This is a genomic window from Bifidobacterium myosotis (assembly GCF_002259745.1).
GTDB lineage: Bacteria > Actinomycetota > Actinomycetes > Actinomycetales > Bifidobacteriaceae > Bifidobacterium > Bifidobacterium myosotis.
Genome location: NZ_MWWW01000013.1, coordinates 173,014 through 216,450, shown reverse-complemented (window position 1 = coordinate 216,450; position 43,437 = coordinate 173,014). Strand labels below are relative to the sequence as shown.

Here is a 43,437-nt window from a genome sequence, read left to right as displayed (position 1 = left end):
GGCGACCGTCATCAGCCACGCGCACTCCGCCTCGAAGTCCCGGGTGAACCTCGAACCGGGCTCGGCCCACGGCACGGCGGCGACGACCACGCCGCACCCGGGGCAGTCCACGCGCGGCATCATGGAGACCAGCTCGACCCGCCAGCAGCCGAAATCCTGGTGACGCCAACGACGCACGCCGCCGCCACGGTCATAGCCACGACGCTTCCGCCCGCACCTCGAGCACCTGAGCATGCCCGCGCGCGGGCGCACCCGCACCTCGAGCACGGGCTCGGGACGCATGGGACCATCGACGATGCGAACATCCTCGACGACCATGCCTTTGACGTTGAGAAGACGTTTGAATAAGCTGTTCATCAGGCGCTTTGCGGTTGTGTGTTTATCTTGGTCGAAAACATCCTACCCGGAAAGCGCTCTTCTCTTACTCCCCCAACACCTCAACCACGAACCACCACCCACGAAAACAGCAATAGCGCCGGAAATATGCAGGTGGATTCGTCGGCGTGAGCCGCAACGGTGAAGTCGGCGGTCTGCTTGGATCATTGGGCATCACGATTCTTTCCGCATTGCGCCCGCAAAGCCTCATCGAAGAGTCGTCCCTTAGCGTGACCGGCGGCCAGGGCCAGGTGGAGATTACCGCAGCAAACTATGCGGGCGGATTCGCAGGACGCTTGGCGAATGCCTATGCGATCAATGATTCCTTAAGCGCAGCTGTGAATATCATCGCTACGGCATCCCATGCTGGCGGTTTTACCGGTCGAGCTTCAGCCGGCTGGGGTTTGGAAGCGGGAACCGATTCGGATGAGAAGCTATCCGATACCTCTTTGGTCAAAAACCTCACGAGTATCCTCACCAAACTGCTTGGCACCAATCCCGACGGCGCCGGCGCTTTGCTGACCATCGCCGGGGTCAATCCGTCCGTTGTCCTTGGCGCGCAGATGGACGGCGACATCACCGTCACCTCTCAGGGTGACTACGCCGGTGGTCTTATAGGCGATGGCTCGGGCACGATTATCGCCGATTCGACTCAGGAACGTATCGCAGATCTGTCATTCTGGAAATACGACAGTTCACGTGCCATCCCGCAGCAGCGTTCAACTGTCGTCAAGGGGTTGCGTTCGATCCAGGCTGATGGTTCATATGCAGGCGGCATTGCAGGCAATCTTCAGCCGACCACAGTCGCAGGCTTGCTGAACAGCGTCGTGAAAATCGGCGACTTGACCATGCTCCAGAAATTTGATCAATTCGCGCCATTCACCGTTGACAACGTGACCGTGCAAGGCATCCAGGATGGATGGTCGGTGAAGGCGGGCGACTATAGGGCTGGCGGTGCAATCGGTTGCGCTACCGGTGGTGACATCACCAACACGAATCTGAGTGCATTGACCAGTGTGGAAGCACGGGGAGAAGCTGGTGGTTTCATCGGTTTTTCCGGTCCGGGAGACACTGTTGGTGCGAACAGCCTGAACCTGCTTGGCTTGGTCAAACTGTCCGGTCTGCTTTCGGTCGCCGAATACTCCTCTGTGGAAGTGGCGCATTCCAATGTGACCGGCATCGCAAGCGGCTTCACTGTTCAGGCGACAGGCAGCAACGCCAACGGTGAAACCAACACCTATGCCTCAGGCGGTTTCTACGGTCAGGCGAACAGCACGAAAACCCGTGAAAGCCATGTTGCGAACCTCAAGTCCGTCATCGCAGACAGCACCATGTCGGACGGCATGGCTGGCGGTTTCGTCGGCTTTTCGACAACCGGTGGCCTGGCGGAAGCCGTCAGCGATTCCGATGATTCGGAGGCGCTGAAGAATCCGCTGACCGGTTCGCTCATCTCCATCGACGACCTGCTTGGTGCAGTGCCGTATCTGATCCCGGACTACAAGGACACCACCGTGTCTTACGTGAACGGTGGCTATGTGGAAGCCGATACGGCTGGCGGTTTTGCAGGTGACCTGCAGAGCGGCAAAGTCAACCAGTTCTCCAGCAAGGAACTGGAAGACACGGCGATGCAGGCTATTCAGACGCGTGTCGCTGCGGACGATTACGCCGCGGTCATCAATCTCGACCATGTTGCCGGCGGCGCATATGCAGGCGGCTTCGGCGGCAAGGTGGTATCCGGTGCGCTTGCCTCTGCCGGTAAGGGTGGCATCAGTCTGCTCGGCAAACTCGGCACCGTGCAGTTGAGCAATCTGGTGGATTTGGTGCAAGGCTATGTGCCGTACATCTCGTACGCTTCCGTGAAAAGCGATGCGACAACGGTAGCAGCCGATGCCAGCGGCAATGCCATCAGCGATCCGAAGAACCCGGGTCTTGTCGTTTCCGCTGACCGTCTCGATCAGACTGATGCGCAGTCCGGCTCCGCCGGCGGTTTCATAGGCTACGGCTCCGGCGTGCAGGTTTCTCATTCCAATGTGACGCAATTGCGCTACACCAAGGTCACCGAGCCGAAAGCTCTTGAAGGTGCCGACGGGTCGTCATACTTCGATGCCGCCAAGAGCGCGTATGCGATTGACGGCAAGCGTTACGCCGGCGGCTACATCGGCAAGATGGACATCGGCTCTGCCGCCTCCGTGGGCAACGGCCTGAGCCTGCTCGGCCAGAACCTGACGCTCGACGGTGTGGCAAGCGTGCTCTCGGTGGTGGTCTCCACCATCGAACACTCCGACGTGACCGGTGATGCGGCCGGCTATTCGGTCATCGCCAGCGACACAAGCGAACAGAATACGGTTGTTGGCGATGGAACCGCCACTCCAGGCAGCGCGGATAATCCTCTTGGAGAAGCCGGCGGTTTCGCCGGCCGTGTGATGGGCGGGCATATCCAGGATTCCAATTCCCATAACTTCTCCTATATCATCGGTCAGATCACGGCAGGCGGCTATGCCGGTGGAATCGCGCCGGGCGATGCGGCGGATATCCTTGGAGAGCATTCCTCGATACTGTCCGGACTGGTCGATACCGATGAGGCTCTTGCGTCCGTATTGCAGGACTTCGTGCCGACGATTCGCAACTCCTCCACGGACGCGGTGCCATGTGGCGCCGCGATTCGCGCGCAAGCCGTTTCGGAAGCGGGCATTCGCCGCGGTATGGCCGGCGGCTACGTGGGCCACAATGAAGGCGGACACATCTGGGGCAACAACAGCTCCAGCTGGAAAAGCGAAAACGACGACAACGGGTATAGCGGACCCAAGCGCAAGGCATATGCCGCGCGTATCCGTTCGGTGTATGGCGCAGAACTCGCCGGTGGCTTCACCGGGTTCATGGAATCGGCCGATACCGCCGAAACCGGCAATCTCAGCCTGCTGTTCGGCCTTATCAAGGTCAACAATCTGCTGGGTGCCTTGAAGATGGCGTATCCCACCGAAGAGCATTCGGAAGTCACCGGCCCCTTGCGCAATCTCGACCTCGCCACGTGGCAGGCATGGGTGAAAGCCGTAGGCATCAATGGCGCATACGGCAAGGAATTCGCAGAGCTCATCAAGAACTCCGGCACCATAACCTCCACTGATCAGCTTGACGGATACATCTATGGTTTCAATGTGGTGGCAGGCCGCAGCGAATACTCCAATGATGCCGATCTGCTGGATTCCGGTGTAGCAGGAGGTCACGTCGGCCTGATGCGTACGGGCACCATTACCGATGGCCAGTCGCTGGACGTGAAAGCCGTGTCCGCCATGCGTGCGGCTGGCGGCTACGCGGGCACCATGGAATCCGGTACGGCGGCCCAGTTCGGATCCGTGCAGCTGCTGGGGGAGAAGGGCCTGAACCTGAGCTTGGCCCAACTGCTTGGCGTGGCCGAGGTGTTTGTCCCTGTCGCCAAATCCTCCAGCGTCAATGGCTACCGCAAGGGCATGAAGGTCGAGGCCACAGGTACGGATATCACTCATGGCACTGGTAATGCCGGCGGCTATGTCGGTTTGGCGGTCGGCGCCCAGATCTGGGGCGACCGCGATGCCGATGGCAATACGCTGGCCGATGGCGCCGAGGCGAGTGCGGCTGCCGGTGCGAATGTGACCAATCTGCGTAAGGTCTCCGGCCGCAACAATGTGGGCGGTTATGTGGGCATCGCCACATCCGGCTCGGTTGCCGACGTGAATACCAATGCATCCAGCGGATTCCTCCAGGGCGTGATTGACCAGCTCATTCAGGACGTCAACCCTGGCGGTCTGATCAATGTGCTGCAGGCCACCGTGGTGACCATTCGCGGTGCACATGTAAGTGCGGACAGCAGCGACTGGGGTTATACCGTTGAGAGTGCTTACGCCGATGAACAGGGCAATGTGCAGTACGCCATCAATGCCGGTGGGTTTGCCGGCTCGTTGCAGGCTGCGATTCTCGGAGACAAGGATTCGGCCAAGGGCGCAGGAACCGCCGCGGACGTATCTAAGGATCCCGCTGCAGTAACCGTATCCGACCTGCGTGCCGTAGAAGGCGGCCAATACGCCGGGGGCTTCTTCGGCCTGGCCGACGTATCCAGCGTGGCATCGGTCGGCGGCAACACCGCCGGCACGGGTGACGACACCAACCTGGTGCTGAAACTGCTCAAGGTCGGCAATATCGGTGTGCTGGAAGCCTTCCGCGTGTTCATCTACGACGGTCGCGTGGCCGGCGTGCCGGATGGCATTCAGGTCAACGCGCATACAGCCCAAACCTATGGCATGCTCGATAGCACGCGTTTCACCGGTGCCGCCGGCGGTTTCGGCGGTGCGCTCATCAACGGTTCGGTGAAGAAGTCCACGGTCACCAACCTCAACAGCGTGACCGGCCTGAACTACACGGGCGGTTTCATCGGCCATCTCGGCAAGTCAGGCACAGTGAGCGCCGACAAGGTGACAGCCGCCGATTCCGTACTTGCCGGATTGACCGCCGGCGTTATGGACATCTGGGGTTCTCATGTGGAGGATTCCTCGGTTGCTGGTATCAGCGCAGGCTTTACCGTCACCGCTACACATAACGGTGAGGACTATGGTCGTGATGAATCGTTGACTGATGCCACTCATCGCAAGGGTGAGGAGATCGCCGCAGGTTTCGCCGGTTATGCCGACCTTTCCCGCATCTCAGGCAGTTCGGTGACCAATTTCAAGAAGGCATCGAGCGGCGAACTCGCCGGCGGCTTCGCCGGACAGACCGCGAAAGCGTATCTGGTGGACGCCAAAGCGAACTCCGCGTTGGTGAATCTGCTGGTCAAGTGGATCATCAATCCGCTGCTCAAGCTCCTGTACGTCGAAAAGATCGAGAATATCGGCAACAATCTGAGTCATTATAAAGACCAGTTGTTTGGCCCCTTGACCAAGTTCATCGATTTGGAGCTGTTCACCGACGGCAATGCGTTGTATGTCAACCTGCTTGGGCTGAAGATCGGCGTTGCCCTCGATAAGACCGGCACGGACACCGAAGACACCGCATACATCTTCATCGGCGATTCCAAGATCAGCGTCGGCTGCTCGAAGGATGGCGTCGACTCTGATTCCGTCAGCAATATCAACGCCCAGCTGATCAAGGCCAATCGCACGAAGATTGCAACCTCTTCGGTGCAGGGCATCGCCGACGGCTATGACGTGTTCGGCGGAGACGCCACCCAAGGGTCGGACGGTACCGGCAAGACCGGTTACGCAGGCGGCTTCGTGGCCGTGAACGACGAGGGTCTGCTTGAGAACAACGACATGACCTATGCGGATACGATTCGTGGCGCTTCCGGTCTGGTCGGCCCGTTCTCCGGCAGGACGAATCTCGAATCCGTATACGACTTCAATACTGTGCATGGTATCGAAGGCAACGGCAACACCTACCACATCTATCGTGATGTGCCGGAGACGTGGTCGTATGCGTTGACTGCAGAAAGCAAGCAGTTCACTTACGGATCGCACATGGACAATGCCACAAAGGCTGATGGTACGGCGAGCGATACCGCAGGCGTACTCACGCTGAACCTGAACCGTTATGACGTGGCTCATCTGGCGGAGAATACCGTAATCAAGCAGTTCTCCGACTACGAGGACGCCGTGATGGCCAACAATGTGGGCGGCTTGAATACTGGAACGTCGTCCACGGGCATCAAGAACGAGGCCGCGCCGCTCGGCGTGTACGTCTCCGCGGCGAAGGCCGTGCTCATGCTCGATGTGGCGGTCACCGACAACAACGGCGGCCTCACCCCCGAGCCGGACGACGGCCAGGACCCCTGCGGCGAGGACGGCTGCCAGACCGTTGACATCACGCTGCAGAAGGTGTGGAACGACAGGGGGAAGGTGCTGTCCCGTCCGAAGTCGATCACCTTGCAGATCACCGTGACGTACACGGATGCGGACGGCAATACGGTGACACCGAAGGAAATCGTGTGCCGTGGCAAGAGCTGTGAGCCGGTCACGCAGGGCAATCCCTGGAACGTGACGTTGGATTCCTCCGACGGTTCGCTGTGGAGCGAAACATGGCGCAAGAAGGTCTCTGGCCTTCCCATCGCGTTCGTGGATGGACAGGATGACGACGGTAACGACATCGTGCGGTATTACACGTACCACGTCAAGGAGATCGCGATGACCTATGACGGCGGCCTGTTCGCCAAGGACTACGACAAGACGCCCACCGAAGCCGGTTACCACGTCGATGTCTCCTATGACAACAAGGAATACGTGGCCAAGGTGACGAACTCGCTGATGACGCTCCCGGATGCTGGCGGCCGCGGAACGCTGTGGATCGCGGCTTTTGCGGCGACGCTGCTCGGGTTGGGCGCGGCATGGTACCTGCGGGAAAGCTCCGGCTCTAGGAAACGCGGTCACCATGTCCGTGCATAGACCGCTTGGATTGGCGGCGAAGGGGCCCTAGTCGGCGCCTGCCGCGCAATATCAGCAACGAATACAGGATTTCCCGTTGACTGACAACGGGCAAGACAAGTGCTAGGAACGATTGCTCCCATACCGGTGAGGATCGGAAAGCAAAAGAAAGGAACCAGTGATGAAAGCACTGATTAAGAAACTCGCTGCGGTGATCATCGCCGCCGCGGCCATGCTCGGCCTCGCCGGTCTGGGCGCCGCCACCGCGAACGCGGCTGATACCGGTACCGGTACTATCACCGTGAACACCGTGCAGGGATTCACCGGCGAGCTGACGCTGTACCAGATGTTCAGCGCCACCGTTGATACGGGCAATACCGATGACAGCGGCAATGTTTCCGTCGCATACACGCTGAAGGATGAGTGGAAGACGTTCTTCACCAGCGGGGATGCCGATGCGGCCGGCACCAAGTTCGACGCCAACGCCACCGATCTGTCGCAGCAGGCCGTGACCTACATCCAGGGCCTCTCCGATACCGCGCTGGCCACCTTCGCCAACCGTGCGGTCGATTGGGCGCAGAAAGCGAACAGCGGCATCACCGGTACTCCGAGTGCGGGTGCCACCAATGCGAAGACCTACACGTTCACCGGTTTGGCGCAGGGTTACTACCTGATTGCCCCCGATGCCGGCCAGAAGAACAATACGGTGGACGGCACCTACCACGCGCTGCTCGTGAACCTCACCTCCGACAATGACGGCAAGGAGAACGCATCCATCCAGCTCAAGCACGAGTTCCCGACCATCGATAAGACCGTCGATAATAAGCCGGCCGAGGACAAGAACATCGGCGACACCGTCAACTACAAGCTGTCCTCCACCGTTGCGGCCAACATGATGGACTACACCGAGGGCTACACCTTCACGTTCCACGATACGCTGTCCAAGGGCTTGACTCTTCTTGGTTCCGATGGGAACGCCGCTACCAAGGATACCTTTGCTCCTACCGTCACGCTTAAGGGTGATACCGCTGCTGATGATGTCGTCCTGACCAAGGGAACCCATTACACCGTTACTATGGTCCCGGGCGACGGCAATACGACCAAGATCACCGTCGCGATGCAGGATATCCAGAACTGGACGAAGGATGGCACCAAGCTCAATGCCGCCGGCAAGACCATCACCGTCGAATACTCCGCCAAGATCAACGCCGACGCCGCCACCGGCACTGCCGGCAACGCCAACTCCGCGCAGATCGAATACAGCAACGATCCGTCCAACAACCAGACCGGTACCTCCGTGCCGACCGAGGTCAAGGTGCACACCTTCGAGTTCACTCTCGACAAGTACACCGGCAACATCTACAACGAGTCCTCCCAGCGTCTCGGTGGCGCCAAGTTCAAGGTGTACGCCGACAAGGATGGCGCTGCCGGTACCACCGCGCTGAAGTTCTACGTCACCGAGGGCAACGGCAGCACCGCTACCACGGCCCGCTATGACTCCGATCAAACCGGCCAAGGCATGGTTGATGAACTTGTCACCCCGGAATACGGCCGCATCGTTCTCACCGGCCTGGATGCCGGTATCTACTGGGTGGAGGAGACCGAGGCGCCGAAGGGCTACAACAAGCTGACCGAGAAGATTAAGGTCACCATCTCCGCGACCTACGACACCGATGACGGCACGCTTGGTGGCGCCACCACCAAGGGCGGCACCGGCAAGCTCGTCTCGTGGAAGATCACCTACGCACTCGGCAACGCCAATGGCACTGACGGCACCGGCGAGCACCCGGTCGTTCCGGTGAAGAACGTCAACGGTCTGACCCTTCCCTCCACCGGTAGCATCGGCACGATGCTGTTCACCGTTCTCGGTGTGCTGATCGTGGTCTTCGGCGCCGTCTGGTATGTGAAATCGAACCGCAAGTCCGCCAAGCACGTCTGAGCATCAGGTTCCAATCATAAGAATCTGACTGAGAAGTAACTGATTCGTCATGGATGGGGCGTATCGCCGTGATTCCGCGTGACACGCCCCATCCCTGGCATCAGTATCGCCATGCCGCCAAGCCGATGCGGTTGCACGGCAAGGCCTGACAATTGCAACCAATCATTGATGTGGAGAGGAGGTGCTGCAGGTGCAACGCCTACGCAAATTCGTGCCGATTCTGGTGATTCTGGCCGGACTGTTGGTACTGTTCTATCCGACGATCAGCAACTTCCTCGTTATGAAGAACGCTTCCCGAGTCGTCGACAACTACGACAGCGCCGTCGATTCGTTGACCGACGAACAATACCAGCAGATACTTGCCGCGGCGCACGGCTACAACACCCGTCTCTTCGAGTCGAGCATGGGTGCGACCGATGCGCTCGCCGGCGCCATCAACACCGAATCCACCAACAAGGAATACAACAGTCTGCTGAACCTTGAAGGCGACGGCATGATGGGGTACATCACCATTCCGCGCCTCAAGGAGACCATGCCCATCTACCATGGCACTTCCGAGGAGGTGCTTCAGGTCGGTGTGGGGCATCTCGAACAGACGTCGCTGCCGGTGGGCGGCGAATCCACACATGCCGCACTGTCCGGCCATCGCGGACTGCCCACGGCCAAACTGTTCACGGACCTGAACCTCATGAAGAAGGGCGACAGGTTCTACATCAAGATTTTGAAGGACACCTACGCCTACCAGGTCGACAAGATCAGCGTGGTGCTTCCCACCGACACCAAGGAGCTGGCCATCGAGCCCGGCAAGGATCTGGTTACGCTCATCACCTGCACGCCGTACGCGGTCAACACGCATCGACTGCTCGTGCGCGCCCACCGCATCCCCTACACGCCTGAACAGGAGAAGGACGCCGAGCCCACCTTCCATGTGGACATCCCCCTGCAGTATGTGCTGCCGTCACTCGGCCTGATCCTGCTGCTCGCCGGTTGGCGCATCTGGCGCTGGCGCGACGAGAAGCGCCGCAACGCGGAAGGCGTGGACGCGATCGTCGCCCGCGTGATCGGTCCGACCGGACCCGAGCCGCCTGATTCCGCAGATGGTTCCGCCGGCTCGGCCACGGACGGCGACGGACCGGACGAGCCGATTTCGGATGGCACCGTGTCATCCTTCGCCGGTCAGCTCTTCTCGCCACCGGCCGACGCATCACGGACGGCCACGGACGAAGCGGATAATACGGCACCGCATGACGAACGCTCTACCTATGGCACGGATGCATACAACGCAGATACCTATGGCACAAACTCATACAGCACAACGAAACGGAAAGGACCGGCCAGACATGGCAGACATGCGTAACACCGAATGGCACGCCATGCCGCGCCCCTCGCGGTGGCAGGCGGCGGTACGCCAGACCATGCGGCAGCCGGCATCGGCGTACCGGTCCATGTGCGGACTGTCCTCGCGGCCGTCGAATCGACTGTTCCCTGTGATGCCGGTCATCATACTGGCAGTGGTACTGGTCCTCGCAAGCCTTGCCGCCTCGGCCTTCGCCGCCGTACCCCGGGCTTTCGCGGCGAACGCGCGTACCGGCACCCTGACCATCAGCGCGGTCTGGAACCGGGACACGGACAATCCCGTGCCGCTCGCCGGCGACACGTATTCCATCGTGCGCGTGGCCTCCGCCGACCTCGATGCCAGCGGCAATCCGACCGCGTTCCACACGCTCCAGGCCTTCTCCGGCTTCGACCGCGATTGGGGCAAGCTCAGCGCCTCCGACTCCAACGCGGTGGCCAAGGAACTCGCCGACTTTGCCGGCAATCACGACCTATACGAGCATTCCGGCAAGACCAACGCCGCCGGCCAACTCACGTTCACCAAGCTGCCGGCCGGGCTGTACCTCGCCGCGCGCACCGCGGTCGCCAACGCCAACCAGTCGTATACGTGCGATCCGTTCCTCGTGGCCGTGCCGGGCGTGGGCGACGACGGCTCAGGCGAGTTCGCCGTGACCGTCGAACCCAAGTTCAGCGGCGACGACACCCCCGAGCCGAGCCCGAATCCCGAGCCCAATCCGAACCCGGAACCCGAACCGTCGCCGAATCCAAACCCGACTCCGAACCCGAGCCCCGGCATCACACCCGGCGGCACCGAGATCCCGGCCGAGACCGGTGCCGCCATCAGCGCCGTTGCGTTCGTGGCCATCGCCTGTACCGTGGCCGCCGTGATCATCCGTGATCTGCGCCGCGACCGGGGCAAGGCCGCGGCCAGAGGCGATGTGACGGATGCGGCTGACGTGACGGATGCGGCTGACGGAATCGGTACAGCTGATTCAGCTGGTACAGGTGATATGACCGATGGGATCGACACAACCGATGTGACCGATACAGCTGGTCCGACGGTTGCCGCTTCCGCCGCCGGACCAGACGACGCCGCGTAAGACGACGTCCCGCGACCGATGTGCGCCCGCCGAAGGAAGCGTTCACCGGAGCCGGCCCGAATCGGTTTGTGCCGGTCAGGTGCAACAATGGAGAGCATGGCTGAAGTGAAGAACCGCAACAAGACCATTGAGAAACTCGCCCTTATCGTCACCACATACAAGCGTCAGCAGTTGCTTGAAGTGCTGTTCGATTCGATTCTGGCGTTGGAGCAGGCGCCGTGGCGCATCGTCATCGTGGACAACGAGCATTCGGACGAGACCGCGCGCATGGTCACCGAGTTCGCCGGCAAGGTGACCGGCCAGTGGGGCACCACCGTGGCCGACCAGTCCGGTAACGAGGAGCGTGTGGTCTATGCGCCGCAGACCGAGAACCTGGGCGGCGCCGGCGGCTTCTCCGCGGGCGTCAGGAAGGCATACGAGCTCGGCGCGCAGTGGTTCTGGGTCATGGACGACGATGTGGCCGTGCTGCCGGACGCCATCGCCAAGCTTGCCAAGTGGACGCCGCGCCACGAGGTGATCCAGGGGTCCCGGTTCGACTACGACGGCGGTCCATTCTATTGGCAGTACGACTTCATCGTGCCGCTGGGCATCCCGAACCCCATCGCCCCGGCCGCGTTCGGCCCGGCCGGATACCGGGTGATGGACACGCTGTGCTTCGAGGGCGGCCTGTTCAACCGTCGCGTGGTCAAGGAGATCGGCCTGCCGGACCCGCGCTTCTTCATCTACTGGGACGACACCATGTACGGCTACCGCGCCAGCAAGGTGACCAATCCGATCGTGGTGCCGGACGTGATTCTGCGTCGCACCCGCGAGATCGGCAACTGGGACATCGCCGGCGTGCGTCAGCTCAACTCCACGTCCGACATGAACCGATACCACATCATGCGCAACCGCGGATACATGGCCCGCTACTTCATGACGTACGGCGACTTCCATCCGGTGCTGTTCGCACTGGGCACCTGGTTGACCGCGGTCAAGGAGGTCATCCGTCTGGTGATGGTGGATCGCGAGCATCTGCGCACCGGTCTGGTCAAGATCGCCAAGGGCTGGTGGGATTCGCGCAAGCTGCTGCATGATCCCACATGGAAGCCGATGCCGCCGCTGGCATGATGCTGCGTTGCCCGGGCCTTCTCGGTTGATCTGGTTCTGGGCATATTCCCACCAATTATTCTGGGCATAGGCGGGTGAAATACGAATTTCTGGGCATAACCCTACGTTCAGGAAGCCGTTTGCGGCTTCTAACTTGTAGGGTTATGCCCAGAATCAGATTGAAGGGTCTGTATGTTGTGGGATTATGCCCAGAACGGGTGCCTTGTACGTGTTATGGGCGTGTTCTGGGCATAATCTAGGGAGTCACAACCGGACTTGCCGTCACTTATGGATGAACAGGCCGCCGTCGCCCCAAGCCCACTGGCCCTGTCCGGATCCGACCTGGAAATGCAGTTTGGCGATGCCGAGGTCGTTGAGCGCCCAGTGCTCGTCGCCGGCTGCGGGGTCGATATGCGCGGCGGCGGTGTCGTCCGCCGAGTTGTACGAGAACGTGATCGGCTGGCGGTTCATCGCGCTCGGCGCCTTCATCGCGGCTTCGACGCCGGCCCTGAACCAATCGGGCGCGGCCGCGCGGGCGGCGTCGTCCATCGGGGCGGTGAACTGCTCGAACGTCTTGGTCGGCCGGTGCGTGCGCTGGATTTCGCACAGCTCCTCATAGGACTTCGCCCGATACGCCAGATGGTCCTTCGGATGTCCGATCACCACGGCCAGATACAGTTCCTGCGAGCCTGCCACGCGGCAGTGCCTTGCGGCCTCCGTGCGGTCCCACGAGCCGGCCACCCACAGCGTGCCGAGGCCGCGCAGCGTGGCGGTCAGCACCACGCGCTCGGCGTAGAAGCCCGCGCGCTCCCTGGCTTCGGCGTCATCCTTCGGGCCGACGATGGCCAGATAGTTGGCGGCGTTCGTGAGATGGCCGGAGGCGTTGGCCTCGGCGAACACCTTGGGCTGGTCGCGCACGAGTTGGATATCGAGGTCGGAAATCAGGTTGATGGGCTGCAGCGCCATCTCGAGCTGTCGGGCCGTATCGTCGTCGATCGGCTCGCTGTCGTAGGCGCGGACGGCGGTGCGGATGTTGATTGCATCGATGAGTTGCGTATGTTCTGCCATGACTACCATTATCGCGCTTCGTCGCAGGAAATCGATGACGGACCGCCGCAATGGTCGGGGATTTATGGATGATGAATATCGTCGAGGAATGGGGCTGTGAGGCGAACATCCTGCACACGATTGCAAAACGTGGCCACGATCTTTGGCGTCGGCTCCCGCGCGCGTTAGACTGGAATCAACAGAAGAATCTCATTTTCCCGGAAAGGAATGGTCAACGATGATTGAAACCGCACAGGCTTTTGGCGTTGACATCGGTGGCTCCGGCATCAAGGCCGCGCCCGTGGATCTCACCAAGGGCGATTTCGCCGAGCCTCGTCTGAAGATCCTCACCCCCGAGGTGTCCACGCCGCAGGCCGTCGCCGCCATCGTCAAGCAGCAGCTCGACCATTTCGAAGTGCCGGAATCCGCCCCGGTGGGCATCGCCTTCCCGGCCCCGATCAAGCCCGGCAAGAAGCTTGACTTCATGGCCAACCTTGACCAGTCTTGGATCGGTGTGGACGTCACCGAGGTCTTCTCCGAGGCGTGCGGCCGTCCGGTCGTCGTGGTGAACGACGCCGACGCCGCCGGTCTTGCCGAGGTGCAGTACGGCGCCGCCAAGGGACAGGACGGTCTGGTGATCGCCACCACGCTGGGCACCGGCATCGGCACCGCGCTGATCTACAACGGCCAGCTGATTCCGAACACCGAGCTCGGCCACATCATCCTGAGCGCCAAGCATCCGGATGCCGAAAAGTACGCCTCCTCCGCCATCCGCGAGCAGGAGGAGATGAGCTACAAGAAGTGGGCCAAGCGTCTGACCAAGTACTACGGCCTGATGGAGAAGTACTTCAACCCGGACCTGTTCACCGTGGGCGGCGGCGTGAGCCGCGTCAGCGAGAAGTTCCTGCCCTACGTGGACATCAAGACCCCGATCGTGCCCGCCACGCTGCGCAACCAGGCCGGCATCGTCGGCGCCGCGTACTACGCGAGCACCAAGCAGCAGTGAATCAGGCGGGCGATTCGGGTGATCTGACGATTCGCTCGGCTCGCCGGCTTGATGCGCGTTCCGCGCGCTGATGCATATCCGAATGGGTTCCCTTCATCAGGGGCCCATTTTTTCGTTGGTGTGGCTTTGCATTGGTGCGCTCCTGCATCGCACAACGGCATCGGGGACAGGGCTGGTTCTAAGGTGGGAAACCATGACCGTGCATTTCTCCTCCCGCGTGAACGTCAGCGATCCGAATCCGATTGCCGTGGCTGAGGCCCGTGCGAAGGCGGGCGGCCTCGCGTTGGGCAAGCTGAATGACTCCAACCCCACAAGGCATGGCTTGGCTCCCGCACTCGTGCCGAGCGTGTACACCGCCGAGCCGCGTGGTCCGCGGGCCGCGCGCGAGGCGTTGGCCGCATTCCTTTCCGGCGACGCGATTGCAGATTATGCGGCATGTAGCGGCACGGCAGCCCACGGAGAGTGCGTTGACGGTGACGCCGCCGATGATCGGGCCTTGGTCAATACGACATTCATCCGCTGTCATGATTCCGTGGATGACGGATTGCATGAATCCGCGGCATCGATTGGGGGCACAGCAGCTCCAATCCCGGTCAATCCGGATGACCTGTACATCCTCAGCTCCACGTCCGAGGCCTACTCGTGGCTCATCAAGCTGCTGTGCGATGCCGGCGACGCGGTGCTTGCGCCCAAACCGGGCTACCCGCTCATCGAATCGATTGCGCGGCTGGAATGCGTGGACACAGTCGAATACCAGTTGCAGTTCGACGGCTCATGGTTCATCGACACCGCCGCCATCGCCGAACTGTTGGACGGGCCCGATGGTGCGCGCATCCGTGCGATGGTGCTCATCAATCCCAACAATCCGTCCGGTTCATATGTGAAACCCGATGAGCGACGGGCATTGGTGGAATTGTGCCGGGAGCACGGCATTGCGCTCATCGCCGACGAGGTGTTCTACGACTACACGCTCGAGCCGTTCCCCGGCAACGCGCGACTGGCGGGGGAGCCGGGCGTGCTCACGTTCGCATTGGATGGCTTCTCGAAGATGCTCGCCGCGCCCCACGCCAAGGTCGGCTGGATTCAGGTGTCCGGACCGGCGGATGACGTCGCCGAGGCCAAGCGCAGATTGGATTTCATCGCCGACGACTATCTGCCGATGAGCGACATCATCGCGCGCATGATGCCAGACCTGCTCGCTGCGGCCCCGGCACAGACCGCTCGGGTGCAGGAGCGTGTGCGCGGCAACCTCGTCCGGTTGCACCGGCTTCTCGATGACGACCCGAACGGTCTGGTGAGTGTGCTGCGCGCCGAAGGCGGCTGGAACGTGCTGCTGCGCGTGCCTTCGGTCATCGATGAGAACGAACTGGTATTGCGGCTTATCGCCGACCATCGGCTCACCGGTCAGCCCGGTTATTTCTTCGACATGACCTCGAACGGCTATCTGGCGGTCTCTCTGCTGCCCGAGCCGGACGAATTCGAGCGCAATATCCGCGCGGTGCTCGATACCGTCGCCGCCGTGCTGCGGTGAGTGGCCGGGCGTCACCTCCCGATTCAGCTGCGGGACGGGTCGGGCGCGACGTGGTCGAAGACGTTCTCGCCGCCGCCGGGCCAGTATGTCAGCAGCACGGGCAGATCCTTGCGGGGCATGAGTTTGCGCGCTTCATCCACACGATCGTCGTCGACCTTGATGGAGATGAGTCTTGATTCACCGCCCGATGGACGGAAGTCGAAATAGTGTCGGTCGATGAACGGCATTTCGCCACTGTAGATGGCCGGTACGGTGATCGGTCCCTTCCGGAGGCATGCGACCGGCCCCTGCATCATGGTGACCGCCACAACCGTGCATATCGCGACGAAGACCGCATGAAGAAACGCGGTTTTGGCGATATCCGCCCCTATGGCTGAGGCTTTGACGTGCTGTCTGATTTGAGCCCGTCTGCCCAATGCGAACTTGACGATGAGATGCATCAGCGAGCATACGGCCCATGCGGCCGCGGTCAGACCGAAGAGCATACGTCTGATCACGCCCTGCATGCCGAAGCCCGACAGGGTGATATACAGGATGACGGCCGCGATGACAAGAACCACCATGACCGTCAGCGTCACGGCATGTAGCCTGGAGACAGACTTGTAATCGAGATTCGCGATGGTGATGTCGTCATGCGCACGTTTGGCTGCGGCTGAAGCCGACGATGTGCTGTTGCTGAGCGCATCTGACGTTTCTTTGGGTGTTTCACGGAGTGTTTCACGCGGCCTCTTCGAGTCCACGCGCAGGAATCGGCAGATCAGCGGCCGGTCGTACATCTCGAGGTCGAACCATGTGCCCGGTTCGGTAAGCGCTTGTGCGACGGCGGGGTCAGCGAACGCCTTGTTCAGGTTTGGGTCACTGCGTTGCAGCACTATCGTGCGTCCGTCTTCGGTGCGGAACCGGCAGACGGTCACCGGATCGTCGTCATATTCCTTTTCCTCGGTGACCTCGAGCAGCACGGCGGGTATATGTTGAGGACCACGGGCCAACGCCTTGGCGTTCCGGATGAAGAAGTAGCCTTCGAAAACCGTCAGAAAGACGGTGAGCAGGAGAGCGAAAGCGGCAATCACTGTATCACTGGACGAGCGGGTGGGGGACAGCAGCATCCTGACGGCTGCGACGGGCAGACACAGGAATCCGGTGAGCACAAGGTAGTACATCACCAAACCGATCTGCTTCTTGACCAACGGATTCATGGCATCCTCCCGCCTTTGCGTACCACATCCATTATCGAGTGGCGCCCGGGTCGTCGCCATGGGCGGGAAGGATTGCAGCCGTAGAATTCATGTGCTGTTCATGTTCGGATTCCGGCTGGCTGGAGCCGGTCTGAGTCACGAATCGACCTGTGGATAGCGGCGGTCATGCCGTTGATTCATGCCGTTGACTGCGGGGAACGACGCGTTTTCCGGCTAACCGCAGAAGACCATCGTTGTGGTGTGACGAGCACACCGCGAAGAACACAGTATGACTGTCGGTTCTCGATGCTTGAGTGTCGGATTTCGATGCTCGGCTGTCGGTTCTCAACGCTTGACTGTCGGATTTCGATGCTTGACTGTCGGATTTCATACGTATGGTGTACGAAATCCGACACTCAACCGTCGAGAACCGACACTGAACTGTCGGCGTCCGACAGCTCTGCGTCGAGAACCGACAGCCTGGTGCCGAAATCCGACAGCCGGGCGTCGAAATCCGACAGGCTGGCGTCGAGAACCGACACTGATGGATGGGCGGACGCACGTAGAATGGACGGTATGGGATTCTCTTTCTTCAAACCCAAGGAACTGCCGCACCCGGCATCGCTCACGTTCACGCTCGATCAGGCCGGTCATGCCTATGACGACGGGCATGTGGGGCTCGAACCCACGTCCCTGACCATCACGGAGAAGCGCGTGGCCATCATCGGACTCAACGGCGCCGGCAAATCCACGCTGCTCGGGCTGCTGGACGGCTCGCTCAAGGCGTCCGCCGGCACGGTGACCATCGTGGGCGACGACGAGCATCTGGACCCGGCGTCCAAACATGATCTCAAGCGCATCGACGATCTGGTGGGCAAGGTGCGCCGCGAGGAGATCCCCAACAGCTTCTATCGCGCGAAGAACATCTCCGAGGCCGTCTCCGAGGCATTGAAGAAGCACAAGGTGCCCGAGGGGGAGCGGTTGGCCCGCATCGGCAACCTGTTCGCGCATTTCAATCTGGCGCAGGTCTCCAAGGCCAAGGCCAGCGAGCTGGATTCGGAGAAGCGGCATCTGCTGGCCATCGCCGTGGCGCTGAGTTTCAACCCGAGCGCCATCGTGGCGGATGAACCGAGCAAGGGATTGGACGAGATCGGTACCGCGCATGTGGCCCGCGCCCTGTTCAGCTACGACAAGCAGGTGATTTTCGCCACACATGATACGGATATGATCCGTCGTCCCGAATACGCGATCGACCGCACGCTGGTGCTGGATGACCATCGGATCGTCTTCGACGGCACGCCGCAGGATGCCGTGTCGTTCTACGAGGATCTGATTCGCGGCAAATACAAGGCCGCGAAAGCCGCGGCCGAGTAACCCCCGTCAGGCGAAGTAGAAGCCGCGGAAGCCGTACTGGTAGACGCGGTAGATATACGAGGTGCTCAGGGCCATCCGGTACTGGGCTTTGAGGTCGCCCGAATCGTCGTACACGCCGAACACGCCCTGCATACCGGTGCCTACCAGATTGAGGTCGTCGGTGATCTCCTCGGCGGAGGAGACGTACGGGGAATACGGCACGTCGAACGACTGCACTTCGGTATACGTGCCGGCTTGTTCGTCCACCAGATACTTGCGGAACTGCGAGGAGGAATCCTCGTCCTTCGAGGACTGGGCGGTGGAGATGCCGTCGATGACCGTCCAATCGTAATCCGGGCGGGTCATCGCATATCCGAAGTTGTTGTCGAACATGTAGACGTAGTACTGGCCGTCCTCGAGCGAGGAATCATACTGCACGGTGATCGAGTGCTGGCCACCGGTGTCGCCGAAGTCGCCCACCTTGGTCAGGAACGAGTCGGCCTCGGGCGTGCCGGACCAGACGGACGTCTCGCCGATCATGTAGTCGAGCGTGGGCGTGCCCTCGATGTCGTTCACCTTGACGATGGTGGAGGTCTCTCGGGCGGACAGCAGCGCCGAACCGTCATCCATGAGCTGGATGGTGTTGAAGTGTATCCAATCCCAGCGGTTCGAGGCGGTCGGGTCGGACTCGTCGATGCCGGAATGCGTGGTGGAGGCCTTGTATTCGGGGAACAGGTCGCCGAAGTCCACCAGTAGCGAGACCTCGCCGGTGGAGGTGTCCACCTTGATGACCTGGTCCTGCACCGCATGGTCCTCTCGCTTGAGGTCGGTGGCGAGGGAGACTATGTTGCCGTCCGAGTCCAGCGCGTAGTCGTGATGGAGGATGAACCGACCGCCCAGATCGATGATCTTGACCAGCTTGCCGAGCCGGTTCATGCCCACGAACGTGCGGGTGGAGGCGGAGAACCACATGAGACCGTCGTCGTCGAACAGCAGCCGGTGGGAACGGTAGTAGAGGACCGGCACTTCGCCGCGCAGCACGCCGTTCGCGTCGTAGTAGTACATGAAGTCCTGCTCGTCCGAATCGTTGCCGAGGATGGCGTACAGTCCGTTGCCGAGCGCGGTAGTGGTGTCGTCGTCAGGGGAGACCGTCTGTTCGAGACGGACCTCCTCCGAGCCGAGCAGCTTGGGGCCGTTCTGCATTACAGCAGGGTGAACCATGCCTGAACCTGATGCCAGAGCGTGGGGTTGTTCATGATGAGCGCGTCGTCGCGGGCCGGCACGAAGCAGCTCAGCACCGCCACCGCGAGCATGGCGATGGTCAGCAGCGCCACGACCCAGCGCATGAGCCAACGCCACGGTGTGACACGGCTGATGCCATCGCCGGACGCGGCGTCGTTCGCGCCGGCCAGGGTGCTGCGGTCGGGCTCACGCCCGTTGACCAGCCAGAGGATTCCCGGAATCGAGGCCAGCGCCGTCAGCCATCCGAAATCGGCGGAATACCGCCATCCCAAGCCGCCGACGTAACTGTCGAAGACGATGAGCACACCCGCCAGCATCAGGCAGGACATCAGCCATGGGCGCATGCCGTGCATCTCAAGCCCGCGCAGGAAGGGCAAGGCCAGCGCGAGCAGCATCAGCGGCGTGGCGGTGAACAATGCGCCGACCATCACCTCGTAGTAGCCCCAGACCGGCATCGGCGCGGGGGAGACCTCCAACCAGGGGAAATGGGAGACGAACCGCAACGGCAGGAACAGGTAATACCAGATGGTGGCGGGCATGTCCGCGAGCGGCTGGGTGAAACGGGTCATATCCGAGACGCTGAACTGATAGGCGTTGCCGAAGTTGAACGGCGAGCCGAACCGGACCTTGTTCCACATCATCAACGGCGCGACCACGACGATGGCCGGGATGATGACGGCAAGCGGCGCCCGCAGCGCCTTGGCCGGACTGATGCTGCGGGATCGCAGCCCGGCGAGCACCGCGCGGATCTGCGGCCAGAACAACGGGAAGGCGAGCAGAGCGGTCAAGGTGAAGGTCGGACGGCAGCCGAAATTGGCGGCGATGCACAGGGCTCCGGCCGCGAGCCGGGGCAGGGAAAGGGGTTTCGCATCTCCCGCCTGCCACCGGTCGATGCTCAGCATCGGGCGGCTGGAGGTGTCCGCGCCCACCCAGAACCACAGGCCGAGCGAGGTCAGGGCCAGCGAGGCCGCGAACGGCACTTGATAGAAATTCGTGCGGTAGATCAGATACCCGGCCTGCGACCCGAGGAGCGAGGAGACGGTGATCAGCGAAGCGGCGGCCAGCGAGGTGTGCGGCATCACCCGGCGGACCACGCGCAGCACGAGCATCGAGAAGAAGATGACGAACAGCAGGATCAGGAACTGTTCGGCCGCGGCGGTGGGCAGCATGTTACCGGTCAGGAGACGGTAGGGAACGAACAGCAGGAAGGCCGGCAGCGCGCCGAAGTACGAATACCAGTGTCCGTTGTAATAGACGTAGTCCCAGTAGATCGGACTCACCCCGTCCTTGAGTAGCTGCAGGCGGGTGGGCACGTCGTAGGGGTCGGCGGTGGCGGCGAGACGGTCCGGCACCTCCAGATCCAGCCATGGGTGGCCGGCGATGATGGCGTCCGCCACATGGCCGTATTGGTCGTAATCGTAGGTGTAGCCACCGGCGATATGGAAGGCGAGCGGTGAGGCGTAGACCAGCTGCCAGACGATGGAGGCGCCGATTGCGATCACCGGTATGGCCATGAGACCGGCGAAGGCGAGACGCTGACGGACGGATGCGGGGTCGAAGCGGATGCGCCACAGACGGCTGCCCGGCCGCCACAATGCGATGAGCAGCAGAATCACCGCCATCGTGGTCACACGGGCCCAGCTTACGGTGAACGGGACGCGCACGTTCGCACGGGCGTCGGTGACCGGCACCAGCGCGCCGCGCTTCTCCTGAATCCAGAGGCGCACGGTGCCCGCGCCGGGGGCCTTGACGTAGTGGCTGCGTTCGGCGGCGGGATTGAGCGATCGGCTACGGCCGATGGTCGTGGTGGGGGTGGTTTGGGCGTTGCCGGTGCCGGCGGTGGAGCCGGTTGCGCTGGTGTCGCCGGTCGCGCTGCTGGTCGTGCCGCTGGTCGTGCCGCCAGCGGAATCGGCATCATCGGATGTGCCGCCGGACGTCGATGGGTCCGGCTTGGCGATCACGTCGGCCCGCACATGGATGGTCGTGAGGGGCTTGGACGCCTCCTTGTCGCCATTCGCGCGGGATTCGGCCTCGGCCTGTTTGCGCACCTGCTTGATGGTCGATTCGTCGGTGGTGTCGATGCGCAGGTATGGGGAGGTGCCGTCCGCGGTCAGTTCGAGATAGGCCTTGGTGGGGTCGGTGACGGTGAGCATGCCGTCGTCGGTGCGCTTGAGTCCCGGGCCCAGCGTGTTATGTACGGCGTTGGTGTCGGTGCTGGCGCCCAGCGTGCGCCAGAAGGGCGCGTTGAAGACGACGCATTCCACGGCGACGATGGCGAGCAGCGCCGTCAACAGCGCCAGTAGTGCGCGCACCGGATGCGCGTGGCGCTGGGCCCCGACCTTCCCGGAGGCCGCAGATTTGGATTCGCCGGGCTCTGACTCCGAGGACCCTGACTTGCCTGCCGCCGGTACGAGGGTGGCCGGTTCGGGTACGCCGGGGCGCCGGTCCTGCCGGTCGCGGTGGGAGAGGTCTTCGGAAAGCACCCCATTATTCTATAGGCTTTATGTCGTCCAAACAGGAGAGAATGTGAATCATGCCAAAACGTACGTCGAATCACAGGAAGCGCAGCCGCACATCATTGCTCGGGGAACTCAAGGATTCGATGAACGCGCTTGCCGTCGATCTGGGACTGGTCAAGCCCGCGCCGGCGACGGCCGATCCGTTCGGCGACACGTTGCGTGAGGCCAGCGAACGCAGGGGCGGCGTCATCGACGAGCTGACCCGGCATGCGGTCGCGCTCGGGCCGATGGTCAAGCGCCGCGCCTTCCCCGCCTTGGAGAACGTGCCGGACGGGCTGTTGCTCGGCTGGGCGCAGCTGCCCGCCACGCAGGGCCGTGGATTCTCGCTGGGCATCTTCACCGACCGCGATCATTTCGCACAGGTGGCGTTCGCCGATGCGCACGGGCGCGTGTTCGTGGGCACCGATCCGAAGATGGACGTGCAGGAGATGCAGCCGCGCTTCGTATTCGGCAAGGAGAAGGACGTGACGCTGCCGGACGGCGACCGTCTGGGGCTAGGCAAGGGCTCCGGGGCCATGGGAGGCGTCGCGGGTGGCGGCTCGGGCCTTGGCGATGGATTCGGCGGCGGGCTGGGCGACGAGCTGAGCCGTGGATTCGAGCGGATTCGCAGGTCCGGGCTGTTGCGTGGCGCGCTCGGTGCCGGTTTTGTTGCTGGTTCCGGAGCTGGTTCAAACACGGTGAGTGACGGCGCGGCCCGTGACGGCAAGGGCGTCAAGGCCGTCGTCGGCAGTGTCGTGGGACGGGACGATTCCGGCCGTCTGACGTGGCTCGCCTCATGGCTCAAGTCCGGCAACCGGTACACGCTCGAACAGATGCGCGCCAACCTGCCGGCTAACATGCGCTACGATCTCGAATACCGTGACGCGATCGCCATCGCGTTCTTCGCCGCGTACATGCTGCCGCAGATCAACGGTCTGCTCATCGGCTTCGGGTCGGGCAACATCTTCCGCAGGCTCAACCGCGAGGCGCCGATCGGGGCGATTCGCCGCTGCGTCCGGGACACCCTGGCCGCGCGCGCCCATGGCATGCGCGCCTCCGGACTCGAGGATCATTTCGCCGATCTCATGCGTGAAGCCGGCGCGTTGGACAAGACGCCGGGCCTTGAGGCCGTGCATGGCGCCGAGCCGCTGCATCTGTACACCTCCACCTATTCCAACGGCTATTTCTTCTCATGGGACAAGTCGATGGCGTTTGGCCAGGCCCTGAAATCCCTGAAGATCGAGGGCAACCTCAACCGGTTCGCCGCCGTGAGCGCATGGCTGGAGCGCAACGCCTCGCTGGGGCGCAATCCCACCGAGGACACCGTCACCCGCGCCGAGGCCGCGCAGATCGACATGAAGCTCATCGAGAACCCGGCCCTGATGGCGCTCGACCCGTACGACGGTTCGGATGAGCGTCGTGCCGTGCTGAGCCTCGCGTCCATCGCGGAACGCACGGCCGAGCGTATCCGCGGCGATTTCCCCGATCCGCGCGATATGGCGTCGGATGGCGGGCACGGTTCCGGTGCTGGTCTTGGCGCAGGTGCCGATTCGGACGAGTGGGTGTATCGTCAGGCGCTCTCCTCGCTGTTGCGCCGGCTTCGTCTGCCGTACCGGTTCGATGTGGAGTTCCGCTCCCGTCTGGACAGCGGCGAGGTGGCCATCGGCTTCACCACCGCCGGCACCTCGATGATGCCGGACAGCCGCTACGACGTGTCACGGCGTACCTGGCGCACGCTGAGCGGTCCGGAACGCGCCTCGATGAGCGCCGCCTACAACCTGCGTGTGGGATTGATGATGGCGGCGATGAGCTTCGGTGCCAGCAAGTCCGTGCGTCAGGTCTCCCTGCACATCGATTCGATCGGTCTCGAGGAGGCCATCGCCGAGCAGGATTCCGCCATCGAGGCCATGATGAGCGAGGCGTTGAGCGCCTTCGAACACCTGCGCAGCGGTGATATGGGCCGCGCCGGGTCCAAGGCTGACCCCAAGGACGGCGACTTCCACGGAGACCCGACCCGTCCGATCACCCATGAGGAGACGTTCGGCCAGCCGTCCGCAGGCGAGGATCGTATGGACGATGGCGGCGCGAACGCGGGAACGCGCGACGCGGATGATACCGGGGACGGCAAGGCGTCCATCGACTCGCAGTTCGAGGACCTCATGCGCGGCGTGGACATCGATGAGATGGCGTTCAGCATGGGCGCGGCCGGCTCCGACGATTCGGCCGGCGGCAATGGCGACGACGCCGACGACGCGGATGCGGCATCCGGCCGGTCCGCCAACGGCGTCGGCGGCGGGGACGACGATCCGATGAGCGTGCTGCGCCGTAATCCCACCGTGCGCAACATGGTCACCGTCACTTTCACGCGTGACGCCTTCATGAAGCGTCTGGAGACGGATGGACTCGATAATCCCGAGGAGACCTACCGTCTGTTCGGCGCGGTCATGGATGTGGACGGTGAAGGCGGGCTCAAGCCGGTCAATGCCGACTTCGATCTTACGGACAGCCGTTTCTCGCCAACCGGTTCCCAGGATGAACCGGAACTGGCCGACCGTCGCTTCACGCCCGCCACGGCCCGCGTATTGGGCGCCCGTGACAGTGCGGGACTCGCCATCCAGCGCGTCGATCTGCTCCAGCATGGCGTCAACGAGTTCCATGGACTGGCGCAGGATTCCTCGATCGATTCGGTGGAGAAGGCGCAACGCGCCATGCGGATCATCGAGTCGATCAGCGATCCCGAGCTCACGGCGCTCGCCTCCCAGGTGACGAGCGCGCTGATCGACGGTGACGATACGCCCGATTTCACGTTCACCATGGCCGACGATCTCGACAAGGAGCGGCTCCGCGCCCGCGATATGCTGTTCTCCGGGCAGGCCCCGCAGGCCATCGAGGTGGCCGAGGCTGCCGTGACCCGACTGGATCAGGTCTTCGCCGCCGGCCCCGGCGTGCCTCGCTACTTCAATTCGTACGCGGAACGTGTGGTGTACAACCGACTGTTCGCCACGCCGGACGAGCGCACCGTGCTCATCCCGGACAACCTGTTCTACGCGCATATGGAACTGGCGGACGTGCTGAGCCAGATCAAGAACGCCGACGCGGCGATTCCGCACCTGAACCGCATGGTGGCGTATGCGCCGGCCTACCCGCTTTCGCATCTGAAGCTCGCGATTCAGCTCGCCCGCAAGGAGGATTGGGATTCGGCCCGTGCCGCCTGCCTCAACGCGCTACGCGTCGCGCTGGATCGCGACGATGCCGCGTTCGCCTACTACCGATTCGCCTATGCGGAATGGATGCTCGACCACTTCGATACGGCTGCGGCCGCCTACCTGATGAGCGACCACATCGCGCCCGGTGCCATCGGCTCGCTGGAAGGCGAACTGCAGGAGCTGGTCTCCCGTGCGGATTCCCAGTGCATTCCGATCCCCGAATCGGTGGAGGAGGCCGCGCATGTGCTCGCCATGCACGATCTGCCGGTCTGGCCGCATATCGAAGTCGCCGGTATCATGCGTGACGCCGCCCGGGTGTGCGTTGACGAGGGCATGTTCGTGCCCGCCCGCACGCTGTCGGTGGCCGTGGCCCGCATGAACGACGGCGAAGGCGACGGCATCGACGTGGTGCAGGCCCAGTTCCTCCGTTCCCTCTCCGCTTGAGCCCTTTCCAAGCCTCCCTCTTACAGGGAACACTGGGTGTCGTAATGGGGAGCCTCCCTCTGATGAGGGAGGCTTCGGCGCACTGGTACTGACGGAGGAAGAGGCATCCTGTGATATGGAGGGTGTCTAGTGAGCATCTTGGGATAAGGGTAGCCTCCCGCTGATGAGGGGGCAGCGCATTGGCGCTGACGGAGGGAGAGGCCCGCAGACAAAGCCTGCAATCCTGCGATACGGGGCATCACCCCATCAGCTGCTCGGCCAGCCCCCGGAACGTAGCCCCGATTCCATCGGTGCGAAGCGCCCCATCCGCATGCAACACCGCCGGTCGGCCTGCCTCGCCGGTCTCGCGTACCTCGGGCACCAGCGGCAGCTGGGCCATCAACGGCACGTCATATCCCAGCGCCTCGGTGAGCTGGTCGCTCACACGCCGGCCACCGCCCTCGCCGAAAATGCGCAGTTTTTCGCCGTTGTGCTGGTAATAGCTCATGTTCTCCACCACGCCGCGCACCTTCATCGGCACCTGCAGCGCCACGAGCCCGGAACGCACGGCGATATCCGAGGCGGAGGGCTGCGGGGTGGTGACCACCACGAGCTCGGCGTTCGGCAGCGCCTGCGCCACCGAAATCGCCATGTCGCCGGTGCCGGGCGCCAGATCGAGTAGCAGCACGTCCGGCGAACCCCACCACACGTCCGACAGGAACTGTTCCAAGGAACGCTGCAGACGGGGGCCACGCCACAGGATGGCCCGGTCGGCGCCGGCGAACATGCCGATGGAGATGAGCTTGGCGCCCCATGCGGTCACCGGCATCAGCATGCCGTTGAGGTTCGTGGGCTGGGTGTGCACGCCGAACAGGCGGGGCAGCGAGAAGCCGTAGATGTCCGCGTCGATGGCGGCCGTGTCGTAGCCCAGCGCGGCGAATGTGGCCGCCAGATTCGCGGTGACCGAGGACTTGCCCACGCCTCCCTTGCCGGAGGCGATGGCGAAGATGCGCGTCTTGACGCCCGGTTTGCTGAACGGGTTCTGCTTGCGTTCGGCCTTGAGATCAGCCACGAGATCCGCCAGTTTGTCGCGGCTCATAGAACCCACTTCGATATGCGGCGTGAGTTGGGCGTCCGGATAGGAGGTGACCGCACCGTTGATCTGGTTCGTGATGGTCTGAGACAGCGGGCAGCCCGGCACGGTGAGCTCCACATGCACCGTCACGTCATATGCCTCGCGATGGTCGGCGGTGTCAGTGCCGGCCTCGGCCGCGACGGCATGCGCAGTGCCCGCGTTGCCGTGGCTGCTGGCGGTGATGGTGTCGTCGCTGGCCGGGGCCAATGCACTCACCGGCGTTGCGTTGATGGCTGCGATCATGCCCAGATCGGTGACGGACCGCCCGAGTTCCGGGTCGATCACTCGACTCAGCCGTTCGTAGATTGCCGCTTCGATCTGACGGGTATCGCTCATGCATCCTCCTTATTGCCGCGTACCAGACTAGCGTGCAATCGCCCGCCATGCCATACTTCGCAAAGAGAAATATGAGGTCGCCCCCTTTCGACAAGAGCACAATCATATCATTGAGACTTGGTACTGGGAGGTTCCAGTTGCGTCTCCGGCCGTACAATGCCGGTCTGGTGAAACAGATGCCAAGCCTGATATCGATTGCCTCCCTCTGATGAGGGAGGTGACCGGAATCGGACCTCCATGGACTTGTCGGCTTGGTGTTTGTTTTCTCGGGCAGGAGGAAAGATGGCTTAGGCCTGTGCGACCTCGCCGGTTTCGAGGAGTTGGGCGAACTGGGCCTCGTTGAGCATGGGGATGCCGAGTTCCTCGGCCTTGGTGGCCTTGGAACCGGCGTTCGCGCCAATCACCACATAGTCGGTCTTCTTGCTTACCGAGCCGGCCGCCTTGCCACCGCGCTCGATGATGGCCTCCTTGGCGGAATCACGGGAGTATCCCTCGAGCGAGCCGGTGACCACCACCGTCTTGCCGGCCAGGGTCTGCGGTAGCGTGCTGGTTTCGGCGGCGGCGACGCCCACGCCGGCCTCGCGCCATGCGCGCAGCGTCTCTCCGCGCCAGTCGCCGGGCTCGCGGGCGGCGGCGAACCATTGCACCACCGATTCGGCGATTTCCGGTCCCACACCGTCGATCTGCGTCAGCTCCTCGACCGTGGCGGAGGCGATGGCGTCCAACGAGCCGAGCGACGACGCGATGAGACGCGCGGTGGGCGGGCCGAGCCGGCGAATCGAAAGCGCCACGAGCACGCGCCACAGATCGGCATGACGGGCCTTGTCCATCTCATCGAACATCTTGCGCGTGTTCTCGGCGGGCTTGACGATCACCGGAACCGCCGTGGCACCGGTGCGTGTGGTCTTGTGGTCCACGCGCACGATCACCGCGTCGGCGGGCACGTCGTATTCGGGGTAGGGGAGACTGGGGACGGATGCGCGCGCGACGTCGCCACCGTTTTCGGAAGCGGCAAGCCCGTCGACTATCCGTCGGGATGTGGTCGTCGACTGTGCTGCTGCGGCCGTCGGCTGTGCGGCCGACTGTGTGGTTGCCGACTGTGTGGTTGCCGCCTGCGTCGTTTGCGCAGTCTGCACAGCCTCCGCCGCCTCGGCCCGTGCCGCCAGCTGCTTGGCGGTGAGCTTGCGAGCTGGCGCCGGAAGCGTCCAGAACGCGGGCACCTGATGCCACAATCCGGACCCGCCGAGGCTCTTGCGCACCTTCTTTTTGCGCCCGTCGGGGCCGGTGACCTCGTGCACCTCGATGATGGGCGACTCGCGCCAGACGCGCACGTCCCTGAGATCGGCGGCGGTCAGCGCGAACAACCCGGCCTCGCTGGACAGCACCGGCGTCTGGCGCTCCGGCAGCTCCAGACCGGGCACGGGCTCGTACGGTTCGGGCTCTTCGCCCGGCTTGACCACGATCTCCGTGATGTTCGGTGCATATGTGGCCACGGAATCAGGCCGGTTCTCCTCGGGGTTGGTCAGCGCGATGGCCGACTGGTCGCCCAGATGCTCGATGTCGAAGGCCTTGCGCGATGCCAGCGAGATCACGCGCTCGGTCAGCTGCGCCGGGCAGCTTTCGACGTTCGGGCAGCGGATGTCCTTGTCGCCTTCCTTGGCCGGTGCCAGCTTGGCACCGCAGGACGGGCAGTACTCGGGCATCACGAACTCACGCAGCTGCGCCTCGCGCCCACGACGGCGCTCAAGCACCGGGCCCACAAGCTCGGGAATCACGTCTCCGGCCTTGCGCACCACCACGGTGTCGCCGATGAGAATGCCCTTACGCTTGACCTCGAAGGCGTTGTGCAGTGTGGTGCGGGCCACCGTGGAACCGGCCACGTAGACGGGCTTCAGGATGGCTACCGGCGTCACACGGCCGGTGCGGCCCACCTGCACGGTGATGTCGAGAAGCTCGGTGTTGACCTCCTCGGGCGGGTACTTATAGGCGATGGCCCAGCGCGGCGCGCGCGAGGTGGCGCCCAGCGTGCGCTGCAATCCGAGATCGTCCACCTTGACCACGATGCCGTCAAGTGCGTGTTCGATGTCGCCGCGATGTTCGCCGTAATAATCGATCATGGCCAGAATCTCGTCGAATGACGTCACCGAGCGGTTGTGCGGTGAGACCGGCACGCCCCACTTGGTATACAGCTCGTAAGCTTCGGACTGGTCGGCCACCACATCGTGCGTGCCGCGCGGATGGTCGGCACCCCAGTTAAGCCGGCCGAGGCCGTGCGCATAGAAGCTCAGGCGACGGGTCGCGGTGATGCGCGGGTCCTTCTGCCGCAGCGAGCCGGCTGCGGCGTTGCGCGGATTGGCGAATGGTGCGCGGCCGGCGTCCTCCTGCTCGGCGTTGAGCGCGCGGAAGTCATCCCAGCGCATGAACACCTCGCCGCGGATCTCCACGAAGTCCGGGATGTCCTCCTTCGGGCCGCCGAGGTTCGCGGGAATCGAACCGATGGTGCGAACGTTGAGGGTGATGTCCTCGCCGGTGACGCCGTCGCCGCGCGTAAGTCCCTGTTCCAGTACGCCGTTGCGGTAGATGAGGTTCAGGGCCAGACCGTCGATCTTCACCTCGCAGCTCATCGGCAGCGGTTTGCCGGCCGGCCAGTCGAGGTCACGGATGACCGAATCGTACCAGTCCCTGAGCTCCTCGATGGAGAAGACGTCGTCGAGGCTCATCATGCGGCTGGGGTGGCGTACGGACGCGAAGTCGTTCGAGAACGTGCCGCCGACGCGATGCGTGGGGCTCTGCGGATTGTCGAGCGAGGGGAAGGCCGCCTCGAGTTTCTGCAGGCAGCGCATGCGGGCGTCGTAGGCGGCGTCCGAGCTGACGGGCGCGTCGTCGATGTAGTAGGCGATCTGGTCGGCCTCCACCCATGCGGCCACGCGCGCCCACAGACGGGCGGCGGCCTCGGTATCAAGACCGTTCACATCGAGTCGGTCGAGGCGCATCGCATCCTCATCAGTGGGCTCCAGCGCGGCGATCCACGGCGCGGAACCGGGTGCGAACCGGACGATGCCCGTGTCCGGGCGCAGTTCGGCCGCCTGTCCGTTGTCTTCGGTCGCGGTGTCGTCGAAATCCCATGCCAGCTGTTCGGTGCGCTCTTCGGTGCTCATAGTCGTCTACTCTAGCCGACGCCGTGCGCTGGTTGTTCGGTGGTCGATCGGCGGATATTCGCCGGTTGCCCGGCGTCCGTTCATCGAGCTCCCGCCGGCTGGTCATTGACTGGTCATTGGTCATGCTGACTGTTTCGGCTGTCGTCCAAGGTGTGTCATGCCCGATTGCAGCCCGCCTACAATGCTGTGTGAGGGAGTGACCAATCGTGTCTGATCAGAACAATCAGAAGAATGCGGGCGCGGCGGTCAAGGCCGCGCTGCTTGCCAACGTCGGTGTCGCCTGCGCCAAATTCGCGGCGGCCGCGTTCACTGGTTCATCGTCCATGTTCTCCGAATCCGTGCACTCGGTGGCGGATTGCGCGAACGAGCTCGTGTTGATGGTGGGGGACCGGGCCTCGGATCATCAATCCCGCGGTGACCATCCGTTCGGTCTGCATCGCGTGAAGTACCTTGCGAGTTTCATCGTGGCCACGCTGCTGTTCTTCGTCGGTGGTGTATTCGCCGTCTCGCAGGCCGCAGGCAAGCTCGTCGGTCTGCTCGAGGGTACGATGTCGCGCGATGCGAATTCCGTGGAACTCATCGCCGCGCTTGTGGTGGTCGGCGTCTCCGCATGTCTTGAGGGATATGGTCTGCACACGTCCGTCCACGAAGCACGCGAACGGATGAAGCGCGTGCAGGTGGAGGACGATTCGCTGATCGGCTTCTGGCGGCGCACCAAATCCGCCGAACTCGCCTCGGTGATGATGGAGGATACGCTGGCCCTGATCGGTCTGGCGTTCGCAGGTCTGGGCATCGGCCTGTCGATCGTCACCGGCGACGAACTGTACGATGCCATCGGCGGCATGCTGGTCGGTCTGGTGCTGGTGTGCGGATCGGCGGCGCTGGCGTTCAAGTCCGGTTCGCTGCTGGTGGGTGAAAGCCTTGACCGCAGCACGCGCGCGCTCGTGGTGAAGGCCGTGGAAGACACAGCCGGAGTGGACCGGCTCATCAACATGCAGGCCATCCACATGGACGAGGATTCCGTGCTGCTGTGCCTCAAGGTGGAGACCTCGAAGCTGGATCGCGATTACGACGTCGAGACTGTGGACAAGATCGAGACCAACGTCCGTCGCACGCTGCCATGGTACGAGTGGGAGATCTACGTCGAGCCGGACATCTGGCGGGCCAAGCAGGCCTAGTGTGTTGCGTCAGAAATTCGGTGATTATCAGTTGTGAGACTGGCCGCTAGGCCGGGCATTCCCCGAAATAGATGTCGTGGTGCAGCCGGCAGCCGGGATTGAACCGGGCGCCGCATGACGGGCAGTGCGGTTCGGTGGATTCCATGGCCCGGCCGTATTCGGCTTCGGTCATCTGATGCCGGCATACGCCGCACATCACGGCGGGGGAGTCGGGGTCGCTCCACGGGATGCGTGGGTGACCGGCCAGTGCGTCGTGGCATTGGTAGCAGGCGTAATACTCGCCGCAGCAGGCGAAGCGGTTGGCCACGATGTCCAGCGGTGAATGCCAGTGCCGGCAACGGCCCTGCCCGTCCACATCCAAACCGTGGATGATGGGGACGGGCAGGGTCTGGTTGTTGGGGATATCATGGCCGTCTTGGTCTTGCCGCCGGCTCCTTGTATCGTCTCGGCCTCTTCGCTCGCTCCGGTCGTGCGCCACTGATGGTGCCACTGATGCTTCAAGCGGTACCGCAGCCTCATCGGCGCGGCGCCCCATTCCTACGATGTCCATCCCCATAATGCGACACATCATACCGCCCGATGTCATGGAGTGGGGGATGCGCAAACGCCCGGTTTCTCGATACAATGAATATTTATGGGAAAAACGACGATCAGGGTTCAATTCGATGACCCACTGGATGCGGCGCATTTTCTCCAGCAGTGTCGCAAGAAAGGGCTTGACGCGGAACTGGAGGATTCCCGTCCGCAGATCAAACGCAATGGGCCGGCGCTGGCGGCGTGGCTGAAAACCCATCCCGGCTGGTACGAGGTCGGTGAGTCGGTGAATCGTACTGCGGCGAACAAGGCGGTGCTCAAGATCCGCAACGGCGAACGCCGCGGATTCGAAAGCGGCAAATTCGAGGCGCGCATGGAGAACCGTGACGGCCGCTGGCTGGTATACGCGCGTCACATTGGTCGTCCGGCCCGCCCCAAGGTACAGCCGACCACCGGCATGGACCCATTGTTCTGAGCAAAGACTTGGTGACGGTATCAACAACAGGCGGCACTAGTGTGCTGCGCCGTAAATTCGTTGACGAATGACTACCCCTCAGACCCATTTCGCGGGCCGACTGATAGGGGGAGTCGAAATTGCCTCGCCCGCAACGGGCAACAAAAATGGCCTCCGGTGCATAACCGGAGGCCATTTTTATTGCAGGTTCATGGGATAGCAACGTATCCCGTTTGGCTACCCACGAGTTGCAGAATCATTGGAATTCCAACGATTCCAATCCCTACCTATCAGATGTGGTAGTAGAGCTCGTACTCGAGCGGGGTCGGGGTCAGGCGGGCCTGATCGATCTCGTCGCGCTTAAGGCCGATCCAGGTCTCAATGAGGTCATCGGTGAACACGTCGCCGGCGGTGAGGAAGTCGTGATCCTCTTCCAGCGCGTCCATGGCCTCGGCCAAGGAGCTCGGCACCTGCTTGATGCCGGCGTGCTCTTCCGGAGGCAGCTCGTAGAGGTCCTTGTCGACCGGCTCCGGCGGCTCGATGTGGTTCAGGATGCCGTCCAGACCAGCCATCAGCTGGGCGGAGAAGGCCAGGAACGGGTTGCAGGACGGGTCCGGAGCGCGGAACTCGATGCGCTTCGCAGCCGGGGAGGTGCCGGCCAGCGGGATACGGATGGCGGCGGAACGGTTGCGGGCGGAGTACACCAGATTGACCGGGGCCTCGAAGCCCGGGACCAGACGGTGGTAGGAGTTCAGGGACGGGTTGGTGAAGGCCAGCACGGAGGAGGAGTGCTTAATCAGGCCGCCGATGTACCAGCGGGCCAGATCGGACAGGCCGGCGTAACCCTTCTCATCGTAGAACAGCGGCTTGCCGTCCTTCCACAGGGACTGGTGGCAGTGCATACCGGTGCCGTTGTCGCCGGCGATCGGCTTCGGCATGAAGGTCACGGACTTGCCGGCCAGAGCGGCGGTCTCGTGGACGACGTACTTGTACTTCATCAGGTCGTCGCCAGCGTGCTGCAGGGTGTTGAAGCGGTAGTTGATCTCCTGCTGACCGGCGCCGGCCACCTCGTGGTGGGAACGCTCGAGGATCAGACCGACCTTCTGCAGGTTGGCGACCATGTCGTCGCGCAGGTCCTGGCTGTGGTCAATCGGCGGAACCGGGAAGTAGCCGCGCTTGACGCGGTTCTTGAAGCCGATGTTCGGGGTGCCGTCCTCTTCGGTGTCAACGCCGGAGTTCCACGGGGCCTCGATGGAGTCCACCTCGTAGAAGGAACGCTGCATGGAGTTCTCGAAGCGCACCTTGTCGAAGATGAAGAACTCGGCCTCCGGAGCGAAGGACGCGGTGTCGGCGATGCCGGTGGACTTCAGGTAGGCCTCGGCCTTGCCGGCGACCTGACGCGGGTCGCGGGAGTAGGGCTCGTCGGTCAGCGGGTCGACGATGGAGAAGGCCACGTCGAGGGTCTTGTGCTTGCGGAACGGATCCACGAAGGCGGTCGTGATATCCGGGACCAGCTTCATGTCGGACTCGTTGATGGCCTGGAAGCCCTGCACGGACGAACCATCGAACGGCATGCCTTCGGTGAAGGCGTCCTTCAGGAACTCGCTAGCCGGCACGGTGAAGTGCTGCTGAACGCCGATCAGATCGGTGAAACGGACGGAGACATACTCGATGCCTTCCTTATTGATAAGGGCCTCGGCGTCTTCCTTGGACTTGAGTTCGGTCACGGGACCGCTCCTTTCGTATGAAATATAACGGTACCTATCGTAAAATCGCGCGTTTCGCAAGGTCGAAACTTGGGTTACGAGAATGTTTCGACATAGTGGATTGCGTTGGCCTAACGCCGGTATTCCAACGAAACATACAGTGCCCTGCCAAGGCGCCGCCGTTCGGGCCCGTCCGCAACGTGGACAGTGCTTGAACCGCGTCAGTGGAATCGGATGGGCCGCCGAGGGCGGGCGGGTCGTCTCATGGGAATGGGAATGGAGAGGAGCGGTTCAGGACGGTAATGTGCGAGCCGACAGGGGATTCCAAAGTAAAATCAACGAGCTTATAACGTGGCGTACCAAGTCATAAGAACGGGAACAACGGCAGGCTGAATACGAACAGTCCCCGATACCTTCCGTAAGGGAAGCCATCGGGGACTGTTCGGTGACGGTTGTCGATGGGCGATTCGGCCGGTCGTCGTCCGACCAACGATGCCGGACTCAGCGACCGCGCATGGCGCGACGGGAGACGCGCTGACGACGGTTCGGATCAATGCCCTTGGGGATGCCGTAGCCGGCCTTGGCCTGCAGCGTGCGCAGACGATCGTCGAGCGTGGACACCTCGGCCTTGGTCAGCAGGAAGCGGCGACGCGGGTGAATCTTGGCGATGAGCGGGTTCTTGTGGTCGGTGGGCTCGTAGCTCTTGGCCTTGGTGACGGCCTTGCGCACGTCCTTGAGCTGCACCTGCTTGGGGCCGTGGCCCACGGCGATACGGTAGACCGGGATGGACGAGCCGGCGGTGACGCCCTTGATCTCGCGCTCCTGACGGTCCATGGCCTTCATCACGCGGCCGTAGTCGCCCTCGCCGATCAGATAGATGCCGTTCATCGAGGTGCCGCGCCAGATGGCGTCCTTGGTACGCGGGTCGACCCACACCGGCTCCTGCGGGAAGTTGAAGCCGGCCTTGCCCATATTGCTCAGCACGCTGATGGCCGCGCCGGTCTTGCCGTCGATCTGCTTGTAGCCGACGGCGTCCGCACGACGGGTGAGCATCATCGTGGCCAGCAGGATGCCGAGCATCACGGCGGTGATCATGACGAAGATCCAGGTGAGCCAGCTCCACTTGAAGATCAGGCCGATGATTACGGCCACCACCACCGGCAGCAGGAACGAGCCGGCCTCAAGCCACGGCAGCGCCTTGTCTTCCTTGGCGGTGTACTTGTAGATCTGGATGATCTGCTTGATCGTGCTCTGCTTCTTCGGCTTTGCGTCCTTTTCAGCCATCACACTTCCTTTGTTGGGACGAAACACACACTGGGCATCAAGTCTATCAGGTGCGCTGGTCCGCACGCTCCCTGATGCCGCCCGTCAGCGCGTGTTCAAGGGACGCCCGTCCGCCTTGAGCAGTCCTTCGCCCAATGTTTCGCTGAAGGTGGGGTGGGGATGGATGAGCCGGGCGGCGTCCGACAGCGGCACGCGATTGCCGACGAGCTGCTCCGCCTCGGCGATGATGTCCGATGCCAGCGGCGAGATCATGTGCACGCCGAGCACGCGCGGGGTGTCCGGTTCGGCCGCGTCGCATCCGGAGACGATGGTCAGCGAGCCGCCGCTGCCGCGCATGAGCATGCGCGCGTTGGACAGCATCGGATAGATGGTCTCCTTGACTTCGACAAGATCCTCGCGGGCCTGCGCCTGATCGAGCGTGAGCCCCACCGAAGCGGCTTCGGGTGAGGAGAAGACGATCTGCGGCACGGCATCGTCGTCCACCGGCTTGACGTGCTGTCCGCTCAGCATCTCGGCGATCACCAGACCCTGCGCGAAGGCGCGGTGGGCCAGCGCCGGGCCGACTGTCACGTCGCCCACCGCCCAGACGCCGGACTTGCTGGTGCGTCCGTAGGGGTTGGTGACCACGCATCCGTCGTCGGCGAGCGCGACGCCCCACGCGGCATCGGTGACCGGTGTGCGCCCGATGGCCGCCAGCGCGATTTCGCCCCAGACGGTCTGGTCGGTGTCCTCGCCCGCATGCCGATAGTGGACCGTGGCCCCCAGATTCGCGCCGGTATCCACATGGGTCACGTCGGTGTGGGTGATGACATGCACGCCGTGGCGTTTGAGTTCGCGGGTCAGGGTCACGCCGGCGCGGCGGTCCCATGCGGACAGCACGCGGTCCTTGCGGATGAGCAGGGTGACGTCCGATCCGGCCGCGTTCCACATCGACGCGAATTCGAGGGCGATGGCGCCTGCGCCGATGATGACCGCTGAGGAGGGGAATTCGTTGAGTTCGAGGGCCTGCGTGGAGTCGATGAGCGCCCCGGCGAACGGGTTGCCGGGCAACGGGCGCGGTTCGGCACCGGTGGCGAGCACCACGTCGTGGGCGATGACGTCCAGCGCGGAACCGGATGGTTCGGGCACTTCGGCCTTGTGATAGGTCAGGATGCCGTTCTGGCCGGGGGAGGGGGCCAGATGCACGATGTGCCGGCCTTCGGCGTCGGTCTTGTCGGCGTTGAAGGAGGCGGAGGCGCGCAGCACGGTGACGCCGCGGTGGGCGAGCAGGCCGGCCAGTCCTTTGACCATGGTGTCGACCGTGCGCATGCGGTAGTCGCGTAATGCGCCGAAATCGATGCCGTTCACGGAGGCGTTGACGCCGAGTTCGGCGGCGCGGTGCACGACGTCGATGGTATGGGTGGCGGTGATGATCGCTTTGGAGGGGATGCATCCGCGGTTCAGACAGGTGCCGCCCACGGTGGCGTCGCGTTCGATGAGGGCCACGTTCATGCCGAGTTCGGCCGCTCGCAGCGCCGTCGAATAGCCGCCGGGCCCTGCGCCGATGATTGCCAGATCGTACTGCTCGCTCATGAATCCTCCTCGAATCGGTCGTACCCTATGACAACTGCTGCCAATTATAGGAAGCCATGGTGCGATATCCGCGGGAAAACGACGAAGCCCCCGTGATGGGGGCTTCGCAACGTCGGTGAGGAGGGGAAACGAGGAGGTAAGGGCGGACTAGTCCTCCGGCCAGTGGCCGCGTTTGTCGTACCGCGGCTTGGGGAGCCTCCAGCGACGCATCTGAATCGAGCGGCTCCATGCGTAGGTCAGGGAACGGGAGCCCTTGGCCACGGACGCTTCGCCGTACTTGGCGATGAGCTTCTTCTTGAGCTTGCGCCACATCAGCGCCACGTCGATGATCACCAGAATGAGGTAGCCGTACATGAGCACCATCATCAGGATTGACGTCCAGGCGTTCTGCGCCACCGAGGTGACCACCATGGACAGGACCAGGATGACGATCATCACCGGGATGAACCATTCGCCGAGGTTGATGCGGGCGTCCACGTAGTCGCGGATGTAGATGCGCCACGGCAGACGTTCGGACTTGGGCATGTGGTTGATGTCGCCCTTCTGCATCGCCTCGTATTCGGCGTTCTCGCGCTCGCGCATACGGGCCTTGGCGGCCTTGGCGCTGGCCTTGCGGTCGGCCGGGACCAGCGGGCGGATGCCGGCGGCCTGCGCCTTCTTCATCTTCGGGGTCGGGCGGCCCTTCGGACCCTGCGGGTCGGCCTTCTTGACGACGGGCTCAGCGGGTTTCTGGGCCTCTTCCTTCTTCTTGAACGGATTCCATGTCATGCTTTGAGGTTACGGTGACGTTCAGACACTGTTCAAGCGGTGTTTGCGGTCCGACCGCTGCTCTGACCGCTGCAATGACGCCGTTATATACATGCTGATATATAAGGAGGGGCACATGGCCGCATCCAACGCCGAGAGGCTGTCCGCCGATGAGATCCGCGCGCGCGTGGAATCCGACTGGAACCGCATCGTGGAGCTGCTGACGCGCAAGATCGCGTTGCGTTCGGTTTCCGCGCAGGGCATCACCGCCGAGCATATGAGGCGGTCCGCCGAATTCGTGGCCGAGGAGCTTCGCCTGGTGGGCGTTGACGCCAAGGTGGCGCAGGCCACGAACGAGGACGGCACCCCGGGGGCGTGGGAGGTCATCGGCTCTCGCGTCGTCTCGCCGGACGCCCCGACCGTGCTGCTCTACGCACATCATGATGTGCAGCCGGTGCCTGACGCGACCGCATGGGACACCGATCCGTTCACGGCCACCGCGGTTGACGGACGTCTCTACGGCCGCGGCTCGGCGGATGACGGCGGCGGCATCGCCATCCATTCCGGCGCGCTGAAGGCGCTCGGCGACGATCTCAAGGTGAACATCAAGGTGTTCATCGAGGGCGAGGAGGAGATGGGCTCGCCCAGCTTCATCCCGTTCATCGAGGCGCACCGGGACGAGTTCGCCGCCGATGTGATCATCGTGGCCGATTCGGGCAATTGGGCGCCGGACATCCCCTCGCTGACCACCTCGCTCAGGGGCAACACCACCGTGGACGTCACCGTGCGCGCCCTGACTCATCCGGTGCACTCCGGCCAGTACGGCGGCCCGATCCTCGACTCCACCACGCTCGCCGCGATGCTCATCTCCTCGCTGTACGACGGCAACGGCGACCTCGCGGTGCCGGGCATCGCCGCCGACGAGCCGGTGGGCGGCCTGCAGCAGGACGTGGACGAGCACGGCGTGCGCGCCGATGCCGGCATCGTGGACGGTTATGTGCTCGCGGGCACCGGTTCGCTGGCCTCCCGTCTGTGGACCAAGCCGTCGCTGACCGTGATCGGCCTTGACGCCCACCCGGTGGAGGGGTCGTTCAATGTGATCAGCCCGGAGACCAGGTTCCGCCTGTCGCTGCGCACCGCGCCGAGCCAGCGTCCGGAGGAGGCGCAGGCCGCGTTGATGCGGTATTTGGAGTCGTCCGCTCCGTTCGGTGCGCAGGTCGAGGTCGAGGCCGGCGACAACGGCATGGGTTGGGCCATGGACCCGAACGCCGAAGCCACCCAGGATGCGCTCGAGGCCATGGCGGAGGCGTTCGGCGTGGCCCCGATCAATCAGGGCCAGGGCGGCTCGATTCCGTTCATCCCCGAATTGCAGCGGCTCTTCCCCGGCGCCCAGGTGCTGGTCACCGGCCCGGAGGACCCGAAGTCCAACGCCCACAGCCCCAACGAGTCCGTCTCGCTGCCCGGTCTGAAGAACGATGTGATCGCCGAGGCCCTGCTGCTCGACAAGCTGGGGAAGCCGGTGAAGTAGTCAGGGGATTTCCGCAGGGATACTCCGGGATTCCCCGGGATGATGCAGGGGCGGGCCGATTGTCGGACGCCCCTATTGCCTTCCGCCCGGTCTTGCCCTATAGTCTGGAGAGTTGACACGGGAGCTGCCGTAGGGCGGCTGAGAGGAGACGTGCAGTCTCGACCGATGGAACGTGACCGGGTAATGCCGTCGTCACGGAATTGTCGCTCTTATCTACCCGTGCCTGAACCAATCCGCGTGCGGCCCACTCGTCATGGCCGTATGCGAAATGAGAAGAAGGGCACTCACATGGCACAAGCTGTGGCCAAGGCCAACTACAAGTGGCGCGTCGTCGATATCGTCGTGGCGTCCATCGTCGCCGTCGCATCCGGCGTCATCTTCGCCGGTTGGGATCTCATTTACAAGATTCCGACCACCGCTTTGGATGCGGTACTCCCCGGATTCAGCGGTTTGGTATGCGCGTTCTGGCTGTTCGCCGGTCCTCTGGCCGGACTCATCGTGCGCAAGCCGGGCGCTGCCATCTACGCCGAACTGGTCGCCGCCTGCATCGAATACATCATCGGCGCCGGCAATGTGTTCGGCATCAGCGGCTCCATCATCATCGGCCTCGTGCAGGGCGTGTTCGCCGAGCTGGCCTTCGTGCTGGTGCTCTACCGCAAGTGGAACCCGCTGATCGCCACGCTCTCCGGTCTGCTGGCAGGTCTGGGCAACTACCTGTACGAGTTCTCCCCGTTCGGCGGCTACGTGGGCATCGGCTACTTCAGCACCTACGGTCTGTGCTACCTCGTCACCACGCTGATCTCCGGTGCCGTGATCGCCGGCGTGCTCATGTGGTACGTGCACCGCGCCATCGCCGCCACCGGCGTGCTTGACCGCTTCGAGTCCGGCAGGACGAAGGCGCTGGTCTGATCGGTGAATGTCCATATGACATTGCAGCAGGTGGCCCCAGTCGGCGTCGAGGCGCGCGACTGGGGCTGGCGTCATTCCACGCGCAAGGACTTCGCCCTGCGCCATGTGGATCTGACGATTCGTCCCGGTGAGCGCGTCCTGCTTCTGGGCGCGTCGGGCGCCGGGAAAAGCACCTTCATGGCGGCCATGGCCGGTGTGCTGGGCAGCGATGACGAAGGTGAGAGCAAGGGAGAGCTTCGCATCGGCGGAACGGACGTCAATACGGCCAGGGGCAAGGCTGGTCTCGTTCTGCAGGACCCGGATTCCCAGATCATCCTCGAGCGTGTGGGCGACGACGTGGCCTTCGCCTGTGAGAATCTGGGCGTGCCTCGAGAGGAGACATGGCGTCGCGTACGATCGGCGCTCGACATCGTCGGCCTCGAATCCCTGGAGATGAACCACTCCACGCGCCATCTGTCCGGTGGTCAGCGTCAGCGGCTGGCGTTGGCCGGCGTGCTGGCCATGAGGCCCGGCCTGCTGCTGCTCGACGAACCCACCGCCAATCTCGACCCCGACGGCGTGCGTGAGGTGCATGACGCGGTCAAGCATGTGATCGAGTCCACCGGCCAGACCATGGTCGTGGTCGAACACCATATCGACGTCTGGCTTGATCTGGTGGATCGCGTGATCGTGCTCGGCGCGGCGGCGGGGGAGCACGAAGGCGGCGTGCTCGCCGATGGGACGCCCGACGAGGTGTTCTCCACGATGGGCGACGTGCTCGCCGAAGGCGGCTCATGGGTGCCGGGGCGTGCGATTCCGCATTTCCCGCCCAAGGAAGCCGCGTCGGAGGCTACTTCGGGTAAGGCGGAGGAATCCTCTCACGATGGCGTTGCCACTGCCGGGGTTGCCGAAGGTGACGGTATTGGCGCCGCCGATATCGTCCTGTCCACTGAAGACCTGTCCTTCGGCCGCAACGGGGTGGCACTGGGCGAGCATGTGAGCCTCAGCTTCCGTCGCGGCCGGGTCTATGCGCTGATGGGGCCGAACGGCGCCGGCAAATCCACGCTGGCGCTCACCTTGGCCGGCCTGCTCAAGCCGGTCGCCGGCCGGGTTCTCATCGCCCCGGAGCTTGCACCCCGCGAGGATCGTCGCGAGCCCTTCGCATGGAAGAGCCGTGAACTGCTCGGTCGCATCGGCATGGTCTTCCAGGAGCCCGAGCACCAGTTCGCCGCCAACACCGTGCGCGACGAGGTGGCCATCGGACCGAAATCCATGGGCAAAAGCGCCGACGAGGCCTATGCGATAGCGGATCGGCTGCTCGAACGGCTGCGACTGTCCCGATTCGCCCAAGGCAACCCGTACACGCTGTCCGGCGGTGAGAAACGCAGGCTTTCGGTCGCGTCCATGCTGGCGGCGGCACCTCGCGTGCTGGTCATGGACGAGCCGACGTTCGGACAGGATTTCCGTACCTGGAGTCAGATGGTGGAGCTCATCGCCGGCATCCGCGATCAAGGCTGCACGGTGATCATGGTGACGCATGACGAGCCGTTGGTGGAATCGCTGGGTGCTATTCCGGTGCGGTTCGCCGTCACGCCCACTGATGCCCGGAATGACTCCGGTGACTCCGGTGCTGGTGTCTCGTCGCAGGAAAGGAATGCATGATGAGTGTGCTGCAGGATTCCTCCATGTCCGTTGTCGTCACGCCGCCCGACCAGCGCCACGAGCCGGTTCAGCCGGCCTCCCAGTCATGGCTGATCGCGCGTCTGAACCCAGTCAGCCGTTTCATCTGCCCATTCGTGATGAGTTTGCCGCTGTTCACCACGCTCGACGTGGTCTCCGCATCCATCCAGTTCGCGGTGGTGATGCTGGTGTTGTGGGTCACCGGTATCAATCCGTTGGTGGTGTTCCGTCGGACGTGGCCGGTGTGGATCGGCGCGGTCGGTGGTTTCATCACCATCGTGCTGTACGGCCGCACCAGCGGAACCGTGTACTTCTCATGGGCCGCCATCGTCGTGAGCGAAGGCTCCCTGTATCTGGCGACGGCCACGTTCCTGCGCGTGGCGGCGATCGCGGTCCCCAGCGTGATGTTCATGCTGGGTCTCGATCCCACCGATCTGGCGGACGGTCTGGTGCAGATACTGCGCCTGCCGTCGCGTTTTGTGTACGGCGCCCTGGCCGGCATGCGCATGTTCACGCTTCTGCAGGAGGATTGGCGTGCGCTCGGCCTGTCACGCCGTTCTCGCGGTCTGGGCGACGGCAATGCGTTCGTTCGCATGTTCGCCCAGGCGTTCGGCCTGCTGGTCCTGTCCATCCGCAGGGCGACGAAGCTCGCCACCGCGATGGAGGCCCGGGGCTTCGGCGGCTCCACCGAACGTAGTCAGGCGCGTGTCTCGCGGCTGCACACCATCGACTGGGTCTCCTACGTGGTCAGCTTGGTGATTCCTCTGGCGGCCGTTACCATTGCCGTGGTCACCGGCAACTGGCATTCGCCCCTTCGCGGCGCCTGAGCCGCGCGCCATTGTCGCGAAAAGGTCGATTGCCCGACGATTGTGTCCGGGCCCACCGCCGATACGAATGTGCGGTAGGGTAGGGCGTATGCCCATCAATGCCCAGATTCTTGACAATCCGAAATCCGACCGGGTGCGCCGCGTCGCGGACCTCGCGCGCGCCAAAGGACGCGAGCGCTCCGGACGGTTCCTCATCGAAGGGCCGCAGTCGGTGCGCGAGGCCGTTACCTGGCGGCCCGACGTGGTGCAGGACCTGTACGTCGAGGTCGCGCAGGCGCTCGACCATCCGCGCATCGCATCCTCCACGTTGGAGAAGATCGTCGACACATCGCAGGACGCCACCATCTACGTCCACCGCTGCACCGGCGAGGTGATTCGCCGCATCAGCTCCGACGCGCAGGGCATCGTGGCGGTGGGCAACGCCAACGCGATACGTTGGAGCGTGGAGGACGTGGATCTCGGCGGAGCCCCGCAGGTGGCGGCCTTCTGGCAGGTGCGCGACCCGGGCAACGCCGGCACGGTGATTCGCGCCGCGGACGCCGCCGGATGCGACGCCGTGGTGTTCGTGGACGACTGCGTGGACATGCTCAATCCCAAGGTCATCCGTTCCACCGTCGGCTCGCTGTTCCATCTGCCGGTGCTGACGATGGGCACCGAGGAGTTCTTCGCTTGGACGGCCGCCCAGCATATGGACGTATGGGCCGCCGA

At 63.3% G+C, this 43,437-nt stretch carries 26 protein-coding genes and 2 pseudogenes (1 of these 28 only partly in view); 16 read left to right on the top strand and 12 right to left on the bottom strand.

Going from position 1 to position 43,437, the window contains the following annotated elements; genetic code table 11:
• Positions 1-357: helix-turn-helix domain-containing protein (locus tag BMYO_RS12160; protein WP_143249133.1), on the bottom strand; the 357-nt coding region annotated here is incomplete at its 3' end.
• Positions 358-479: 122 nt separating this feature from the next.
• Between BMYO_RS12160 and BMYO_RS06795 the strand changes: the two are divergent.
• The 5 genes and pseudogenes from BMYO_RS06795 to BMYO_RS06765 all read left to right on the top strand — a co-directional run.
• Positions 480-6,779: pseudogene (locus BMYO_RS06795) on the top strand (beta strand repeat-containing protein); the annotation flags it as partial.
• Positions 6,780-6,939: 160 nt separating this feature from the next.
• The gene (locus tag BMYO_RS06790) at positions 6,940-8,697 is read left to right on the top strand and encodes a SpaH/EbpB family LPXTG-anchored major pilin (protein WP_094667730.1); all 1,758 of its coding nucleotides are present in this window, start codon (positions 6,940-6,942) and stop codon (positions 8,695-8,697) included.
• Positions 8,698-8,878: 181 nt separating this feature from the next.
• Positions 8,879-10,054 carry a class C sortase gene (locus BMYO_RS06785; protein WP_420807294.1) on the top strand — a complete coding sequence of 392 codons (1,176 nt, stop codon included), beginning with the start codon at positions 8,879-8,881 and terminating at the stop codon, positions 10,052-10,054.
• Positions 10,038-11,132 carry an isopeptide-forming domain-containing protein gene (locus BMYO_RS11525; protein WP_143249132.1) on the top strand — a complete coding sequence of 365 codons (1,095 nt, stop codon included), beginning with the start codon at positions 10,038-10,040 and terminating at the stop codon, positions 11,130-11,132. Before BMYO_RS06785 ends, BMYO_RS11525 begins: the two co-directional genes overlap by 17 nt.
• A gap of 96 nt (positions 11,133-11,228) precedes the next feature.
• Positions 11,229-12,242 (top strand): glycosyltransferase family 2 protein, encoded by a 1,014-nt coding sequence (locus tag BMYO_RS06765; RefSeq protein WP_476695610.1) that lies wholly within the window; start codon positions 11,229-11,231, stop codon positions 12,240-12,242.
• Between the two features lie 261 nt (positions 12,243-12,503).
• On the opposite strand, the gene BMYO_RS06760 is transcribed toward BMYO_RS06765, so the two are convergent.
• Positions 12,504-13,289, bottom strand: coding sequence for a nitroreductase family protein (locus BMYO_RS06760; protein WP_094667725.1), 786 nt, complete (start codon positions 13,287-13,289; stop codon positions 12,504-12,506).
• Between the two features lie 217 nt (positions 13,290-13,506).
• On the opposite strand from BMYO_RS06760, the gene ppgK reads away from it, so the two are divergent.
• Positions 13,507-14,274: a polyphosphate--glucose phosphotransferase gene (ppgK, locus tag BMYO_RS06755; protein ID WP_094667724.1), complete on the top strand. Its 768-nt coding sequence runs from the start codon at positions 13,507-13,509 to the stop codon at positions 14,272-14,274.
• Between the two features lie 193 nt (positions 14,275-14,467).
• Positions 14,468-15,805: a pyridoxal phosphate-dependent aminotransferase gene (locus BMYO_RS06750; protein ID WP_169834078.1), complete on the top strand. Its 1,338-nt coding sequence runs from the start codon at positions 14,468-14,470 to the stop codon at positions 15,803-15,805.
• A 23-nt stretch (positions 15,806-15,828) separates the two neighbouring features.
• Here the strand turns inward: BMYO_RS06750 and BMYO_RS06745 are convergent, their stop codons facing one another.
• Positions 15,829-17,001 carry a hypothetical protein gene (locus BMYO_RS06745; protein ID WP_094667723.1) on the bottom strand — a complete coding sequence of 391 codons (1,173 nt, stop codon included), beginning with the start codon at positions 16,999-17,001 and terminating at the stop codon, positions 15,829-15,831.
• Between the two features lie 555 nt (positions 17,002-17,556).
• Here BMYO_RS06745 and BMYO_RS06735 point away from each other — a divergent pair.
• Positions 17,557-18,354, top strand: a complete 798-nt coding sequence (locus BMYO_RS06735; protein ID WP_169834077.1) for an ATP-binding cassette domain-containing protein — start codon at positions 17,557-17,559, stop codon at positions 18,352-18,354.
• A 6-nt stretch (positions 18,355-18,360) separates the two neighbouring features.
• On the opposite strand, the pseudogene BMYO_RS06730 reads toward BMYO_RS06735, so the two are convergent.
• A pseudogene (locus tag BMYO_RS06730) lies at positions 18,361-19,539 on the bottom strand (aryl-sulfate sulfotransferase); the annotation flags it as partial.
• Complete coding sequence (locus BMYO_RS06725) at positions 19,536-21,887, bottom strand: hypothetical protein (protein ID WP_233428193.1); 2,352 nt, start codon at positions 21,885-21,887, stop codon at positions 19,536-19,538. The pseudogene BMYO_RS06730 and the gene BMYO_RS06725, both read right to left, overlap by 4 nt.
• Positions 21,888-22,108: 221 nt before the next feature.
• Here BMYO_RS06725 and BMYO_RS06720 point away from each other — a divergent pair, with 221 nt between their 5' ends.
• On the top strand, positions 22,109-25,723 hold the full coding sequence (locus tag BMYO_RS06720; protein WP_169834076.1) for a tetratricopeptide repeat protein: 3,615 nt from the start codon (positions 22,109-22,111) through the stop codon (positions 25,721-25,723).
• 238 nt (positions 25,724-25,961) lie between these two features.
• Here BMYO_RS06720 and BMYO_RS06715 read toward each other — a convergent pair whose 3' ends face one another.
• A complete protein-coding gene (locus BMYO_RS06715; RefSeq protein WP_094667719.1) occupies positions 25,962-27,173 on the bottom strand; it encodes an Mrp/NBP35 family ATP-binding protein in 1,212 nt (403 codons plus the stop codon).
• Between the two features lie 287 nt (positions 27,174-27,460).
• Positions 27,461-30,331: an NAD-dependent DNA ligase LigA gene (gene ligA / locus BMYO_RS06710; protein ID WP_094667718.1), complete on the bottom strand. Its 2,871-nt coding sequence runs from the start codon at positions 30,329-30,331 to the stop codon at positions 27,461-27,463.
• Between the two features lie 203 nt (positions 30,332-30,534).
• Here ligA and BMYO_RS06705 point away from each other — a divergent pair, with 203 nt between their 5' ends.
• Positions 30,535-31,509 carry a cation diffusion facilitator family transporter gene (locus BMYO_RS06705; protein ID WP_094667717.1) on the top strand — a complete coding sequence of 325 codons (975 nt, stop codon included), beginning with the start codon at positions 30,535-30,537 and terminating at the stop codon, positions 31,507-31,509.
• A 46-nt stretch (positions 31,510-31,555) separates the two neighbouring features.
• On the opposite strand, the gene BMYO_RS06700 is transcribed toward BMYO_RS06705, so the two are convergent.
• Positions 31,556-31,999 (bottom strand): CHY zinc finger protein, encoded by a 444-nt coding sequence (locus tag BMYO_RS06700; RefSeq protein WP_233428187.1) that lies wholly within the window; start codon positions 31,997-31,999, stop codon positions 31,556-31,558.
• 144 nt (positions 32,000-32,143) lie between these two features.
• On the opposite strand from BMYO_RS06700, the gene BMYO_RS06695 reads away from it, so the two are divergent.
• Positions 32,144-32,518, top strand: coding sequence for a hypothetical protein (locus BMYO_RS06695; RefSeq protein WP_094667716.1), 375 nt, complete (start codon positions 32,144-32,146; stop codon positions 32,516-32,518).
• Between the two features lie 269 nt (positions 32,519-32,787).
• Here BMYO_RS06695 and glnA read toward each other — a convergent pair whose 3' ends face one another.
• From glnA to BMYO_RS06675, 4 genes are all read right to left on the bottom strand, one after another.
• Entirely contained in the window at positions 32,788-34,224 is a 1,437-nt protein-coding gene (glnA, locus tag BMYO_RS06690; RefSeq protein WP_094667715.1) for a type I glutamate--ammonia ligase, read from the bottom strand.
• A 480-nt stretch (positions 34,225-34,704) separates the two neighbouring features.
• Positions 34,705-35,487, bottom strand: coding sequence for a DUF4191 domain-containing protein (locus tag BMYO_RS06685; protein WP_094667714.1), 783 nt, complete (start codon positions 35,485-35,487; stop codon positions 34,705-34,707).
• An 84-nt stretch (positions 35,488-35,571) separates the two neighbouring features.
• A complete protein-coding gene (locus tag BMYO_RS06680) occupies positions 35,572-37,059 on the bottom strand; it encodes a dihydrolipoyl dehydrogenase family protein (protein WP_094667713.1) in 1,488 nt (495 codons plus the stop codon).
• 147 nt (positions 37,060-37,206) lie between these two features.
• Positions 37,207-37,827: a DUF3043 domain-containing protein gene (locus BMYO_RS06675; RefSeq protein WP_094667712.1), complete on the bottom strand. Its 621-nt coding sequence runs from the start codon at positions 37,825-37,827 to the stop codon at positions 37,207-37,209.
• Between the two features lie 115 nt (positions 37,828-37,942).
• Here BMYO_RS06675 and BMYO_RS06670 point away from each other — a divergent pair, with 115 nt between their 5' ends.
• From BMYO_RS06670 to BMYO_RS06650, 5 genes are all read left to right on the top strand, one after another.
• Positions 37,943-39,334, top strand: a complete 1,392-nt coding sequence (locus BMYO_RS06670) for a dipeptidase (protein ID WP_094667711.1) — start codon at positions 37,943-37,945, stop codon at positions 39,332-39,334.
• 288 nt (positions 39,335-39,622) lie between these two features.
• Positions 39,623-40,243: an ECF transporter S component gene (locus BMYO_RS06665; protein WP_094667710.1), complete on the top strand. Its 621-nt coding sequence runs from the start codon at positions 39,623-39,625 to the stop codon at positions 40,241-40,243.
• A 15-nt stretch (positions 40,244-40,258) separates the two neighbouring features.
• Positions 40,259-41,884 (top strand): ABC transporter ATP-binding protein, encoded by a 1,626-nt coding sequence (locus BMYO_RS06660; RefSeq protein WP_169834075.1) that lies wholly within the window; start codon positions 40,259-40,261, stop codon positions 41,882-41,884.
• Positions 41,884-42,729, top strand: a complete 846-nt coding sequence (locus BMYO_RS06655) for an energy-coupling factor transporter transmembrane component T family protein (RefSeq protein ID WP_233428186.1) — start codon at positions 41,884-41,886, stop codon at positions 42,727-42,729. The genes BMYO_RS06660 and BMYO_RS06655 overlap by 1 nt, the downstream gene beginning before the upstream one ends.
• An 88-nt stretch (positions 42,730-42,817) precedes the next feature.
• Positions 42,818-43,437, top strand: the 5' portion of a protein-coding gene (locus BMYO_RS06650) for a TrmH family RNA methyltransferase (protein ID WP_094667709.1). The gene runs 250 nt beyond the window's last position; 620 of the gene's 870 nt are visible here — the first part of the coding sequence; it begins with the start codon at positions 42,818-42,820; its stop codon lies beyond the right edge, outside the window.

Coding starts and splice junctions, on each gene's coding strand:
- BMYO_RS06790 (WP_094667730.1), top strand. CDS start 6,940: ATGAAAGCACTGATTAAGAAACTCGCTGCGGTGATCATCGCCGCCGCG.
- BMYO_RS11525 (WP_143249132.1), top strand. CDS start 10,038: ATGGCAGACATGCGTAACACCGAATGGCACGCCATGCCGCGCCCCTCG.
- BMYO_RS06765 (WP_476695610.1), top strand. CDS start 11,229: ATGGCTGAAGTGAAGAACCGCAACAAGACCATTGAGAAACTCGCCCTT.
- BMYO_RS06760 (WP_094667725.1), bottom strand. CDS start 13,289: ATGGCAGAACATACGCAACTCATCGATGCAATCAACATCCGCACCGCC.
- ppgK (WP_094667724.1), top strand. CDS start 13,507: ATGATTGAAACCGCACAGGCTTTTGGCGTTGACATCGGTGGCTCCGGC.
- BMYO_RS06750 (WP_169834078.1), top strand. CDS start 14,468: ATGACCGTGCATTTCTCCTCCCGCGTGAACGTCAGCGATCCGAATCCG.
- BMYO_RS06745 (WP_094667723.1), bottom strand. CDS start 17,001: ATGAATCCGTTGGTCAAGAAGCAGATCGGTTTGGTGATGTACTACCTT.
- BMYO_RS06735 (WP_169834077.1), top strand. CDS start 17,557: ATGGGATTCTCTTTCTTCAAACCCAAGGAACTGCCGCACCCGGCATCG.
- BMYO_RS06720 (WP_169834076.1), top strand. CDS start 22,109: ATGCCAAAACGTACGTCGAATCACAGGAAGCGCAGCCGCACATCATTG.
- BMYO_RS06715 (WP_094667719.1), bottom strand. CDS start 27,173: ATGAGCGATACCCGTCAGATCGAAGCGGCAATCTACGAACGGCTGAGT.
- ligA (WP_094667718.1), bottom strand. CDS start 30,331: ATGAGCACCGAAGAGCGCACCGAACAGCTGGCATGGGATTTCGACGAC.
- BMYO_RS06695 (WP_094667716.1), top strand. CDS start 32,144: ATGGGAAAAACGACGATCAGGGTTCAATTCGATGACCCACTGGATGCG.
- BMYO_RS06685 (WP_094667714.1), bottom strand. CDS start 35,487: ATGGCTGAAAAGGACGCAAAGCCGAAGAAGCAGAGCACGATCAAGCAG.
- BMYO_RS06680 (WP_094667713.1), bottom strand. CDS start 37,059: ATGAGCGAGCAGTACGATCTGGCAATCATCGGCGCAGGGCCCGGCGGC.
- BMYO_RS06675 (WP_094667712.1), bottom strand. CDS start 37,827: ATGACATGGAATCCGTTCAAGAAGAAGGAAGAGGCCCAGAAACCCGCT.
- BMYO_RS06670 (WP_094667711.1), top strand. CDS start 37,943: ATGGCCGCATCCAACGCCGAGAGGCTGTCCGCCGATGAGATCCGCGCG.
- BMYO_RS06665 (WP_094667710.1), top strand. CDS start 39,623: ATGGCACAAGCTGTGGCCAAGGCCAACTACAAGTGGCGCGTCGTCGAT.
- BMYO_RS06660 (WP_169834075.1), top strand. CDS start 40,259: ATGACATTGCAGCAGGTGGCCCCAGTCGGCGTCGAGGCGCGCGACTGG.
- BMYO_RS06655 (WP_233428186.1), top strand. CDS start 41,884: ATGAGTGTGCTGCAGGATTCCTCCATGTCCGTTGTCGTCACGCCGCCC.